Below are 57,671 nucleotides of genomic sequence, written 5' to 3' on the forward strand. Positions count from 1 at the left end.
TAATGGTGTTGACGCTCAAACACAAAGTATCCGCTATAGTAGCATAACTTTTCCCTTGTGACAACAAACTCAATACTTCATTTTCCCGCTGGGTTAAATCGTTATGCGGTTTTTGCTGAAAGGACTCGACGACCATTCGGGCGATGTTAACACTCATCGGTGCTCCACCTTGTTTAAGTTGGTTTAAAGCATCAATCACTTTTTGCTTTCCGGAATTTTTGGTAAGATACCCTACAGCCCCTGCACATAACGCATTGAACACGTATTGCGAGTTTTCATGAATGGTCACTACTATGATTGCCAACTGCGGAAGCAACTGTTTAATTTGCCTAATCCCTTCAATACCATTGATACCGGGCAGTGAAATATCCGTCAGGAGCACATCCGGACCAAGGTTTTTCATTTCAGGAAGAGCTTTTTCATAGGATTCGAAATCGCCAACAACTTTGTATCCTTCCTCCTGATCAATCATTTCTTTCATAGAGTGTCGCAACACTTCATAATCCTCAATTAAAACCACTCGTATCATGCCGCAAAAATAAAGAAACCACCCGAAGGCGGCTTCCTGTTCAACTAAAAATCCAATTTTATTTAACAATAAGCGATCGGAAGGAAATATTGGTTCCCTCTTCTTCGTAATTGGTAACCACACCGTTTTTCCACACCTTTCCAATCATACTTCTCGGTCCCGATTCATCCCCAACAACATAAACATCGGTCCCTTTTACTTTAATATCATAAGCCTCAGAATCGCGGGTACCATCGGTTAACTTAGTTAGAACCCCATCTTTCCAAATACAGGCTGTGAAGTGTGAAGCCGCCGTTTCTTTGATAAGCCCAACCGCATAAACCACATTATTAACTACAAGAATCTTATTCACATAGGCTTTTTTATCAAATCCATCTGCACCACTTAAAGAAGTCAAAGCGGTTGATACACCATTTTTCCAATACACGGCGTTGTAATTATCCCAACCCGCAACATAAACATCGGTCCCTACAACATATATCGAATTCGCTTTTCCGGAACGAACACCGCTCAAATTTGTTCTTGTTACTGGTTCTGTGGTTTCAAGATTATATTCCCACAACATAGCCTTTGGAGTATCCCCTTGCCAACCAACCATATATAATTTGTTTCCGGACACATAAATTCCGTTGCCGTATCCAACAGTAGAATTATCAGTTAGGTTCGTTTTCAGATAACCGTTTTTCCAGAACGTGATTCGGTTTCCGTCATTCCCCCCTACATAATAGTTGGTTCCGTCTGAAAAAATCGCTTTGCCGTAGGAGCTCTCAGTATTCGAAGTAGCACTCAACATATAGGGCTGAATCCCATCTGCCGTAGCATTTTGAAAATAGGTTCCTTCATTTGCAGCATTGAGATCGTTGTATCGTTCACCACAACCCGCCAATTTATTGTTGTGCCAAACAATATCATTAAGCTTGGAATTGCTTCCAAAAGGCGTAATAGCATCATTATTAATCCAATAGGACGCCTGATTGCCGTAAAAACCTCCTAAGATAATTTCATCCTTTGCAGTTGTTTCCGATGATCCGGAATCGTCATTGGAACAGGAAAACAGTAAACCAAGTGTGGCCAGTAAAAGTATTTTTTTCATAGTCAGTGATTTGTTTTGACAAAAATCCAAAATACGAAAATTCTTTCCTTCACCCTTTTGGGTGATTTTTACTGCAATTGACCTAAAAATCGCACAGTTACCCCTAAAACCGAGGAAATTTCAAGCTGTCCTTTAATTTTGTCCGCTCTTTTTTGAAGGTTGACAAGTCCGTTCTGTCGGGAAAGCATTTTACGGTCATAGCCGATGCCGTCATCTTTGAAGACAATTTCCAGTTTGGAATCGTTCAGCCTGAAAAAAAGCGTCGCATGGTGTGCTTTACTATGCTTGTAGGTATTGGTCATGGCTTCTTTGAACAACAAAAGTAACTGCCTGTTCCAATAATGCGGTAACAGGAATTTGGCCTGCTCCACTTCATTCTCCACCACAAATTTAAGGTCAGAATTCTGAAACAGTTCTTCTCCGAAATCCGTCAGGGCGACAATTAATTCTTCCAAGGTTCCGTTTTTACTGTCGATTGCCCAAATGAAATCACGGATGCCATGGAACAAATCCTGACTGTCTTTGTTGATGCGCTCAATAATATCAAAGTTTGCCGATTTTTTCAAATCATTGGCATGAAGCAATTTATCGGACATGACCGTGATACCGGCCAGTTTATTACCCAATTCGTCATGAAAATCCTGAGCAATGTTCTGACGCATTTCCCCAAGCTGCATTTCAAGTTTCTTATTGGATTCCAACAAATTCTGAAGGGTCCTGTTCCTGTTGCGTAAATTGCGGAACCTCAGATAAACCAAATATCCAAATCCGGAAGTCAACAGCAACAGCAAAGGGATCACCACATACCAACGCAGGTACCAAACCGGAATTTTAGTAACAAACAATTTCGGGGAATAGGTCCAGTCAGAATACGGAAACCGTGCCCGAAACCGGATGGTATATTTCCCGGAAGAGAAATTCGAAAAGTCGATACTGTTCCCGGCAAGCCCCTGCCAGCCTTCGTTGTTCAACTGATACTGCAACACATATTCGGAAGAGGTGAAATTCACCACATCTGCATTGAGCAAAAAAGTCTGGTTTGGTTGTATATCAATATGATTTTTGGCAATAAACTCCCCTGAAGTACTCAGATTGATTTTCAGTGAAGCCGCTTTTGCTATGTTTTTTACATTTAAAACCGTAACCCCTTTATTCCCCAGACATAACAAATCTCCGTTCTTGTCAATATAAAGTTTAGAATAAAAATTGGAAGACAACCCCTCATTTTTGGTGTACCGGTAAAACTGACCTTCGTAAAAACCCACCAATCCTTTTTGACTGGCCAACCAAATGGACCCGTTTCGGTCGATAACAAAATCGTTGAAGGCATCATTCTTGTCATTTACATAAGGGAAATACTCAAATCCTTTATCTGAAAACCGACTGATCCCTAAAGTATGCAAAAGCCAGACCTCATTGTTTCGTACTTCTGCATCCATCACTTTATCGGAAGCCAGCCCATTACTTACGGAATAACGCTTAGTGTTTTTTAATTCCCGGTTCAGGACAAAAATCCCCTGATTGGAAATCATCCAATACTCCTTTTTGAACTTAATAATTTTCTCAATTTTAAGGAACGGTTTGGAAGACGCAGGTAAATAATCAAGTTGCAGATCGATTCTCCTGCCGTCTTTTACTACAAAAGCATCCTGATCGCCGTTGTAAAAACGCATCCCGTCCAACAAAACTTCCCGTTGCGGATGCTCATTGGACACAATCTGACCCTCTGATGTAAAAGAATACGGTTCAAGATATTTTGTATGGATGTACAGGGTATCGTTTGAATAGGAATGAAAGTCTACCGTATTTTTGGAGTTGATGGTTGTAAAAGATTTTTTGCCTTTTTCAGCTTTCAGAATTTTATCCGTAGTCAGATAGAAATCATATTTAGGCGTTGTCTTGTAATCGAAAATGTAGTACTCCTGAAGAAAACTGTCCTTAACCTGAAGCTGTGGCTTAACCAATAAAAAAATACCGTTACCATAGGTAGACACCCAAATGGCTCCTGTTTTTGAGGCCATAATATCACTTACAGGGGCTTTAATTTCGTTGCTCGTCAAAGTGAAAAAAGCATGGGAAATCTTATTTTCGACCACCACCTCATGCGATTTTAGCTTCTCATTCTCAACCACATAAACATTAAAATATTCATTTTCAGAAAACTGCATCACCTTACCGCTGGCAAACGAAAAAGGGGTAACCTTGATTATTCTGGATGGATTGAATTCAATTTTTTCGTAGTTGGTTATCGCCAGATAATGATCCCCTTGTTTGCGAAGCCCTATCACGGCATAGTCTTTCAGAAAAGGGAAAGGCGTAACCACCTTTTTACTTCCATCGACCTTATAGATATTTTTAAAACTTGCGATGTGTTTATCATTAATGCAGTAAACTTCATTATCCAAACATACCAACTGAAGGGACTCGCTCAGCGCATTTTTCGCGTAAATCTCTTTTTTATGGCGTTCCACATCATCATAATCAAACCAGTGATACTGGCCGTTAAGCTTCATCAAACTCAGCAAAACGGGCTCTTTCCTTATATTTTTCAAATCATATACGGAAAGCCTTACCCTGTTTTCCACTGCATACACCTGATTGCCGTGTATAAAGCCCTGATTCATTTTTTTGTATTGGGAATCTTTTCCTCCAATGGGCGTGAAAGTATTATGCTGAAAAAGATAAATCCCGCCGCCCCAGGTACTGACTATTCTCCTGCCGGAAGGATCCACATCGACACCGATCACAAAATTGGACGTAAGTCCCTGATACTGGGTATAGTTTTCAAACTTCTTCCCGTTGAACTTTACCAGGCCGTTATCGGTTCCCAGCCAGATGTAGTTTTGGGCATCTTCTGTAATCTGATAGCACAAATCATGCGGCAGACCGTTCTCAGAATTGTAATGGGTGACCTTAAATTGCGAGAAGCCTTGCAGCTGAAAAACGAAAAAAATAATGCCCAGTAGTATTCGCATATAACAAATCTACACATTATTATGCTATTATGCTACCTTAAAAAGCGATCTGAACTGATATAAGATTCTTTCAAGTAATCGCAGGTCTTCGGTAATAATTTCCGCACTGCCTTTCATTTCCTGCTGGAACGGTATTTCTTTCTTGTAATTGGTTTTCAGATTTTTAGGCAAAGCGATGTCCATCATGATATTGCCATCCTTGTCGGGAACCAAAGCAATATTTTTCACTTCTCCTTTCAAAACACCGAATTCACGATCCGGATAATTGGCCAAACGGATATTAACCTGCTGCCCTACTTTGATCTTCCCTGAATTTAACGCCGGCGCTTTCACTTTACCAACAAAACCTCTTTCGTTTTTAGGTACTACGGAAAAAACATTCTCTCCGGCAGTAATGGTCTGGTTTTCCACCCAAACCTGCAAAAAGGATACTTCTCCTTCCACGGAAGACATCAAAACGTAATTAAGTTCCCAGTCTCTAATGGCTTTTTTCAGCTGATAAAAGGATTGGGTAGCATTACGGTCCAGATTTACTGCTTCTTTCGTTCCGCCGATTTCATTTCCTTTTACGGCTCTTCGGTTTTCGATGAGCGAGGATTTCAATTGGGAAATTGACGACAACAGGTTTTTAAAACTCTTCTCCGATTGCAGGTAATTCAGTTTTTTGGTCTCAAATTCCTGATCGGATATAACGCCTTTACTGTGCAAGGTCGTATACCGGGTGAGTTCGTTTTTCTGCAACCTAAGTTCCTGTTCGTTGATGCTTTGTTGCTGCATCAACAGGTTCAAACGTTCCTGCAGCTGCCCACTTTCCGATTTCTTAGCTGTTCCTTCCACCTGATAGGGCTTTAAATCGGTATTTAGCCGTTCCGCGGTGTAGTCTTTCTGAAAAATGGCAAAAGCGCTTTCAATATCGCCCAGTTGTGCGTTACTGAGTTTCTCAAAAGGGAAATTCTTCTGCAAGGCCGGATTCTCCACCAGTGATTTCAGCAGAAACACATCTTCATAATTGGCCGCATTTTCAATAATGGCCAGTGGTGTTTTGCTTTTAACCGAAGATTTGTCCTTTACTAAAATGGCCTCAATGCGTCCGGAAGTTTTGGCTACCAGTTTCTCTGGCGGAATATTGGTGGTAATAATGATTTCCGTGGCGACCACATCCGGATAACGTAAAAACCAGGACATGGTAAACAACATCAGGATGATTCCTAAAATCAAAACGCTTCCCCAGCGGATCATCCAGTGAGGCACACGTGTTAGTATGTCCTGAACTTCTTCGCTTCTTAATTCAAATGTATCGTCGTGTTTCGCTTCCATCTTAATTCCCTAACTGTAACTGATTTCTAACCAATTCAAAATAATTTCCTTTCTGTTCCACCAAAGCCGAATGATTGCCCATTTCGATGATCTTACCTTTATCCAGCACCACAATCTGATCGGCATTCATCACCGTGCTCAAACGATGGGCAATAACCACCACCGTTTTGTTTTCGAAGAAAAGATCCAGTTTTCGCATGATTTCTTTCTCATTATTGGCATCCAAAGCCGAAGTGGCTTCATCAAAAAACAAAATTTCCGGATTTTTATACACCGCCCTTGCAATGAGCAAACGCTGTTTCTGTCCGGTACTCATCCCTAAGCCTTCCGAGCCGATTTTAGTATTGAACCCCAAAGGCAGTTCCAAAATATAGTCCTTGATATTGGCTACATCGGCCGCATACAGCAATCGGTTTTTATCAACGGTGTCAACCCCGACTGCAATATTATTGGCTATGGTGTCATTAAAAATAAACCCTTCCTGCATTACGGCTCCAATGTGATTCCGCCATGCCCTTTGTGATACATTTTTAAGTTGCGTTTTCCCAACGGTGATTTCCCCTTTTTCCGGGTTGTAAAACTTGAGCAGTAATTTCATCAGTGTGGTTTTACCACTGCCGCTCACCCCAACAATTGCCGTCACTTTTTTGGCCGGTATGGTCAGGTTGAGATGCTCCAGTACCGGGGTATCCGAACCTAAATAACGGTACGACAGATTGTTGATATGGATGTCTTCGTCTTTGGGAATATCTTTAGTTTGATTGACTTCATCCTGCTCTTCATCCTCTTTCTCATGAATTTCCGATAATCGTGCCAAGGATATTTTTGCATCCTGAAGCTCTCTGACAAACCCGATAAGCTGTGTAATAGGCCCGTTTAAACTGCCGACTATAGAACTTATGGCCATCATGGTCCCCATAGATATGTCGCCGTCGATTACCAGTTTGGCCGATAAGAAGACGATAAAAATATTCTTCAACTCATTGATTACCGATGATCCTATGGTTTGAGTCTGCTCCAGCACCAATCCTTTAATGGAAACCCTGAAAAGTCGCGCCTGAACATATTCCCATCCCCAGCGTTTCTGCTTTTCGGCATTGTGGAGTTTGATTTCCTGCATCCCGTTGATGAGTTCCATGACTTTGCTCTGCTCCTGGCTTACTTCGGTGAACCGCTTGTAATCCAAAGCCTCTCTTCGCTTTAAAAACAGGGTAATCCAACCAAAATACAAGATGCTTCCGGCAAAAAACACTAAAAATATCTGCAAATTAAAATACGCCAAAACACCTCCCATGATGACCATATTAATGACTGAAAACAGTACGTTCAAAGACGAAGTGGTCAAAATACGTTCAATGCGTCGGTGATCGCCAATACGTTGCATAATGTCTCCTGTCATCCGGACATCAAAAAAAGAAATGGGCAGGTTCATCAGTTTGATGAAAAAATCTGAAATCAGTGAAATGTTGATTCGCGTGGACAAATGCAGTAAAATCCAGCTTCGGATCAATTCCAGACCGGTTTTTCCGGCAAAAAGGAACAATTGGGCAAAAAGAATCAGATAGACAAAATGCATATTCTGGTTCTGGATGCCGATATCGACTATATTTTGCGTAAGAAATGGGAAAACCAACTGCAGTAAACTGCTCGCCAGCAAGCCAAAACTCAACTGCATTAAAAACTTTTTATAGCGCCAGAGGTATTGGGACAGCATGCCGAAGCCCAGTCCTTTCTTTTCCTCATTTTCTAAGGCTGAACTATGGAATTTAGGAGTTGGCTCTAACAATAAAGCGATACCTTCCTGAGTGGTGGCATCGGCATTATTGCCTATCCAGAATTTAATGAAATCTGCTTTGTTGTATTCCAACAGGCCAAAACCGGGATCGGAAACAAAATATTTATCTTTTTTTACAGCATACAAAACCACATAATGCTCTTTATTCCAGTGCAGTACACACGGAAGGGGCGCCTCATCCAAACGCTCTAAATTAAGTTTAACCCCCAGCGTACGGAAACCCATTTTCTCCGCAGCATCACTCAGAAATAAAAGATTACTTCCTTCGCGGGTGGTTTCGCTAAAATCCCGAAGTTGCTGTATATTAAATGTCTTGCCGTAATGTTTGGCAATGATCTTCAGGCAAGTGGGACCACAGTCTTTATGGTCTGCCTGTATATAGTTGGGAAATTTTTTCACTCGGATTTTCTGGTTTTGGGCAAAAATAAATAAAATGACACGTTACTTTCTTTTAAAGTAAGGAATTTATTTACAATTCATTCGGTATTATCGCAATGGATTTAAAAACTGCCTGAAATTGCTTTCAGGCAGCTAACTATCAATTACTACTATTATTAGCAAGACTACCCATCAATCTGATGGAAATCCCAATATCCTTAGGATACACTATAACAAAAAACCTTCCGGCAAATCCCAAACTTTATAATTTTAGGTTCCCTTCTATGGTTGTTGTTCTTCTTTGTTCAGTTGCTAAAACACTTTCTTTCAAAATGTTTTTTTAACTGGGTTTAAAACTGCCCGAAATGCATCGGGCAGTTAAAATAATTTCAATACCGGGTCTTAAGAGTCACTGTCGCGAAAACAACTACTTGAAAATCAAAGTGTCTTGTATTACTATTATATATCCGCAATTAAAGCAACCTTAAAACTTCAGTACCTCATTAATTAAGTCTGTACTTATTCTCCTGAGAAATTATAGCAACAACCTGTTGCATTTTCCCATACCCAACCAGTGTACTGACCGTTAGAACAAGTTTGTGTTGCTGATTGCCAAACGCCACCATTACGGCACACACACTGATTTAAAGTGGTTTGGTATCCACCAACTTGACATGCAGGAGGAGGAGGCAATTTACCACCACTGATTTCTTTTTGCTCGCTTTTTGTCAATAGTTGAGCACCTTCTAAGGTTGAAATGTTTTTTAACATAATTTCTTTTATTAAATTATAGACAAGCGATCGCTGAGCATCTTCCAAAAGAATTCATGCACATGTTCCAAGGGCACTCGTTACCCCAACCATCACCTGGATAGCTTAACCAACCCCCGTTAAGAGATTTTAACTCGTCTTTTGTTAGCTTTTGAGCATCTTTGAAATTTGAAATGTTTTTTAACATGATTTAAAGTTTTAAAAATTGATTTTCCCCAATCGTTTAAAGACACTTGGGTTTGCGTCTGCTCCTGCGCAGGATTTTTGATTTATTTTTTTTACAATGGAACCGCTACTGGTTCCGCTGTCGGGGTATTTTGTTCTTTTGAAAAATCATTAAGGAAGTACTTTAACTCAGCGATTTCATATTCGTTAGGGAATTGGTTCCCGTTAATTATTTTCACCGGTGTGTAGTTGAACTGATTTTTCTGACACCAGCCATACTGTAAGTACAGTTGATGATTTGCCTTCATATCGATACTGTTCGCCAGCCATTTTTCTTTCCACGCCTCAAGTCCCAGCTGGTTAATATGCCAATCGATAATAGCGTCTTTGGCACGCTCCTGACTGTAGTTATTAATGGTCAGTATGCTTTCCACCACTACTTTATAGGGATTGTCGTTGTTTTCCGGGTTCATGTTAAACAATACCTGAAAAGAAACACGCTCCGGAAACTGCTTATGCAAGTCAAGGGCATCTTTAAAAGCTTTGTGACAATGACCGCAACTCGGGCTTAAGATAAGCGTCAGGTCCATATCGGCTTCCGTACCGAAGCGCAAACCTTCCAGCTGCTGAAAACCTTCTTTTTCGGGAATGGACTTGCTCAAGGTTTGGAAAAGCTTAGGGTTACGTTTAAAACGTTTCAACTCATTTACCATTTTTTCGGCTTCGATTTTCCCCTGTAGCATCGGACGTACAAAAAACCAAAGTGATGAAAACAACACTAGCGGTAAAAAATAATACCCAAGTGCCGGAGCCGTCAGCTGTAAATCGAAGGCGTGGAAAACTACAAAGCCAATTCCCTGCGCAACTACCACCGCGGCAACCAACAAACACAACAGACACCATTTTTTCAGCTCAAACTTCTGTATCCAAACCGAATACGCAAGAATCGGAAAGGAAATCAAACTCATCAACCCTATTATTTTGGTCACCGCCTCAGGAAAAAGTATTACAGCAAGCAGGTTAACTCCAAAAAAAACAAACGGCAAATCCGAAAAACTTAACCAATTGTTGATTTTACTTTTCTTGGATTTGATAACCGAATCACAAGAGGTATTGGTGCCAAGGTTACATAATTTTGATACGGCTTCATTTTTAAGCCCGAAACTCTCCCTCACGATAAAAACACTAAGGATAGCTCCTATTAATGAAGTAACGATAAAGACTAAAGATTCAATTGAAAATTTATTCAGCACCATTGACAAGGTCAGCAAGGCCAACCCGGGTAGAAGATACTTGATCCAGGTAGCATTCTGAATTTTGCTTTCCGAAGTGGCCGCATTTGGTTCTATGGCTAGAATCATCCCGCTCCAGCCCTGAATAAAAGCATCGGTAGTGATTCTCTTCTTGGCCGACTGCGTTTCCACTTCAACCATTTTATCCTTCTTGGACACCAGTACCATTTCCGTTTCAAAATGCGCCAGGAAGGAATCCGGCAATTCGTCAAATTGCTCTTTCGGGATTTTTAAAGCAAGGTTTTCTACCGATAAAACATCTAAGGTATCGGTTACGGCATATACGCTTGGGTAGTTCGGATGGGAATTGTACAGGTCTTCAAAATTGTCTTTTTGATCACCATAATTGTTTTTGTCTAAATACTTTTTTACTAGATCGGTCATATATATAAATCTTATTCTGTAAATAACTTCGTTCAAATCTTCTACAAAAATTCAGATTTAATAACTCAAAAAAAAGCGTAACAGTATATAATTTTTAAATTATGCACCCATAATTTATAAATTATGCATTGGTTTTTTCGTACATAAAAATTGATTTTCAACCGTTTACAAAACCAAAAACAAAAACACACCTTCAAATAAAAAAATACGCTTTATACAAAAACATATCCTTTTAAATTTGTGTAACAACAATCAAAAAAATTCATCATGAAAAAAACTGCAATTGTATTTGATGGTTTCCGAGATATCGAACTGTCAAATTCCCAAAAAAAAAGCATCAGGGGCGGATGGGGGCCAAACGGACCAAAGCCCGGTGATCTTCCTTTGGAAGGAGAACCAGTAGGAACCAACAACAATGGGGACGGAACTAGAAATGACGACATTCCTATCGATCCTAATGATCCGACAATTCCTAATTTACCTTTATAATTTCTTAAGCACATGAAAAAAACAACAATCAGCTTTGATCATTTCACAGAAAATGAAATATCAAATACTCAGAAAAAAAGCATTAAAGGCGGAGGTGGTTCAAACGGAACAAAAACAGGAGGACTCCCTATGGAAGGGGAACCTGTAGGAACAAACAACAATGGAGACGGAGTACCAAATGATAATGATAACATTATCATTATTACAGATCCTATGTAATTTCCTCAGAAGTATAATTCCCTGATAGTCTTTTAGCAAATTGTGTCGGAGAGACACCGGTACGTTTGCTAAAAGATTTTGTAAAAGACACTGCATTTTTAAAGCCCACACTCTCTGCAATCGCCTGTGTAGAATATTTCCTGTAGGTTGGATTCTGGATCATCTCATTGATCACATAATTGATTTTCAACTCATTGGAATACTCACTAAACGTTTTACCAAATCTTTTGTTCACCACATAAGAAAGGTACGTAGTATTGGTCTTTATTTTTTTAGCAACAGCCTGTTGCGTAAAATTAGGTTTCAGGAATTCTTTTTTAAGCTCTAACGCCTTTAATTTAGCCGCAATTTCATTCTCCTTTTCTTCATCGATACTCAACATAGACGAATTCGAAGCTGGTACTTCAAGGACTCCTTCTTCGGCAATCTCATTTTCAACAGGTTCTGATTCAAAAACTTCAGCAACAGGAACAATCTCCGGCGCTTTATTCTTAAATTCTGTTATCAGACGATTGACCTTTTCATTGATTCTTTTCTTATCCCGATACTGTTTAAAAGCAAAAAGAGCCAGCCCGAATGCTAGAACAACAGAAGACCAGGTAACTATTTTTTTAATCAGGATATCGGAAGACAGATCGTGCTGTAAATCAATCATTTCCTTTTTAAGATCCTGATTGCTTAAATGATTGTTCACACTTAAGACCTCATTGTTCAAATCGGATTCAAACTGCTCAAATTTGGCCAGATAAATTTCTGAGTGCTTTACCGCATTCTCTTTGTCTCCCAAATCTTTATAAATTTTGGATTGATAATAATTCGAACGGACATATTCCAATGCATTGGTATTATCCTTCTGATAAATAGAATCCACGCGTTTAAAGAAAACCAAGGCCTGTTTGTAACGCTTGGTGCCGAAATACAAATCTCCCAGATTATAATTTACATTGCAATACTCGGAAACCATGTTGTTCTCCTTTGCTAACTGCAAAACACTCTGGTAAATATTTTCAGCTTCCTTTAAATTATTCTTATAGTAATAGATATTGGCCAGGTTCTTTTGCGCCATTACTTTATTATTGAACAAATCCTTAGAATACAGTATGGCCTTTTTATAGAAGTATTCCGCCGAATCCAGAAGTTTTTCATCCTTTTTTTCCGCCACATAACTTCCCTGATAAAAGTTTCCGAGATTGCAATTGATGTTGCTTTTTCCCTGACGAAACTGGCTTGGTGTGTACAGCCCCTGATTATTGTTCATAATCTGCTCGGAAATCTTGCTGGCTTTGATCGCCATTTTGTAATTCCCTACCTCGCCGTTGATGGCCGAAATATTGTTGTTGAACTTTACAATCTGCATGACATCACCTGCCGATCGGGACATTTTCATACCCGCCTCATATTGTTGGAGTGCTTCACTGAAATTACCTCTTTTCCAATTGGTCAACCCTTTATAATTTAAAATATAGGCATTTAATTTGGTCTTATCTCTGGAAGGCTTCACCCGGCTAAGGGCTTCTGTCGATTTTTTATAATACAGATTGGACTGCACCGTATCACCTTTGATTTGAAACAAATAGGATTTGGCGCCATAAGCAAATGCCTTATGTGAAAAATTGTCCGATAGTTCAATTCGGTCGGAAACGATAAAAGCACTGTCGGTATTGGAATTGATTAACAGCCTTACTTTGGAAAACAAAACAGCATACTGCTCATCGCTCAACGTTGATTTTCTCTGTGAAAATCCAACAAAAGAAATCAATAAAACTGTTAAAAGGCTAAGAAATCTCATCTCAAATTATAAAAAAATTTTCACAAAAGTAATCGTTCGGATACGCATTAACAAATGAATCCTTCCCAACAACGTTAAATCCGCTCAAAAATTATAACAGTATGCCATTGAATAGTTAAATTTGTTTACTTACTTTTGTGAACCAAAATAACAAACAACGATGAAACCAGATTTATTTCAAGCTCCTGATTATTACCTGTTAGACGACTTGTTAACAGATGAACATAAATTGGTACGTGACTCTGCGCGTGCGTGGGTAAAACGTGACGTATCTCCAATTATTGAAGAATATGCCCAAAAATCGGAATTCCCTAAACAGCTGATTAAAGGTTTAGCGGAAATCGGTGGTTTTGGCCCTTATATCCCGGTTGAATACGGCGGTGCCGGTTTAGATCAAATCTCTTACGGATTGATCATGCAGGAAATCGAGCGTGGAGATTCCGGAGTTCGTTCAACTTCTTCTGTTCAGTCATCTTTGGTAATGTATCCGATCTGGAAATACGGAAACGAAGAGCAAAGAATGAAATATTTGCCAAAATTGGCTACCGGAGAATGGATCGGATGTTTCGGTCTTACGGAGCCGGATCACGGTTCCAACCCGGGTGGTATGGTAACGAATTTCAAAGATATGGGCGACCATTATTTATTGAATGGTGCCAAAATGTGGATTTCCAACGCTCCGTTTGCAGACATCGCTGTAGTATGGGCAAAAGATGAAACAGGAAGAATTCACGGTTTAGTGGTAGAAAGAGGCATGGAAGGCTTCACTACTCCTGAAACGCACAACAAATGGTCGTTAAGAGCTTCTTCAACCGGAGAGCTTATTTTTGACAACGTAAAAGTTCCGAAAGAAAACCTATTACCGAACAAATCCGGTTTAGGTGCACCACTAGGATGTTTGGATTCTGCCCGTTACGGAATCGCATGGGGTGCTATCGGTGCTGCTATGGATTGTTATGATACCGCTTTAAGATATTCTAAAGAACGTATCCAGTTCGACAAACCAATCGGAGCGACACAATTACAACAAAAGAAATTAGCCGAAATGATCACTGAAATCACCAAAGCTCAGTTATTGACATGGAGATTAGGTGTATTGAGAAACGAAGGAAGAGCAACTTCCGCACAAATTTCAATGGCAAAAAGAAACAACGTGAACATGGCAGTTGAAATCGCACGTGAAGCACGTCAGATGTTAGGTGGTATGGGAATTACCGGTGAATACTCGATCATGAGACATATGATGAACTTAGAATCGGTTATCACTTACGAAGGGACGCACGACATCCACTTGTTAATTACAGGAATGGACGTGACCGGTTTCTCTGCATTCAAATAATAGATACTATCCGCAAATATTTAAGAGAGTCTTTTAAGGCTCTCTTTTTATTTTCAGTACATTTGAAATAAAACTTTTCTTATGAAACTAAACGAATTTCTACTTCCGGAATTTCTTCACGAAACGGCAAACACCAGAAAATTACTGGCTTCCCTGCCGGAAGAACATTTTGATTACAAGTCCAGCGAAAAAGCAATGAGTCTTTCCCAATTGGCCAACCATATTGCCGAAATCCCAACCTGGATCCCGGCTACTTTTTTGCATCCTGAACTTGACTTTTCAAAATTCAAATATGTGGCTCCCAAGCACCAATCGGTTAGTGACCTTTTGACTTTCTACGATAAAAACATCGAAGAAGCCACAAAACTGATGCACGAAGTAAGCAACGAAACCCTTCAGGAAAACTGGACCATGAGAAATGGCGAAACAATTTATTTCACCATGCCGAAACTTTCGGTTTACCGCATGTTTGTCATGAACCACACCATTCACCACCGCGGACAACTAACCGCATTTCTTAGAGCGCTAAACGCTAAATTCCCAGGAATGTATGGTCCTACCGCCGATGATGAAATGTAACAAGCCTTTCTGAAAAATTCAATGTTAAAAGCTTCTCTAAAACGGGAAGCTTTTTTATTTTTGCAGTGCGAAAACAAAAACCGAAATTTTAGAGTTTTCGTATATAATTAAAAGATGCCCCATGAATATCCAGTCCATAAATAAGTCTATTCAGCAACAGAAGCAGCAATTGCTAAACCATTCGCTATATGCTCAAATCCAGAACATTGATGATTTGCGTCATTTTCTGGAAGGTCACGTATATGCGGTTTGGGATTTTATGTCCCTATTAAAGGCTTTACAGATGAAACTCACCTGCACCACGACGCCTTGGTTCGCTTCTGCCAATCCTGAAATGCGTTATCTTATCAATGAAATCGTATTGGCTGAGGAATCCGATATCACTTTAGACGGAAATAGACAAAGCCATTTCGAAATGTATCTGGACGCCATGAAAGCCTGTGGTGCCAACACTAAAGACATTGACGTTTTTCTGGAGAGCGTGATTGCCATGCAGAACATTTTTGTATCGATCCGAATCAGTGATCTGAACCCGAAAATAAAAGACTTTCTTGATTTTACGTTCCGCGTGATCGATCAGGGTAAGGCCCATGAAATTGCTGCTGCCTTTACCTTTGGAAGAGAAGACCTGATCCCGGAGATGTTCACGGAAATCCTGAAAAATTTTAAAGCGAATTTCCCGGAAGTGGATTTATCCAAACTGATCTATTATTTCGAGCGCCACATCGAACTGGACGCCGACGATCACGGACCAATGGCAATGAAAATGATTACCGAATTGTGCGGCGACGACCACCAGAAATGGAAAGAAGTGGAAGCTATTTCGATTCAGGCACTGGAAAAACGCATCGGTTTATGGGATGCTATTGAAGAACACATTAACGAAAAGCATTTAGCTACTACATAAAAAGAAAGTCCCGAATTATCGGGACTTTTTCAGTTATATTTATTTATGATTCCGGCGCCAATTCCACTTCCAAACCGTCAATTTCGGGTGTGATATGAATCTGGCAACCTAACCTACTATTATCTTTTACGTTATAAGCTTCCCAGAGCATGGCTTCTTCATCGGGTGCTTTTTCGGGCAGTTCCACATCGTTAAGCACATAACACTGACAGGAAGCGCACATCGCCATACCGCCACAGATCCCGATAGTCCCTTCCGGCGCCAATTCATAAGCTCGAACCAGCTCCATAATGTTCATGTTCATATCGGTAGGTGCCTGTACTTCGTGCGTTACACCTTCTCGGTCCGTTATTTTGATAGTAACATCTTGTGACATAAATTAGTCTATTGCTTTAACTACTGCTTTTTCCGCCTCTTTTCTTGTTCCGTCGAAACCGTCTACTCCGGAAACCGTGGTGTATTTCAACACATATTTTTTTCCAGGGTTCAGTTTGTTATATACCGACTGACACATTAAGGTTGCTTCGTGGAAACCGCACAAAATCAGTTTCAGTTTTCCAGGATAGGTGTTTACGTCACCAATCGCGTAGATACCTTCTATATTCGTTTGATAATCCAAAGCATTGTTTACCACAATGGCATTCTTCTCTATTTCCAAGCCCCAGTGTGCAATCGGGCCTAATTTTGGTGTCAGTCCGAAAAGAGGTATGAAATAATCGGTTTTGATGTTACGGTGCGCACCGTTTTCGTCGATGTCGATGGATTCCAGATGTTCAGCCCCGTTCAGGCCTACAACTTCGGCCGGTGTAATTAAATGGATTTTTTCGGCATGCTTCAGTTCCTGCACTTTTTCCACCGAATCCAAAGCGCCACGGAATTCGTTTCTTCTGTGAATTAAGGTTACTTCTTTAGCCACATCCGCAAGGAAAATACTCCAGTCCAAAGCAGAATCCCCGCCTCCCGCAATTACGATGCGTTTGTTGCGGAACAATTCCGGATCTTTAACAAAGTACTCTACGCCTTTGTCTTCGTAAAATTCGATATCTTCAATTAGCGGTTTTCGGGGCTCAAAACTTCCCAAACCACCTGCAATGGCAACTGCTTTGGCTTTGTGCTCCGTTCCTTTGTTGGTGGTTACGATAAAAGTACCGTCTTCCAGTTTCTGAATGGTTTCGGCTACTTCGCCTAAAGTGAAACCCGGTTGAAACTGTTTGATCTGCTCCATTAGATTGGTCACCAAATCCCCCGCCAATACAGAAGGGAAACCCGGGATATCAAAAATGGGTTTTTTAGGATACAATTCCGTTAACTGACCGCCGGGTTGCGGCAAACCGTCAATGATGTGGCATTTCAGTTTTAAAAGTCCGGCTTCAAAAACGGCAAAAAGTCCCGTAGGACCTGCACCGATGATGAGTATATCTGTTTCAATCATTTTTCTTAAGTTGCTGAGTAACTAAGTTACTGAGTGACAAAGTTAATTCGTTCTAAAAACACCAAACATGATTAATATCAGGTTTGCGTGAGGGATGGGAGTGGCATCCTTTTATGGCGCGAAGCAGAATAAAAGATATAACGTACAGCCCGGCCTCGTTTTTTTTAACGAGAACACGCCCAAAAAATTAGGCTACGTTTACAACCGTTTCGATTTGCGGCGCGTATTTTTTAATCGTGGTTTCCACTCCTGCTTTTAAAGTCATCTGGTTGATTTTGCACGAAGTACAAGCGCCTTCCAAACGCACTTTTACGTGTTTGTCTTCTTCGATTTCGACCAAAGTGATGTCGCCACCATCAGAATTTAAAAACGGACGGATTTCCTCCAGCGCTTTTTCAATAGTTGACTTTAATTCTTCTGTGTTCATCATTTTCCGATTATTTTTTCACGGCAGAACAACCCGCCATAGTGGTTATTTTAATTGCTTCGGTTGGCGGAAGGTTGTCGTTACGACGAACGGTTTCTTCCACTACGCTTCTTGCTAAAGTTTCGAAGGCCAGTTGTACCGGTGTAGCGGTTTGTAACGCTGCCGGACGCCCGTAATCGCCTGCTTCACGGATGCTTTGTACGATCGGTATTTCACCTAAGAAAGGCACATTCAGATCTGCTGCAAGGTTTTTGGCACCTTCTTTTCCGAAGATGTAATATTTATTGTTCGGTAATTCTTCCGGTGTGAAATAGGCCATGTTCTCAATGATCCCCAAAACCGGCACGTTGATGCTTTCGTTCTGGAACATCGCCACGCCTTTTTTAGCATCGGCTAAGGCAACAGCTTGCGGCGTACTTACTACAACCGCGCCCGTAATTGGTAACGATTGCATGATGGATAAATGGATGTCTCCTGTTCCCGGTGGCAAGTCCAGCAACATGAAATCCAGTTCGCCCCAATCGGCGTCGAAAATCATTTGGTTTAAAGCTTTTGAAGCCATTGGCCCTCTCCAGATTACCGCTTGATCCGGACTGGTGAAGAATCCGATGGATAGGATTTCAACCCCATAACCAGTGATTGGTTTCATTTTGGATTTCCCGTCTACCTCAACGGAGATCGGTTTTGCACCTTCCACATCAAACATGATCGGCATGGACGGCCCGTAGATATCAGCATCCAGAACCCCGACTTTAAAGCCCATGTTCGCTAACGTTACCGCTAAATTGGCAGTGATGGTAGATTTCCCAACCCCTCCTTTTCCGGAAGAAACAGCGATGATGTTGCTGATGCCCGGTATGGATTTTCCTTTGATTTGCGGTTTTTCGGGAGCTTCTACTTTGATGTTTACTTTTACTTTCGCTTTGTCGTAAACTTTTTCATGAATCACTTTCATGATGTCTACCTCAGCGCGTTTTTTAATGTGAAGTGCCGGCGTGGTCAACAATAAATCCACTACTACTTCGTCGCCGAAAGTGATCACGTTCTGAACCGCACCGCTTTCAACCATATTTTTTCCTTCCCCGGCTATGGAAATGGTTTCCAAAGCACTAAGAATTTCTTTTCTGTCTAATTTCATTTTTATTTGAGAATGCTTAAATCTTTAGGAATCAAATCTTTATTAAGACTGATTCTCGATTGCAAAGATAACTTGAAAAGTTTAATAGTGGAACCCCAAAACGCTAAAAGTTTTGTAAAAATATTACCTAAAACCGGATTTCAGGCTGCCAGAAATGTTTCTCAAAATCGACAATCTGATTGTTTTTGACTTTAATGCCTTCGCTTTCGAGCAATTGCTGCATAAGATTGGTACCGTCAAAATGATGTTTTCCGGTAAGCATACCGGTTCGGTTTACCACGCGATGGGCCGGAATATCGTCTTTCAGATGGGAAGCATTCATCGCCCAGCCCACCATTCTGGCAGAACGCGCCGCCCCTAACGCTTTGGCTATCGCCCCATAAGACGTTACTCTGCCGTAAGGAATCTGACGGGCCACTTCATATACCCGTTCGAAGAAATTCTCGTTATCGGAAGCCATTTAGCTTTTCAAGATTTTCAACAAGGTCACTATAGAGATGATTCCGGTTACCGTTCCGATGATGTAATTCCCGTTGGTCATTAAAAAAGACGGCTTATCGCTTTCTTTCTTCTTAAAAAACAGGATGTAAAGGTAAAACATAAGAAAGGAGCCTACCACCGTACCAAAAACAAACAGCCAGATATACGATTGGTTAAAGAAAAACCAGCCTTTTCTTGAGAACCAGACGCTTAAAAACACATAGTAGGGAATCGGCAGTAAATTCAGGAAAGACAAAAGCATCCCCAAAAAAAAACGACTGGTTTTGCTCTTCATTTTTAATTCTTCCTTTTCTTTTTTCTTCTTCTTCCCTGCCCAGAAAAAATACCCGGTCAGGCCGATGAAAATAAAAAGACCAATTTCCTGAAGCAGGATGACCACATTCGGATTTCGGTCGATGAATTTGGCAAACAGGACCGCCACATAGGTTTGAAACAGTACGGTTACACTGGCGCCCAAAGCAAAAATCATGGCCCTGTTTCGCCCGTCTACCGCACTAACTTTTGCCGCGGTCATGTTGAGCAGACCGGGAGGAGCCACTCCAACCGAAGCAGCCGTAAACCCTAATATGAGCGGCAAAAAGTAGTTCATTTATTTTATCTTAAACTGTATGTAGGTTATCGGTTTATTCTGCTCTAAATACTGACTTTCATAAAAAGTCTGGATCGCGGTTACCACTTCCGGAGAACCTTCATTCTTATACACGTTATGATTCGCATAAATCACCTCGTGCCCTTGTCCGTGCAACAAACCTAAAGTATAACCGTGCATGAATTCACTGTCGGTTTTCAGGTTCATGATCCCGTTGTGTTTCAATATTTTTTTATAGCGCTGCAAAAACTCAGAGTTGGTCAGTCTGTGCTTAGTACGCTTGTATTTGATTTGCGGATCCGGGAAAGTAATCCAGATTTCATCTACTTCTCCTTCAGCAAAACAATTCTCAATCAGTTCGATTTGGGTACGCAAAAAGGCAACGTTGTTCATTCCGTCTTCCACTGCTGTTTTAGCCCCTCTCCAAAATCGTGCCCCTTTGATATCCACCCCGATAAAATTCTTATCCGGATAACGTTCTGCCAATCCTACCGAATATTCCCCTTTACCACAACCTAACTCCAATACTAACGGATGGTTGTTTTTAAATACTTCTTTATTCCACTTGCCTTTCAACGAAAACTGATCGTTTGTCACTTCCTCACGTGTCGGTTGAAACACATTATCAAAAGTAGCATTCTCGTTGAATCTTTTTAATTTATTTTTACTTCCCACAGCTAATTTAAAATTTTGGTAAAATTAAGGAAATATATGCCAAAAAAAATAGCGTTACTTTGCACTTAATTATTTCGCAGCAAATATATAAATTTAACCGAAACAAATTGATTACGAAATAGTTAAGCAATTTCAAAGCCGATTATCTAAAAAAAATGTCAAAAAGAAAAATTCTTGTTGCACCTCTAAACTGGGGATTAGGCCATGCCACCCGATGCATTCCTGTTATTGAAGCTTTAGAACAAAACGGCTTCGAACCGGTTCTGGCTTCCGATGGTATTGCCCTGACGTTACTGAAAAAAGAATTCCCGCATTTAACCGCTTTGGAACTTCCTGCCTATAAAATCGAGTATGCAGAGAAGGGCAAAAACTTCAAATGGAAACTTTTCAAACAGCTTCCTAAACTACAGGCTGCCGTCCAAAATGAAAAAAAAACCGTTGAAAACTGGCTGACGGCACACCATATAGAAGGCATCATTTCCGACAACCGTCTGGGCGTGCATTCCAAAAAAGTACCTTCGGTATTTATCACGCACCAACTGAATGTATTAACCGGCAATACTTCCTGGCTGACTACCAAAATACATCATTATTTTATCCGAAAATTTAAAGAATGCTGGGTACCCGATGTGGAAGGCAAACCAAATCTCTCCGGAAAACTAGGCCATCTAGACAAACAATCTTTGGCGGTAAACTATATAGGTCCGATCAGCCGTATGAAAAAAAAGGAAACGCAGCCGCTATACGATTTAATGGTCCTGCTTTCAGGACCGGAACCCCAACGCACGTTGCTGGAAAACAAACTGAAGAATGAACTGAAAGACTACGATGGTAATGTCATTTTTGTACGCGGTGTGGTGGAAGAAGAACAAAAAATCACGAAACGTTTCAACATCACCTATTACAATTACATGAATACCGAAGCATTGGAACTGGCTTTAAACCAAAGTAAAATGGTACTGTGCCGTTCGGGCTATACCTCTATTATGGATTTGGCAAAATTAGGTAAAAAGGCTTTTTTCATCCCCACACCGGGACAATACGAGCAGGAATATTTAGCCAAAAAACTCAAAAAGAAAGGTTTGGTCCCTTCCTGCAAACAAGAAGGTTTCACCATCGATCAATTATTGAAAATCGATTTGTACAAAGGATTGAAAGAAGTTGAAAGTGATGATGTGGATTGGAAAAAAATGTTCCGCGTTTTCAGCTGAAACACTATTTTGCTTTTTCCAGTGTAAAGGAGAATTCCGAACCGTGGCCGTGCTTACTGTCTACATAAATCCTTTCGTCGTGGGCTTCGATGATGTGTTTTACAATGGACAACCCTAAACCGGAACCACCCTCTGAACGGGCACCGCTTTTGTCGACACGGAAGAAACGCTCGAACAAACGCGGAATGTGGTGTTTCTGGATCCCTTCCCCGTTATCGGTTACACGAACGATGATTTTATTGTTCACCAAATCCTCCACACTGACTTCCGTTGTACCGTTTTGCTTACCGTATTTGATGGAATTCATGATCAGATTGATCAAAACCTGCTCGATTTTCTCATAATCACCGCGAACCAGCACCGGTTTTGGATATTTTCGGTCGAACATCAGTAGGATGTTTTTCTCGTCGGCTTTCATTTCCAACAGATCGAATACGTTTTGCACGACTTCAACAATATTGAATTCGGAAATTTCAAGGTTCAGGTCGCCGACTTCCAGTTTGGTAATCATGTCGAGATCCTTCACAATGTAAATTAACCGTTCCACACCTTTTTCAGCACGCTGCAAATACTTTTTGAGCAGGGTTTTATCCTTCATGGCACCGTCGAGCAAGGTGGAGAGATAACCCTGAACTGTAAACAAAGGCGTTTTAAGCTCGTGGGAAACATTCCCCAGAAATTCACGCCTGTATTCTTCACGGATTTTAAGGGTTTCGATTTCGATTTTTTTATCCGTGGCAAATTTCTGCACTTCACGGGTTAAGGTCGCCATGTCTGTGGTAATGGGCTGGTTTCTCAGGGTAGTGGAATCCAGGAGCGACACATCGTCGTAGATTTTCTTCACCCGCTTGTAGATGAATTTCTCCACCCGGTACTGCAGCATGAAAAACGAAAACAAAAGGGTTCCCAAAGCGAAAAACCCGATAAATTTGTAATTAATTTCAAAAAAAAGATACAATAAAATGGCAACAAAACCCGTGGTGAACACGCTAACGTAAAACGATGATTTTATCGCAAATTTGTATGATTTCTTAAAATTTATGCTCATTTACAGCTCCAGCTTATAGCCAACTCCTTTTATGGTTTTGAACAGGTCCTCACCAATTTTTTCTCTTAGTTTACGAATATGCACGTCGATGGTTCTTCCACCCACAACCACTTCGTTACCCCAAACTTTATCAAGGATTTCTTCGCGCTTGAATACTTTCCCTGGTTTTGACGCTAACAGGTAAAACAACTCGAATTCTTTTCTCGGCAGGATGATTTCTTCTCCGTTGTTGACAATTTTATATTCCTCACGGTTGATTTCGATATCACCGATTCGCAACACATCGCTATTTTTCTCCTCGTCTTTCAAACGACGCAGCAAGGCCTTTACTTTGCTTACCAAAACTTTCGGTTTGATCGGTTTGGCGATGTAATCGTCGGCTCCGGCATCAAAACCGGCTACCTGGGAATAATCCTCGCTTCTGGCGGTTAAAAACGTGATAATCACATTAGCCAGTTCCGGCATCCTACGGATGTTTTCACAGGCTTCCATCCCGTCCATTTCCGGCATCATCACATCCATGATAATCAAATGGGGCAATTCTTTTTTTGCTTTGGCAATGGCTTCTTTCCCATTGCTTGCAGTTACGATCTGGTAACCTTCCTGAGTCAGGTTGTACCCAACAATTTCGAGTATGTCCTGCTCGTCATCAACCAATAAAATCTTAATGTCTTTCTTTTTCATAAATGTTGACACTATAGTGTGTTTTCGGGATGTAAAGGTAAAGATAATACAAATCGTTGTACGGCGCATCACATCTGTTAACGATTATTTAATGTCTTAACGATTTGGTAATGTCTTCCAAACAAAACAATAACAACTGAGTAACACTCGATTAACGCGCCCGGAGTTCCTTTGCACCGAATTAAATAACACATACTAATGAAATTGAAATTTTTATTTGTCGCCTTATTTACCACCCTTTTAGGTTTTGCACAAAAAGGAACCGTGACCGGAACCGTAACAGACAAAGACATGAATAATGAAGTATTGTCATTTGCCACTGTTATGATCAAAGGAACATCCAACGGTGTTAACACCGATGAAAAAGGAAAATACATCCTTTCCGTAGCGGAAGGAAACCATACCCTGGTAATTTCTTTCCTGGGCTATGAAAGCGTGGAAATCCCTTTTACGATTAAAGCTAACGAAACACTTGAATTCAATCAGGCCTTAGGTTCTAAAGGTGTGGAACTAGAAGATGTAGTAATCAAGGTAGAACAGAATCGTGAAAAAGAAACCGCTCTTTTAGCCGAACAAAAGAAAGCGGTGGAAATCAAACAGTCCATCGGGGCACAGGAATTATCCCGAAAAGGAATCAGTGATGTAGAAGAAGGTCTGACCAAGATTACCGGAATCACAAAAGCAGAATCAAGAGGATTATTTGTAAGAGGATTGGAAAACCGATACAACAACCTATTGATCAATGATTTACAAGCACCTTCCAACAGTCCGTTTAAAAAAATCATCCCTTTGGATTTATTCCCAACGGATATTGTAGGTGTATTGGAAGTATACAAAACATTCAACCCTAATATTCCCGGAGATTTTGCAGGGGCTACCATTAATATTGCCACAAGCGAACCCAAATCTTCCCAAACAAAATTCAGTGTTGGCTTTGGTTATGTAACCAACAATAACGGAAGTGATTTCTTAACAACCGAAACCTCCAACAACACGCAAGGCTTTTTTGGTATTCAGAAACAATACAGAGAATTGCCTTCTGCCTACGGATCAATCGGCGCTCACCGATTAACGGCTGCAGAATACAAAGAAGGGTACAAAAACAGTTCCTGGAATGTAGATAAAGTTAGCGCTCCGATCAACAACAGCATCAGTTTTAGCCATTCCGACAAATTCAATCTTAAAAAAGGTTCTTTCTCTTATTTAATTTCATTAAACGGAGACAACAAATACCAGGTAAGAAAAGGGGCGGAACGCTCTTTTATCGAAGGTCTTGGGGAGTACAACAACAATTTATTCTCACAGGCATTCAGCTACCAAACCAATGCTTCAACCTTAGTAGGTTTGAAATTCAAATCCGATCGTTTTCAGGTGGCTACCAATTCGATCTACATGAGAACCACCGAAAGTTTAGTTAAAGACCAATACGGTGTACTTTCGAATCAAAAATCAACACCAAACCGTTTGGTTAGAACTAATCAGTTTGAGCAATCGGATTATTTCAACAACCAATTATTGACAAGCTATAAGATTACTTCTGACGACAAACACAACGTAAAAGGAGGCTTATCATACGTAAAAACACTTTACGAATTACCGGACAGAAAATTCCTTGACGGAAAATTAAACAACGACGGTTCTTTTGAAAACTCCTACGGAGGTAACACACTAAACCGTCAGCATTTCAAAATCAAAGGAAATTATTACGTAAGCGGTTTATTGGAATACAAACTTAAATTCGGTAAAGAAATCAATGGCAAAAACAACAACTTGACCTTAGGTTTCAATTCCTATCGAAACAGTATTACTTCCAAATACCGATTCTTCTCAACCCGAGCTTTAAGTGGAAGTTATACCGTGACCACATCCCTGAACGATATCAATGACCAAATTCTGTCCGATATTGAAAGCGGATTGGTTTTCGAAAGAGAAGAGTCTACTTCAGATTATAAAGTAAAACTGAATCAGTTTGTAAATTCTGGCCACGGAAATGTATTCTTTAACTTATCCGAAAAAATCGAAGTGAACGGAGGGGTTCGTTTTGAAGCGTCAAACCGTGTTATAAAATACCGTTCGATTTCAGATGCTTTCACAAGTCCGTACAGAAAAATTACAGAAACCAAAAACTATTTCCTTCCTTCTGTAAACACAAAATATACGTTAACAGAAAAAGCGAATTTACGTTTTGCAGCTTCACAGACCGTTACAAGACCGGTAATGATGGAAGTTTTACCGATCCAGTTTGTAAATCCTGACGGAACGGTTGAAACCGGTAACAGCAACTTAAAGGATACCAAAAATTTAAATGCTGATTTAAAATACGAGTTCTTCTCAGACCGAAAAGATATGGTAGCCGTAGGTCTTTACGGAAAAAACATTAAGGATCCGATCGAAAGAATCTACAAACCGAGTGCAACGCAGATTACTACTTTCCAAAACTCAAAAGTAGCCAACCTATACGGAGCGGAATTTGAATTCATTTTCAACATGGCACATTTATCGGAAAACCTAAACAACCTTTCCCTTGGCTTAAATGCTTCCGTGATGAAAACCAACGTTGAAATCGCGGATGACAATCAATTGGAAAACAATCCGACAAGAGAATTACAAGGAGCTTCCAACTGGGTTTTAAATGCCGATGCCAAATACGAATTCGATTTAGGAAAGAAAGTTAAAAACACTGTTTCATTAGTATATGGCGTAAAAGGAAAAAGCATCTATGCCGTAGGAACTGCAGGAATTGATCACATTTATGAAATGCCTTTCCACAAATTAGACTTTGTATATTCCAGCAAATTGACGGATAACATCAGTGCAAAATTCTCAGCCGATAACATTCTGAATCCGTACCAACGGTTTGAATTGGGCGACGAAAGCAAAGTAAATATCACCGAACCTTCTTTGGTAGTAAAAGAATATAAAAAAGGTGTTGGTTTAAGTTTGAGTTTAAGTTATTCTTTCTAATACTGGCAAACACCAGTGTAGTCTGATAAATCCTGCTACGGCAGGATTTATTGTTTACAGAAAATTTACATTCCCAAAAATCCTTAAAAATTTAGTAATACTTCGCTAACGCTGAGATTATTAGCCCCCTATACATTTGCTAAAAAAATAAAAAACATCACAATGAAAAAATTAGTATTGAGTTTAGCTGTATTAAGTGTATTGTTCACAAGTTGTTCGGAAGACGACGAAACAACAACTCCGGTAACACCTGCAACAGGTGAAATCACAGGAGACATCACAACTAATAAAACTTATGCTTACGGAAACTATACATTAACAGGAATCGTACGCATTAAATCTGGAGCTACTGTAACTTTCGATGCAGGTTCTACTATCACAAGTACCATTGCTAATGGTGTAGATGCTTTAGTGGTTGAAAACGGCGGTAAATTAATCATCAACGGAACAGCTGCTGAGCCGGTTGTCTTCACAGAATCTTCCATGACACCAGGATCTTGGGGAGGAATTATCATGTACGGAGATGCTCCGATCGTTGGTGCAAGTGGTGTAACAACTGCTACATCTGAAGACGGTTTAGCTTTACCTTACGGTGGAACAAACGCTGCACACAACGGTGGATCTTTAAAATATGTACGTGTGGAATACGCTGGAAAGAAAATTACAGACGGAACAAGTGAAATGAACGGTTTCTCTTTCTACTCTGTAGGTTCAGGAACAGTATTGGAAAACTTAGTATCTTACAAAGGTGCTGATGACGGTTATGAGTTTTACGGTGGAACAGTAAGTGCTAAAAACTTAATCTCTTACGGAAACTATGACGATTCATTCGACTGGCAAGATGGCTGGAAAGGTGAAGCAAACACCAACTGGTATGCTTACCAAACCGGAACCGGAAACTTTGGAATGGAAATCGAAGCGAAATCTGTTAACAATTCATTCTGGCCAAAAGTAAGCAACATCACTTTAAAAAGAGCTGCCGGAACTTTAACTGAAAACGGTGCTGCTGAGTATGATGCTATCCAATTCAAAAAACAAGGAAACGGAGAATACTCTAACGTTTTGATCGAAGGTTATACAACTAACGCTAACGCTGTAGCAGTAAGAATTCAGGATGCTGCAACCAACACCGATCAAGTGACCGGAAGTAAAATTAAAATGAACGGCGTAAAAATCGTTGGGGCTACACCGGAAACAGGTAGAGGAGCTGATACTTTTACAGTAGCTTTCCCATCAGGTCAATACACTACAAGTGCTTCTTCAACAGGAGCTAGCCTTACACCAGGAGCTTGGGCAACTGTTAACGGGGTTAACTTGTTACAATAATAAATTACACCAATATATTACAAAAAACGCTCTTCATCGAAAGGGCGTTTTTTTTGGCATACTATTTGAAAATATTTTTATATATTTACACAATATTGGATCACATGAAGAAAAACTACTTCTATATTATTCTTTTCGTTTGCTTTTTATTTTCCGTGAGTGTTCAGGCTCAGGAGAGTAAAGCATCTTCTGTGAACAAAACCCAGGAAAACACCATTGAAGGTTTAAGCATCTACCCGAATCCGGTTTCAGGGGACCGCATCTTCATTTCCACCAAGAACAATCTGGAGAAAGAAGTGGAAATTTTCGATGTATTGGGAAAACGTGTTTTACAATCCACCATCAGTAATAAAGAATTGTTTATCGGTTCCATTTCTGCCGGCGTGTACATTATCAAAATCAAAGAAGGAGAAGCAGCCGCTACCAGAAAACTGATTGTGAGATAATTACAGCTTGCCGTTTTTTACAACTTAACTATAATTTCACATTAAAAGTTTTACAGATTCGTAAATACTAGTTATCTTTGTTGTCCAATTTTTAAAAATCATCTCGATATGAAACAAATTTACGCGTTATTGTTAACTTTAACAATTAGTGCTCTTTCCTTCGGACAAACCACTTATCTGAACGAAAGTTTTAATTATCCTGACAATACGGTTTTAACATCGACCGGCACACCAGATCCAACCACACAATGGGCAGAATACAGCGGTGCTGGTGTCGAAAAAATCGACGTTGGTGCTTCAAATGGATTATCATATGCTGGTTACAATGATGGAGGCGGTAGCATCACAGGTTTTGCATCCGGGAATGCTGCTAAAGTAGACAACACTGGACAAGACATCAACAGAGCCTTTTCATCTGTCCCGGCAAACGGAAGCACCATATACATGTCTTTCCTTGTAAACATAACCAATGCAACCACAGGTTACTTCATTGGCTTAACCAATACCGGCGCAAGCCCCCTTGTTGCCAGAATTTGGGTAAAACCTTCTACAATTGACGCCGTAACAAAATACAATATCGGTATTAGCAACAATGTTGCTTCCGGTACTTATGCCGGTACTCCTACTGAATTAACCTTAGGAACTACCTACCTAGTAATTTTAAAATACGAAAACACAGCTACCGGAAACGCAAGCCTTTGGGTAAAAGCAACGGGAGTTCCAGCTTCTGAAGCTGCTGCCGGAGCACCGGAAGTTTCAATTTCAGGAAGCGGTAACGGAGCCATTGAAAAAGTATACTTAAGACAATTCAACGCATCACAAAACCAAACAGTTGACGCTATTTATGTTTCTTCCACTTGGATGGGAACCACCCCATGCAGCTTAGCTTTAGGAACAGCAGTAGCCGCTTGTGATGCCACAACAGCAGCTATCGACACATACAACGCAACAATACCTTTTACAGGAGGTAACTCAGGAACCTATAACTTATCTTCAAATGTCGGAACTATTGGTGGAGACAACCCTTCAACCACAGCAACCGGAAATATCACTATTACAAACATCCCTGAGGGTACAAACGTAACATTAACAGTTAGCGGGACTTGCAATTTAACCAAACCAGTAACTTCTCCAGAGTGTAAAATCGACAATACTCTGCCGTTTAACGAACCTTTCAACTATACTGTAGGCACAGCCTTGAGCACTTCACAGCAATGGACAAATACCTCAACCGGATCGGATGAAATTTTAGCTACTACAGGAAACTTATCATATGCAGGTATAACTTCAACTGGAAATTCGGTAACGTTTTCCGGAACGGGAAGTGACACTAAAGCAAGATTTACTGACACAACCTCAGGAACTATTTACGCTTCTTTCTTAGTAAAAGTAACGGATTTCGCTTCTATGGGTGATGGTAATTCTGCTTATTTCGCAGGCTTTACATCTTCAACAGGAACTTTCAATGCAACTGTTTGGATCAGAAGAGCCGGCACACAATACCAATTTGGAGTAAATGCGGGCACAAGTGCCGCGACTGTAGTTTGGTCAGCGAACTTATACACTCCTGAAGCTTCAGATTTGTTCAACAACCAATACTTGACTTTAGGTTACAATTTCACAACGAACCTTGTTACTTTGGTTGAAAACCCAACTATTGGCGGATCAGGAACAGTTACTGCTGCTATAACACCGGCTGCGGCTTATACAAGTGTAGCTTCTTTCTTCTTACGTCAGGACGACAACAAGACACCTACCACAATGGTGGATGAATTAAAAGTAGCCACTACAGTAAACTTTACTTTAGGTACAGCAAGTTTCAACAATATTGAAGGTTTAAGCATGTACCCTAACCCTGCAAACGACATCTTACACATCACTACAAATGCTAACGGCGTTAAAACCGTGGCTATCTACGATGTAGTTGGAAAACAGGTATTGAACACTACCACTGCTAATGAAAGCATCAGCGTTGCTTCATTAAACCCTGGTATTTACATGGTTAAAATTACCGAAGAAGGAAAAACTGCTACCAGAAAACTGGTAATCAAATAATTCCTTTTTACCTTATAAAGAAAGCACCAGCGAAAGTTGGTGCTTTTTTATTTTAGCAACAAAACGTTTTCTCTTTTTATTTTTAATAAAATAAAAAAAATCCTATTAAATTTACATCCGTTTCTAAAATAAAACAAACATGAAAACAAAACAACTCTTAGCTACGACATTACTGTCACTGACTTCATTATTCACTTTTGGTCAAAACGTACAATCGAATGCATTGGGAACAAGTGGCGGTTTAGACGCCGGTACCACAACAGGCGCAGGCGGAAACACATTTTACGGATGGAAGGCCGGAAAAAACAGTGTAACCTCATACCAAAGCAATACTTATATCGGATCATTTTCAGGAAGCAATACTCTTAGTTCATCCACTATCTCTCCCAACGCAAACACTTTCGTAGGTGCATATTCCGGAAATGGAGCCACAGCCGGTTATAGCATTTTTTTGGGAACTAACTCAGGTGATTTTTCGGTCGGTTATTCCAACGTATTTTTAGGGAATGGAGCCGGAAGCTATTGTATCGGTAACCAAAATCTACTGATCGGAAATGGCTCAGGTGAAGAACTTACCGGCTCTAAAAACATATTTATAGGAAATGTTAATTATGTTGGCTTAAACGCCGAAGAAAAATTATTAATAGATAACGAACAATTTGACAAACCATTAATTTGGGGTGATTTCGCAAATGACCAACTAAAATTTAACGCAAAAGTAGGCGTTGGTTATAACTTTGGTAACTATCCAACAACAGCAGGCGGTGCAAGCCTTAGTAATTACAACCTGTTTGTAAAAGGAGGCATTTTAGCAGAAGTAGTTCGTGTAAACCTACAATCTTCCTGGGCTGATTATGTATTCAATAAAGAGTATAAATTACCTACACTTGAGGAAATCGAAAAACATATTGCTGAAAAAGGCCACTTACCAAACGTACCCTCTGCACAAAAGGTAAAAGAAGAAGGTATTGAACTTGGCGAAATGGCAAAAATCCAACAAGAGAAAATAGAAGAATTAACGCTTTACATCATTGAACAAAACAAAATAAACAAAAAACAAAGTGAGGAAATCGAAGAATTAAAGAAAATGGTTCTTGAAATGGCTCAAAAAAAATAGTGTTAGTGATTTAATGTATTAGCGAACCTACAAGTTTAGCGAATCAATAAATAATTAAAGCATTTTAAACACCAACTCACTACACAGATGAAAATAGTAAAATTCTTATTTTGTTTAGCTTTTATTTTCCCTTTAAAAGGAAACAGCCAAACAATAACCACGGTATATCAGGGCAATGATCCCAGCATAGAAATCTTTATGGTTTCACAAGGATTCACAACCACTTCCATGTCAAATTTTGATAACTTTGTCACCACCTTTATCAATGATATGTTTGGTGACCCAAGCAATCCAACAACCTATCCCGGAACACCTCCTTTCAACGCCCTACGGGATAAATTCAAAGTAACGACCGTAAAGGTTCTTGCAACAGTAGAAGGCGAGCCCTTTGCATATTTTCAACATTCGGGCACAGGAAGCCCTTCAACTGCCTATTTTTGCGGAGGAGCCACCTATAATCCTGCGATCAGTGATATAAGCGTATACAACGATTTCCGAACACGGATGGATAACTTAACCGCTACCCTGCCAAATTACAACAGCAATTCCCTTGTCATAGCCTATTTCAACAACAATTACTATACAGGTGGCGGCGGAAAATATGTATTCACAACCAGGTTCTGTGGGAGCCCTATCATGCGAAGCGTTGTAAAACATGAATTAGGCCACACATTTGGGGTACTTGGAGACGAATACGATCAAACTTTTGGGGCAAATGTTACACCAAGCAGCTTCCCTATCTTTTTTGACAGAAATGTCACGGACAAAACAACCAACAACCAAGCACCTTGGGCGTACTTAATCAATCAAAATGCCACTTGTGTCAATACCCCAAATTGCAATGTAGGCATGTTCTTGGGCGCCAATTATACCAATTCAGGCTGGTACCGTTCTGAACAAACTTGCCTTATGAGAGATTTAGGTACTCAACAAAAGTTCTGTCACACCTGTGAAGACATCCTGAGAGAAACCATTCTCAAATATGATTGCCATGCAACCGAAACCATCACTGAGAATTTCATAAACAAACATCAGTATATGTTGCATCTGAGAAAATCATCTAATTTATTAACCACAACTTCAGTGATCGGCCCGGACATTTCGGTAAAATTCACCTCTCAAAACACAGTTCTTTTGAGTGATGGTTTTCTAGCCTCAACCGGTTCTGATTTTACAGCTACGATTAGTGATTGTTCTTATATTGACATAACAAACAACGAAAGAATTTCAAATCAGCGAGAGTACTCCCCAATTTTCCCCTTGGAATTGATAAATTTCTCAAAAATTGAGAACGAAGAAACAAACAGCATCGACGGACTGAATATTTACCCTAACCCTGCAAACGACCTCTTACACATCACCACAGACGCTAACGGTGTTAAAACCGTGGTTATCTATGATGTAGTTGGAAAACAGGTTTTGAACACCACCACTGCTAATGAAAGCATCAGCGTTGCTTCCTTAAACCCTGGTATTTACATGGTTAAAATTACTGAAGAAGGAAAGACAGCTACCAGAAAACTGGTAATCAAATAATTCCTTTTCACTTTACAAAGAAAGCGCCGGCGAAAGTTGGTGCTTTTTTATTTTTGTACCTTTGCCACATGTTTAGCACTTCAGACATTTTTTACATCGGCTCCAAAAAAGAATTTGAGAAACTTACGCTCAAAGTATTTCGTTACCAATACGATAACAACACTGTGTACCGAAATTTTTGTGAACTGCTGAAGAAAGACAAAACCAATGTAAAATCATTAACTGAAATTCCATTTTTACCGATACAGTTTTTCAAATCGCACGATGTTTTAAGCACTGCGGAACCCGTACAGATTACTTTTACCAGCAGCGGCACGACCGGTATGGCCACCAGCCGTCATTTGGTTACGGATCTGGATTTTTACAACGAAAGCTTTCGACTGGCCTTTTCGCAGTTTTACGGAAATATTGAAGATTATGTGGTTTTAGCACTACTCCCTTCCTATTTGGAACGCGAAGGTTCTTCGTTAATTTACATGGTGGAAGATCTAATTGAACGTTCCAACCAACCTGACAGCGGTTTTTACCTGCACAATTACGACGAACTGATCCAAAAGCTGACCGAACTGGACAGTTCCGGCCAGAATGTACTTTTAATTGGCGTAACATATGCTTTGCTGGATTTAATTGAACTACAGAACTTCCAGCTGAAAAACACCATCATTATGGAAACCGGCGGGATGAAAGGCAAACGTAGGGAAATCATCCGGGAAGAATTACACGAGATCCTTTGCAAAGGCTTTGGGGTTTCTGAAATTCATTCGGAATACGGCATGACCGAATTATTATCACAGGCATATTCTTTAGGCGAAGGGATTTTCGAATGTCCACCCTGGATGGAAATTTTAATCCGCGATACCGAAGACGCCCTTTCCTATGTAGCAGAAGGCAAAACCGGCGGGATCAACGTGATTGATTTGGCCAATGTAAATTCCTGCTCCTTTATTGCCACGCAGGATCTGGGCAAAAAATATCCCAACCATTCTTTCGAAGTGTTGGGACGTTTTGATCATTCCGATATTCGCGGTTGCAACCTGATGGTTATTTAACCTTGATTACGTAGTAATTTTTCTTTCCTTTTTGCACTAACAAAAACTGGTTGTTAATCAAATCGGATTTGGTGATTTTATAGTCTTCGCCAACTTTCGCCTTGTTTAAGGAAATCGCATTTTGCTTCAACTCTCTTCTTGCATCACTGTTAGAGGCCAGGAATCCAGTTTTAGCCGACAAAGCCGCAATCATATCCAATCCTTCTTCCAAATCTGCCATGGCAATTTCCGCCTGAGGCACCCCTTCAAAAACTTCTAAAAAAGTTTTATCGTCCAGTTTTTTAAGTTCATCCATAGATGGACTGAAAAACGCATTGGAAGCCGCAATAGCATGTTCTAACTCTTCTTTAGAATGTACCATAACGGTGATTTCTTCCGCAAGTTTTTTCTGCAATGCTCTCAAATGCGGTGCCTGATTATGTTCTGCACTTAACGCCTCAATTGTCTCTTTATCTAAAAAGGTGAAAATCTTAATGTATTTTTCGGCATCAACATCCGAAGTGTTCAGCCAGTACTGGTAGAATTTGTACGGAGATGTACGCTCGGCATCCAACCAAATGTTACCGCCTTCTGATTTTCCAAATTTGGTCCCGTCTGCTTTGGTAATTAAAGGACAGGTTAAGGCATACGCTTTTCCAGCCTCAATTCTACGCACCAATTCTGTTCCGGTAGTGATATTCCCCCACTGATCGCTTCCGCCCATTTGCAGTGTACAGCTTTTAGTGCGGTATAAGTGCAAAAAGTCAAAACCCTGCACCAACTGATAGGTAAATTCCGTGAAAGACATCCCCTCAGAGCTGTCGCCACTTATTCTTTTCTTCACCGAATCTTTGGCCATCATGTAGTTCACGGTAATATGCTTTCCGACATCACGAATGAATCCTAAAAAGGAGAAATCCTTCATCCAGTCGTAGTTGTTCACCAATTCGGCTGCGTTTGATTCGTTAGATGTAAAATCTAAAAATCGTGCCAATTGCCCTTTTATAGCATCCTGGTTGTGGCGTAAAGTAGCTTCATCCAACAAATTTCGTTCATTCGATTTCCCTGACGGATCCCCAATCATTCCGGTTGCCCCACCTACAAGCGCTACGGGCTTATGTCCGCTCAACTGAAAATGTCGCAACATCATTACCCCCACCAAATGTCCTATATGCAATGAATCAGCAGTTGGATCAATACCCACATACGCCACACGCATCTGTTCCATCAAATGTTCTTCTGTGCCTGGCATTACGTCGTGGAGCATTCCTCTCCAAGTCACTTCTTCAATAAAATTTTTCATTTGTATCCTGAATTTCCGCAAAGATAAAATTTAAAGTTGATTTGGTTATTTGTTTATCTTGGTTAATCGAAAAAAATTCGCAATTCGTAATTCATAATTCGTAATTTCGCTATCATGATATTAGTTACAGGCGGAACCGGTTTGGTAGGAGCACATCTTCTACTGCATTTGCTTCAGAAAAACGAAGCGGTTCGGGCTATTTACCGTTCTTCGGCCTCCATCGAAAAAACAAAGAATCTTTTCCGCATGGAGCACCAATTGGATGTGTTTGAAAAAATCGAATGGGTTGCAGCGGATATCAACGACGTCCCGGCCCTGGAAATGGCTTTCAAAAACATTGACACCGTCTACCACTGTGCTGCCCTGATTTCATTTGATCCAAAAGACGAAGAACAACTGCGAAAAGTCAACATAGAAGGAACGGCCAACATGGTGAATTGCGCGTTGGATTTCGGGGTGAAAAAATTCTGTTATGTGAGTTCTATTGCTGCTTTAGGCGATACCAAGGAAGGTGAAACCATCATCACCGAAGAAACCGAATGGAATCCGGAGAAAAACCACGGCGATTATGCCCTGACCAAATTCGGTGCAGAAATGGAAGTCTGGCGTGGTACCCAGGAGGGACTGAAAGCGGTAGTGGTCAACCCTGGCGTAATTTTCGGAAAAGGTTTTGGCACTTCCGGCAGCGGGGAATTGTTGCAGAAAATCCAGAACGGCTTCCCTTTTTACACGAAAGGCTCCACCGGAATTACTACAGCAGATGATGTGGCTAAAATCATGATTGGTTTGATGAACGGGAACGTTTTTGGCGAACGCTTCACCATCGTTTCCGAGAATGTAAAATTGCAGGATTTACTGAACACCATAGCCGATGCCATGCAAAAGAAAAGGCCTTACATTTACGCAAGACCTTATATGACGTCCATCGCCTGGCGGGCGGATTGGTTGTTTTCTAAACTATTGTTCCGAAGAAGAAGTTTTACCAGAGCCACTTCAAAATCATCACATTCGCTGGATATTTACGATAATTCCAAAATCATGAACCAATTGGATTATCCTTTTTTACCCCTGAACGATTACCTCGTTACTGTATCGCAGGCGCATCGGAAGGCGCAATAGGATTTCCGGTTTGCTCGATTGCTTTTTGGTTCAAGGTTTCCTGTTGGTTTTTAATACGTTCGGAAACTTTGGCAAACATTTTTTGATAGTTATGCGGATCGGAAGCATAGTAACGGTTGCTTTTAGCAAAAGTCACGCTGTCGATCTTGTATTTTCCGTAAATGAATTCATTGGGTTTTAATCCTTTCTGAGCAAATTGGGCAGCATTGGTACTTTCGGCCGCCTGTAAAACGACGATATCGAAAAGTATGTCAATCATCACATCTTTCTCAATAAGGTTATCCGGTTTTTCCATGGCTTTATCAGCACAGGAAAACAGCAACATCAAGCTAAACAGCAGTACTACTTTTTTCATCTACACTTCAAATAATAATCGTTGTCCGAAACGCTCTTCTTTTACTTTACCATTGGTATACACCAAATGACCGTTTACAAAGGTATGCGAAATCCTTGATTTAAAATTAGTTCCTTCCAAAGGTGACCAACCGCATTTATACAGCACATTATCTTTGTTAACCGTCCAGGGCGCTGTGGTGTTTACAATGGTCAGATCGGCAAAATACCCTTCACGGATGAAACCGCGTTTTTCGATTTTGAAAATTTTCGCCGGATTGTGCGCCATCTTCTCCACGATTTTCTCCACGGCAATTTTCCCCTGCAGATGCGATTCAAACAGCGCCACTACAGCATGTTGCACTAATGGCGCTCCCGAAGGTGCTGACGTATACGGATTTTGTTTTTCTTCCCAGGTATGCGGCGCGTGATCGGTGGCAATCACATCGATTCGGTCGTCCAGCAAAGCTTTCCAAAGCCCGTCTTTATCGTCTTGGGTTTTTACCGCAGGATTCCACTTGATCAAAGTGCCTTTGGTTTTATAATCTTCATTGGTAAACCATAAATGGTGCACACAAACCTCCGCGGTGATTTTCTTTTCCTCTAACGGAATCTTGTTGGTGAACAGCTCTGTTTCTTTAGCTGTGGAAACATGGAAAATATGCAAACGCGCTCCTGTTTTCTTAGCCAGTTCAATTGCTTTGGATGACGAAAGGTAACAGGCCTCCTCGCTGCGGATCAGATGATGGAATTCCATCGGGATATTGTCTCCGTATTCGGCTTTGTATTGCTCCAGGTTGGCTTTGATGGTCGCTTCGTCTTCACAATGCACCGCAATCAGCATGGGCGTACTGGAAAAAATTTTCTCCAGAACTTCTTCATTATCCACAAGCATGTTTCCTGTTGAAGAACCCAAAAACAATTTGATTCCGGCTACATTGCGCGGGTTTGTTTTTAAAACTTCTTCCAGGTTATCATTAGTACCACCCATCATAAACGAATAATTCGCAAACGAACTCTGGGACGCAATCTGGTATTTCTGCTCCAGCAATTCCTGCGTAACGGCGTTCGGAACGGTATTGGGCTGTTCTATAAAAGAAGTAATCCCACCGGCTACGGCAGCTCTTGATTCGGAAGCAATATCGCCTTTGTGGGTTAACCCCGGCTCGCGGAAATGCACCTGGTCATCGATAACCCCGGGAATCAGGTAACTGCCCTCTGCATCGACAACGATATAGTTAGGCTTTGCGCTGATGTTTTCCCCTATTTCTTTAATGAATTCGTTTTCGATCAGCAAATCGCCTTCGAAAATAATGCCTTCATTTACAATTTTCGCGTTTTTTATCAGTGTGTGGTTCATGCTCTTATAAACGGTTTAGCATTTTTCGTATTCTCAGTGAAATCACCCCAAAAATAGCCTCTTTGATAATGGCATTACTCATCTTGGACTGTCCTTTGGTACGGTCGGTAAAGATGATGGGCACTTCTTTAATTATAAATTTATTGACAAAAGTGCGGTATTTCATTTCAATCTGAAACGCATAACCGATGAACTTTATTTTATCCAGATTGATGGCCTCCAACACCCTTCTTCGGTAACAGACAAAACCGGCAGTGGTATCGTGGATTTTCATCCCCGTAATCATATTCACATAAACGGAGGCAAAATACGACAGCAACACCCTGCTCAACGGCCAGTTTACCACATTCACCCCGGTGATGTAACGGGAGCCTATGGCCATATCTGCACCCTCTTCACAGGCTTTCAATAATTTTTCAAGATCGTTCGGGTTATGGGAAAAGTCGGCATCCATTTCAAAGATGTACTCAAAATCTCTTTCAAGCGCCCATTTGAAACCGTGCACATAAGCCGTTCCCAAACCTGCTTTCTTTGCTCTTCGTTCCAGATGAAGCTGTGCCGGGTAATCGTTCTGCAGCTCGATTACTTTTTCGGCTGTACCGTCCGGCGAATTATCATCTACAATCAGGACATGAAAAGGAGTGGCCAATGAAAATACCGCTTTAACGATACTTTCGATGTTTTCAATTTCATTATAGGTTGGAATGATAACGACGCTTTTACTCATCTTGGACAATTTTGGATGCAAAAATAATGCTTTTCTACCGCTACTTTCACAATAAAATTATAATAATGCAACTCATTCAGGGTTTTTGCCCGAAAGGAATTTAAAAAATGAAGGCAAAGACACCTAACAGATGTATGGCAAGTAGTAAAAATTTGTACTTTTACCACCGTAATGATGGATTTAATTTTAAACGAACGGGCTGCGGAAAGCAAAGATTGGGCTACCATACTTTTTGTGGTAAGCTTTATTCTGATTGCGGTAAACAGAGCTATTTTTGAAGTGCGCTTTAACGAGTTCGTACGCATTGCCATTTCCGACAAATACCTGAAAATCTACAAAGACAGCGGAAACATGCAAAGCTGGTTCACCATTTCGATGTTTGTGGTACAACTGATTTCCTTTGCCTTCCTGATTCAGCTTACCCTGAGTGTTTTCGACCTGACCACTAAGACCAACTGGGTGTCTTACCTGCAGATTATCACCCTGTTAGGCGTTTTCATCCTTTCCAAATACCTGATCGAAAAGATTATTGCCACCACCTTTAACATTGAAGAATTCAACGAACAGTTTAATTTACAAAAAGTGAACTACCGCGCCTACATCGGAATGATGATATTGCCGGTAAACATCCTGTTGTTTTACAATAACTTTTTATCAAAAACATTAATAATTAGCATTTTAGGTGTTATTTTAGCAATAAACATTATAACATATTTCTTTTCATTAAAAAATTATCAAAACTTAATTCTAAGTAAGTTCTTCTATTTTATTTTGTATCTTTGCGCACTTGAAATAGCGCCCTATTATTTCATGTATTATTGGTTTACAAAATTTTAGAATAATAGTTATTTTTTAAATATGAAAGTGAAAACTATACTGGTTTCCCAACCAGAGCCTAAAGTGGAGAATTCACCTTACTTTGAACTTCAGCAAAAGCTGAAAATCAAAATCGACTTTAGACCATTCATTCACGTAGAGGGCGTTCCTGCGAAAGAGGTAAGAGCGCAGAAAATCGATTTAAACAATTATACTGCCATCATCTTAACCAGTAAAAATTCTATCGATCACTTCTTTAGAGTTGCTGAAGAAATGCGTTATAAAGTTCCTGAAGATTTAAAATATTTCTGCCAGTCGGAAGCTATTGCGTTTTACCTGCAGAAATATGTAGTGTACAGAAAACGTAAAATATATGTGGGACAAAAAGATTTTGTTGATTTGTCGCCGCTTATCAAAAAATACAAAGACGAGAAATTCCTTTTACCGTCTTCCGACCAATTGAACGCTGACGTTCCGCAAACGCTGAACAACCTGAAAGTAGACTGGACTCCGGGTACTTTTTACAGAACCGTAATGAGCGATCTTTCGGATTTAGCGGATGTATACTACGATGTTTTGGCATTTTTCAGCCCGACCGGAATCAAATCGTTGTTTAAAAACTTCCCTGATTTCGTGCAGAACAACACCCGTATAGCGGTTTTCGGAAGCACTACGCAAAAAGAGGCTTTGGAACACGGCTTACGCGTAGACATCATGGCACCAACCCCGGAAACCCCGTCGATGACCATGGCGCTGGAAAAATACATTACTAAAGCAAACAAAGAAGCTAAGGATAAATAACATTACACTATACAAAAACGAAAAGCAGCCGGTTGGCTGCTTTTTTATTTCAAGACAAAACAACTATTGCAAATACACAGATTTATAAGTTTACTAAAAATAACGAATCTGAGGCAAACGTTTAAAGCATAAAAAATCCCAACCGAAAAGTTGGGATTTTTTTATATCATTAATTCTGTGATTACAATTGAGGACCTGCCTGTACAAGGTTCTTACCTTCTTCGTTGTCCGTGTACTGCACGAAATTCTTAATGAATCTTCCAGCTAAATCTTCCGCTTTACCATTCCACTCGGAAGCATCGGCGTATGTATTTCTTGGATCTAAAATTTCGGTATTCACACCTTCCAAAGCTGTAGGCACTTCTAAATTGAAAACCGGGATTACTTTTGTTTCTGCTGTCTCTAAAGAACCGTCTAAGATTCTGTCGATGATTGCACGGGTATCTTTAATGGAAATACGTTTTCCTGTTCCGTTCCATCCGGTGTTTACCATATAAGCAGTAGCGTTGTGCTCTTCCATTTTCTTCACCAATTCTTCACCGTATTTAGTTGGGTGCAAACATAAGAATGCTTTACCAAAACAAGCTGAGAAGGTTGGCTCTGGCTGGGTTACACCTCTTTCCGTTCCGGCCAATTTAGCTGTAAATCCGGATAAGAAGTAATATTTGGTTTGTTCCGGTGTCAATTTAGAAACTGGCGGCATTACCCCAAAAGCATCTGCCGTTAAGAAGATTACTTTAGAAGCATGACCTGCTTTAGAAACCGGTTTTACAATATTTTCAATATGATCGATCGGATACGATACACGTGTATTTTGCGTTACCGAACCGTCTTTGAAATCGATTACCCCATTAGCATCAAGCGTAACATTTTCCAATAAAGCATCTTTTTTGATGGCTCCGTAGATATCCGGCTCGTTTTCTTTACTTAAATCGATGGTTTTTGCATAACATCCGCCTTCGAAATTGAAAACCCCGTCGTTGTCCCATCCGTGCTCGTCGTCTCCGATCAATTCACGTTTTGGATCTGTGGATAACGTTGTTTTTCCTGTTCCAGATAATCCGAAGAAAACTGCAACATCACCGTCTTTACCTTTATTAGCCGAACAGTGCATAGAAGCAATTCCTTTTAACGGTAGGTAGTAGTTCATCATGGAGAACAAACCTTTTTTCATTTCCCCACCGTACCAAGTACCTCCGATTAACTGGATTTTCTCGGTAAGATTGAAGGCAACATATACTTCAGAATTCAATCCGTGTGCCGCATAGTCTTTGAAACTTGTTTTTGAAGCATTCATTACGATGAAATCCGGCTCACCGAAGTTCTCTAATTCCGCTTCTGTCGGACGGATGAACATGTTTTTTACAAAATGTGCCTGCCAAGCCACTTCCATAATAAAACGTACTTTCAGACGTGTATCTTCATTAGCACCGCAGAAGGCATCGACCACAAACAATCTCTTGCCTGAAAGCTGGCTAACCGTAGTTTCTTTTAAAGCATTCCAGGTATCCGTGGAAATCGCTTTGTTATCGTTAACCGCTTTTTCAGATGTCCACCAGATAGAATCCTTAGTTACATCGTCTTTTACAATATATTTATCTTTTGGAGACCTTCCGGTAAAAACTCCCGTCATTACGTTAACTGCCCCAAGCTCTGACAACTGCCCTCTCTCATACCCTTCTAAGCCCGGATTTAATTCTTCATTATACAAGAAATCATACGACGGATTATAAACTACCTCAACCGTGTTTTTAATTCCGTATTTCTCTAATGAAATTGATTTGGTAACATTCATAATGTGTTGTTTGTTTGTTTTTAAGAACGCAAAATTAAAAATTTAATTTCACATATGTTTTTTTTAACCAATTATTCTGCTTTTTTACTCAGAATTTTAATAAACAGGATACTCCAGGCCGCTATCAGCAATAAACCGCCCAACGGGGTAACAGGACCAATGACTTTAGTATTCAGACCGGTCATTCCCGCTGTGGAAAGCAGATAAATCGAACCGGAAAAGAAAACCACACCCACCACCACCAACCAAAATATCATCTTTTTGGACCTATCACTCAATTGGTTTGTATGCCCAATGAATAACAGAAACAGCGCGTGATAAAGTTGGTATTTCACACCGGTTTCAAAAGTTCCCAATTGTACTTCGGAGAGCATTTCTTTCAGCCCGTGTGCTCCGAAAGCCCCTAAAACGATTCCCGTCAACCCTAAAAAGGCTGCAGCGGCTATTATTTTTCTATCCATAACTACTTTAAAATACTAAAAAACAAATTTATCTGTTATCGTTGATAACTAAAAACCCTGATAAAGAAATAATCATACATTTGTGTTGAATTTGTGAAAAAAAATGAAAAAAACAACTACTTTATTTTTTGCCCTAGCAATACTTTCTTCAATCACTTGCCTCGGACAAACCATTAAATCGGGAGAAAAACTAACCTATTCCGCTTCGTACAACATGAGTGGACTAATGACCCAACTGGCACAGGTAACCATGCAAACCGAAACGGTAACCACCTCCAAAAACAGTTATATGCACTTAAGCTGTCAGGCGGCAACCTTTAGTAAATGGGACTCTTTTTTTAAGATCCGCGATTTGTATGAATCGTATGTAAACCCGAAAACCTTCCGCCCAAGCCTTTACAAGAGAAACATCAGTGAGGGAGGCTACACGAAAAAAGAAAAGTATGTATTCAAGAATAACGGCGCTACCATCACCAGTACGTTAAACAAAAAGAATATGCCGGAGCGCGTGCGTACGTTCAACATCAATCCCGCTTCTCAGGACGTGGTCAGCTTGTTATATAAAATCCGAACTGTGGATTTCGCAAAAATGAAAGCCGGACAAACCCTTTCGTTTACCATTGTTTTTGACGAAAAAGAAATACCCGTTTATATTAAATACATGGGAATCGAAAGCACCAACGCGGGGAATCTGGGCAAAAAAGACTGCTACAAAATTTCCATTGGCGCCAAAACTCAAGCCTTACGCGGAAAAGACAAAAATTTAATCTGGCTCACTGCCGATGCTAAAAAAATCCCTGCTTTAATCAAGTTCAGTATTCCGGTCGGAACCGGGCAATTGACTTTAAACAACGCATCCGGACTATAAAAACAAATCCAAATGAAAAAAACACTACTCATCCTGTCGGTCTTTTTTACGGTTTTAAGTATCGTTTTCACCGTATTACCTTTAGGAACCCTTGCCATTTTACCTATAATCATAGCGCTTGTATTAAGTTTCCTAAGCTTAAAAAAGCAGGAAGATTCCAAAACCAAAAAAACATTTCCGAAACTATTGCTTTTCACGGCTGTTATTTGCCTAGTAGTGGTAATCGGAAAAGAATTATTTGTGAAAGAAGAAGTCGCCAAAGATGTCCAATTTGAGCAAACCATCCAAAAATCAAAAGAAGAAGACAAAAAAGAGCTCGAAGAACTGGAAGGCGAATTAGAATAAAACAAAAAACCCGTGAATTACACGGGTTTTTTGTTTGCATAAAAATATAACAATATTGGTCCAAATTCATACATTTGTAACCTATTGCAAAAAACCATGAGAAATATACTTATTATCGGAGCCGGCCGTTCGGCATCTTCCCTTATTAAATACCTTTTAGACAAATCCGACGCCGAAAATTTACACCTGACTATTGGCGATTTATCGTTGGAACTGGCACAACGCAAAACCAACAACCATAAAAACGCTACGCCTATCCAATTGGATATTGCGAACATCGAACAACGTCAGGCGGAAATCCAAAAAGCTGATATTGTTATTTCCATGTTACCGGCTTTCATGCACATTGATGTAGCGAAAGACTGCGTGCAATTCAAAAAACACATGGTCACCGCTTCGTACATTTCCGATGCGATGCAGGCTTTGGACGCTGAAGTTAAGGAGAACAACCTGGTTTTCATGAACGAGATCGGTTTGGATCCGGGGATAGACCACATGAGCGCCATGAAAGTATTGGATGAAATCCGTGAAGAAGGCGGTCATACCATTTTGTTTGAATCGTTCTGCGGTGGTTTAGTGGCTCCGGAGTCCGACAACAACTTATGGAATTACAAATTTACCTGGAACCCCCGAAACGTGGTTTTGGCCGGACAAGGCGGGGCTGCGAAATTCATTCATGAAGGCACTTATAAATATATCCCGTATCATAAATTATTCCGAAGAACCGAATTTCTGGAAGTGGATGGCTATGGCCGATTCGAAGGTTATGCCAACCGTGATTCCCTGAAATACAGAAGCGTTTACGGCTTAGACGATGCTTTAACCGTGTACCGCGGCACCATTCGTCGCGTAGGCTACTCAAAAGCGTGGGACATGTTCGTGCAGTTAGGCATGACCGATGACACTTACACTATCGACGATTCCGAAACGATGAGCTACCGTGAATTCGTGAATTTGTTTTTACCATATCATCCTTCCGATTCTGTGGAAATCAAATTACGCCATCAGTTAAAAATCGATCAGGACGATGTGATGTGGGATAAATTGCTGGAGCTTGACCTGTTCAATGCCAATAAAATTGTAGGCCTGAAACACGCCACTCCGGCACAGATTCTTGAAAAAATCCTGACTGACAGCTGGACTTTGGAAGAACATGATAAAGACATGATCGTGATGTACCACAAATTCGGTTACGAATCCAACGGACAGAAAAAACAGATTGACTCTACCATGGTGTGCCTTGGTGACGACCAAACGTATACAGCCATGGCTAAAACCGTTGGCCTACCGGTAGCAATGGCAACCCTTCAAATCCTGAACGGCAACATCAAAACCCCGGGTGTACAATTGCCGATTAAAAAAGAAGTCTACGAACCTATTTTGAAAGAACTGGAAGAATACGGCGTAATTTTCACTGAGAAACCAGTGGATTACAAAGGATACAAATAATCAAAAAGCCCCGAATGATCGGGGCTTTTTTTAACTAACTTCTACCTTTTTTTCAGATTTCTGCTTATTGATTTCATCCTGCAACTGACGGCGCAGTTTTTGTTCTCTTTCAATCGCATTTCTTTTAAACGTTTCAAATTCATCTTCCAGATCGCGCAGAATCCCTTTTGAATTCTGAGTCACTTCATTGGCCTTTTTAAAACGAACGGTCAGGAAACCAACTGCGATGATCAATACCAATACCAGCGACCACATGATGGCATGATAAAGGTCCTTGCTCATCCCAATTCCAAAAAGGGTGATTTGACCACCGCCCTGACTGATATCATTTAATTGGGATTTAACCGACTGATGTTCCGATTTCAACGCCTCATAATCCGAATTCTTTTGGGTCAACGCATTTTTGACACCGGCCAAATCAGATTCTGCTTTCGACATGAACGCCAGAAAATCAGCCTGCAATTCCTGCAACGCTGTTTTTTTGACCAGTTTCACATCGTTATAATCCACCGAGGTTTGCATCAGATGCGAAATACGGTTTTCGACTGTGGTTTTCGAAACGGGTTGCTCCTGCACCGTCTCAATGCTCTTGACAGGAACGGCCAAAGCTGTTTGCAGCGAAACAGCACAGATGGCGACTAATGTAAGTTTAAGTTTTTTCATTTTACCAGATTTGGGGGTTTACTGTGTAATTTGATTTGATAAATACCTAAAACGAAACTTATCTTTATTTATAGATGCGTAAAATTGTACACTTTTGAAAAAAATTAACTTTTAACAAAAAATTATCATTATATTTAAACCGATAAACACGCAACTGCTTTCATATTTAAAAAAATGAAATTAAATCACTTACAAATTGAAATCGACGGTATCGACAAACAGATCCTTCGCGAACTGATGGAAGATGCCCGCAAACCTATTTTACAGATTGCCAACAAAATCGGAATTTCCGGAGCAGCCATTCACCAGCGGTTACGGAAATTGGAACAGGCTGGTGTGATTTCGGGTTCCAAATTCATCGTAAACACTAAGGTTTTGGGGTACAGCACTATGGCTTTTGTCGGGATTTATCTGGACAAAGCGGCCCGTAACCCGGAAGCGGTAAAAGAACTGAAAAAGATTCCTGAAGTGCTGGAATGCCATTACACCACGGGAAACTGGAGCATCCTAATTAAGATTATCTGCCGCGACAACGAACACCTGATGCAGTTGCTGAACAAAAAAATCCAATCGATAGACGGGGTATCGCGAACGGAAACCTATATTTCACTGGAACAGCAGATTGAACGCCAGATTCAGTTATAGTTTTCAGCAACATTCAACAAACACATCCCTTAACGCGAATAAAAGAATGAAAAACTTCTTAGGAATAAAGCTGCTTCTTTTACTTTTATTTTCCTGCAATGAGAAATCCAGCGAGAAAGACGCTTTAACAAGCAAAGAAACCGATAGCACCATATTGATCAGCAACGATACCGTAGAGACACTTCAAAAGACAAATGAAAAATGGAGCCTCGTTATCACTAAAATAGATTCGATTGCATTTGAAGCTAACAAACAGCAAGCAAAACCCCAAAAAGAGAAACCGGAAAAAATAACCGATTTTCAGGTAGCCAAAAGAATGCTTGAAGGCAGAGTGCGATTTGGTGATTGGGATGATGCAAACCAAAAGATAGTTTTTAACGACACGGGAATTATGGTAGCCGAAATTATGGATGTTAAAACGAAAAAACTAAAGGGTTTAGACGACTTCTTTGATTTCATTGCCTATTATCCAAGTTTAGACATTCTTTTATGCGAAGGCGGACATACTACCGACGTAAGCTTTAACCTGACTACGGGAGAAGAAACCGAAACAACCGGAAATCCTGATTACATCGTGTCTTCCAAAAGCAAAAAAATCCGCCTCAACATGTATTTTGAAGGACAGGAATGCTATGCTTCTTTTATCCAAAAAGAAATAAACGGGAAATTTGAAAAAATAATTGAACTGGATCAGGAATTTAAAAAGATAACAAAACTATTGCTCTGCACTATTGGAGATTCTTTTTGGCTGAATGACACCACCTTATTTTTGGAAGAAACAGACAATCCCGACGAAAACAACAATCCGATTTCCTACTATTACAAAATAGAAATCCTGAAGAATTAACCCTTTGCCTCCAGCGTTTCAAAACTGGCAAACCGACACCTATACAGCCCCGACAGGAGCGATCTCGTTCTCAAAACGAGATAAAGCGGATGGCGGGAACAGGGACTGCCGATAAATCCCGAACCCTTCGCTCCAAAATAAAAAAATCCGCTACTCGCGTAACGGATTTTTTTTTATAAAACAACTGATTAACGTCTGTTCATGAAAATCATGATATAGTACAACAAGGTCCCAATGGAACCGATTGCCGCAACCACATAGGTTCTTGCCGCCCATTTTAAAGCGTCTTTTGCACCTGCATGTTCGGCCTGATTCAACATGTGCTTGTTTTCCAGCCACGCCAAGGCTCTGTTACTGGCATCGTACTCTACCGGCAAGGTAATAATGGAAAACAAAGTGGTGAAGGCAAAAATTACAATTCCCAAAAGCAACAACTGCGGAAAAGTATTAATCAACAATACACCGGCTAACAAGATCCATTGCACGAAATTAGACGTAACCGACACTACCGGCACCAATTTAGAACGCATCGTCAGCCAACTGTAAGCCGTGGCGTGTTGCACCGCGTGACCACATTCGTGAGCGGCCACAGCTGCGGCTGCGGCATTACGCTGGTTGTAAACTGCCTCACTTAAATTAACGGTTTTATCCACCGGATTGTAGTGATCGGTTAAACGTCCCGGAGTGGAAATCACACGCACATCGGTAATACCATGATCGGCCAACATTTTCTCGGCGATTTCGGCACCGCTCATTCCGTTTTGCAAATGCAATTTCGAATAATGTTCGAATTTACTTTGGAGCCTGCTGCTCACCAGCCAACTGGCCAGCATAATAACTCCCATTAACAATAATCCCATAGTATTTATTTTTTTATGATGTTTAACATTTATACTATTACTATCAAATTTAGCACCAATTTATCAAATGTCAGCAATCGTGTTATTTTGACAGTTTAGTTACTAATCGTTACAAACGCAACCAGTTCCGTAGCTTGATAATAGGTAAAAGAAATACTTACGGTTTCATAACCCAAGCCAGCTTTTTGGTTTAAAAATTGCTCCACTTCTTCGGCCAATTCGTCTTTGGCACTTCCAAATCCGCAACTTTTTTTAAAAACGTGCACTTCGTACTTTTTCATTTTTGGTATTTAGTGATTATACGTAAATTTAGGAAAAGGTTACAAAAAGAAATCCCAAATTCTTGTTAGAATTTGGGATTTTAATCTTATAAATGAAATCGTTTTACCCTACAAGGTTGATGATTTTCCCAGGAACGATAATTACTTTATTTGGCGTTCTGCCTTGAAGTTGGTTTTGGGTACGTTCATCGGCCATTACGATTTCCTCGATTTGTGCCGCGGTTAAATCCAGTGGCAATTTGATGGTAAATCGCATTTTTCCGTTAAAGGATACCGGGTACTCTTTTTCAGATTCCACTAAGTATTTCTCCTCGAATTTCGGGAACGCTACCGTTGAAACCGAACCTTTATGCCCTAACGCACTCCATAATTCCTCCGCAATATGTGGCGCATAAGGTGAAACTAAAATCGCTAACGGCTCTAAAATCGCTCTATGATGACATTTTTGCTGTGACAATTCGTTCACACAAATCATAAACTGTGAAACCGAAGTATTGAACGAAAAATGCTCGATATCTTCCGTTACTTTTTTGATGGTTTTGTGTAGCGATTTGTACATTTCTTTGGTTGGTTCTTCGTCGGTTACGATTAAACCGTTATCGTCGAAATACAAACGCCATAGTTTTTTCAAGAAGCCAGACACACCAGTGATTCCTGCTGTGTTCCAGGGTTTTGCTTGTTCTAATGGCCCTAAAAACATTTCGTATAAACGTAAGGTGTCGGCACCGTATTCGTTACAGATGTCGTCCGGGTTGACTACGTTGTATTTGGATTTGGACATTTTTTCCACTTCGCGTCCTACAATATATTTGCCGCTTTCCAGAACGAATTCTGCGTTTTTATAATCGGAATACAAAGGATGTGCTTTGAATTTTTCGATATCTAATTCATTGGTAATATCATTAATCAATGATAAATCCACGTGAATCGGATGCACGTTTTTGTCTGCAATCAGTCCTTTTGAATATAACGTTTTGGAATCTTCCGAGCGGTACACAAAGGCACTCATCCCTAAAATCATCCCTTGATTGATCAGTTTTTTAAACGGCTCTTCCGTTGGCGCAAATCCTCGATCTTTCAGAAATTTGTTCCAGAAACGCGAATACAACAAGTGTCCGGTCGCGTGCTCGCTTCCACCGATGTATAAATCTACGTTTTCCCAGTATTTCAATGCTGCTTCGCTTGCAAAATCGCTTTCGTTGTGTGCATCCATGTAACGCATCCAGTACCAAGAAGAACCTGCCCAACCCGGCATCGTGTTCAACTCTAACGGGAATACGGTTTGATTGTCAATTTTATCATTGCTCACTACCGCATTGTTCACACTATCCCAAGCCCAAACGGAAGCGTTTCCTAAAGGTGGCTGTCCGTCTTCGGTAGGCAAATATTTCTCTACTTCCGGTAATACTACTGGCAAGTGTTCTTTTGCAATCATCTGCGGCATACCGTTCACATAATATACCGGGAAAGGTTCCCCCCAATAACGCTGACGGGAGAAAACCGCATCGCGCAAACGGTAGTTCACTTTTGCAGTTCCTGCGCCAATCTTTTCTAATGCTGCTATAATTTTTGTAGTCGCTTCTTTGTAGCTTAACCCGTTTAAGAATTCGGAATTAGCTAAAATCGTAGTGTTTTTATCGGCATGAGCGGCTTCGGAAATATCAACGCCTTCCAAAATATTTACAATTGGTAGACTGAAATGTTTTGCAAACGCATAATCTCTTTCATCTCCGCACGGTACGGCCATAACTGCTCCGGTTCCGTATCCTGCCAACACATAATCGCCAATCCAGACCGGAATGGCTTCTTTGGTAAACGGATGTTCTGCATACGCTCCGGTAAATACTCCGGAAATGGTTTTTACATCGGCCATACGTTCTCTTTCTGAACGTTTTGCTGTTGCTTCCACATAAGCTTCAACCTCAGCTTTTTGCTCCGGAGTAGTGATTTTTGCCACCAATTCGTGCTCCGGTGCCAAGGTCATAAACGTTACCCCGAAAATAGTATCAGGACGGGTCGTAAACACTTCGATTACCTCCCTGTGGTTTTTTAAATTAAACGTAACAGAAGCTCCCACGGATTTTCCGATCCAGTTTCTTTGCGATTCTTTCAAGGATTCCGTCCAGTCGATGGTTTCCAGACCTTGCAACAAACGTTCTGCATAGGCCGAAATTCGCATCGACCATTGTGTCATTTTTTTACGGATTACCGGATGGCCGCCGCGCTCAGAAACACCGTTCACAATTTCGTCGTTTGCCAAAACGGTCCCTAAAGCCGGACACCAGTTTACTTCGGTTTCTGCCAAATAGGTTAATCGGTATTTCAAAAGCATCAATTGCTGTGCTTCCGGTGACCAGGAATTCCATACTTCGGCTGTAAACGATGGTGTATCGTCATCACAAACTGCATTGATTCTTGCATTTCCTTCTTGTTGGAAAACGTCGATCAATTCGGATATCGGGCAAGCTTTATCAGAATCCTTACAATAATACGATTCGAACAACTGAATGAAAATCCATTGGGTATGTTTGTAATAATCCGGATTCGACGTACGTACTTCACGGCTCCAGTCAAACGAAAAACCGATTTTGTCCAACTGCTCACGGTAACGCGCAATGTTTTCCTTAGTGGTTTTCTCCGGATGCTGACCGGTTTGAATCGCATACTGCTCTGCCGGCAATCCGAACGAATCATAACCTTGCGGATGCAACACATTGAAACCCTGATGCCTTTTGTAACGGGCTACGATATCCGAGGCGATGTACCCCAGCGGATGCCCCACATGCAATCCGGCTCCGGAAGGATAAGGAAACATGTCCAAAACATAATATTTCGGCTGATCAGAATTGTTCTTAGCGGCAAACGTTTGATGTTCTGCCCAGTATTGCTGCCATTTGGCTTCGATTTCGTTGTGAAAGTATTTCATTCCTGTTTAATATTGTTTTATAAAGGAGTCATGCTTTCGCAGGCTCAAGTCATTCGTATTGAGTTGCTGAGTTACAGAGTAACTGAGTTTTATGAGGCGCAAATTTACATTATATTATAAGAAAGTTAAAACTTTGACCGTTATAAAGGTGAAAAACGATTTTCTTTATTATTTTTACGGCTTAATTCAGTTATTTATGGGTGCATCATTTGAGAAGTTTCAAAAAAGACGTCTTATCTCTTCTTATTTTTCTGTGGTTTTAAGTATTTTTTTAGTACTGTTCCTTTTGGGAGCATTGGGTTTCTTCGTAATCCATTCTGAAAAAATTTCCAACAGTTTCAAGGAAGATATCCCGATGTCGGTCTACTTCAAAGACGAGGCCAATGATTCCATCCTAAAAGCTTTCGACACTAAACTCAAAGGCTCCAAATACGTTAAGGATTACGTTTTTGTCTCCAAAGAAGATGCCGCAAAAAACAACAAAGACATTGTAGGAGAAGATTTCCTTGAATTCTTGGGCATGAACCCATTACCGAATTCCTTCGACATTCACTTAAAAGGAGAGTTTGTGGAAGCCTCCAAAATCAAACAGATTGAAAGCGATATCAAAGCCAACGACATGGTTGCGGAAGTGATCTACGACAAACGTTTGGTGGATTTAGCTAACGAAAACATCAAAAAAATCAGTTTCTGGATCCTGATCATCAGCAGTGTATTCGGTGTTATCGCGATGTTACTGATCAACAGCTCGCTTCGTTTATCAGTATATTCCAACCGTTTTATTATCAAGACCATGCAGATGGTGGGCGCCACGAAATCGTTCATCCGCAAACCGTTCATCTGGAGAAGCATCCGTTTGGGATTAATCGGTTCCGGTTTGGCCATAATCGCGCTTATCGCTTTGACCTATTATGTAGACGGATTGTTCCCAAGTCTTGGTATCGGTAAAGATTACCTTTCGATGGCCGTTATCTCGCTTGGTATTTTGGTGATCGGGATTATCATTACATGGATCAGCACTTTTTTTGCCACACAACGTTTTTTAAATTTAAGAACCGACGATCTTTATTAAAGAAACCTGTGTTCAGGATGCAGATTCCAAAAACAGTAAAAAATAACGAGGATTTGATTTTCCTCCAGCAATAACATTATGGAAAACAAACAAAAACCGGACTTTCTTTTTGAAAGCATCAACTATAAAACGCTTTTGATCGGACTGGCTGTTATCGGCCTGGGCTTTATCTTAATGTCCGGCGGCGGCAGTGACGACCCGAAGGTTTTCAGTGACGCTATTTTCAATTTCAGACGCATTAAACTGGCGCCTACCGTTGTTTTAATCGGGTTCGGTATCACGATTTATTCCATTTTCAAAAAATCGGATAAATAACAATGGATGTATTTCAGGCCCTAATCATTGCCATTATTGAAGGATTGACAGAGTATTTACCGGTTTCTTCCACAGGGCACATGGTCTTTGCCAGTTCTTATTTCGGTATACAGGAAGACGATTTCGTAAAACTGTTTCAGGTTTCCATACAATTTGGTGCTATCCTGGCCGTAGTAGTGTTGTACTGGAAGAAGTTTTTCGATTTCAGCAAAATGAGTTTCTTCATCAAACTGGCCTGCGCCGTGATTCCTGCTTTGGTTCTGGGAAAATTATTCGACGATAAAATCGAAGCTGTTTTAGGCAACCCGATTCCCATCGCCATCGTCTTGATAGTAGGCGGAGTCATTTTACTTTTTATAGACAATTTCTTTAAAAATCCAACGGTAGCCCACGAAGAAGAGATTACCATTAAAAAAGCGGTAACCATCGGTTTTTGGCAATGCCTTGCAATGATGCCAGGCACAAGCCGTTCTGCAGCTTCCATCATCGGAGGGATGCAACAAGGTTTGACACGTCAGGCAGCAGCGGAATTTTCTTTTTTCTTAGCGGTTCCGACGATGTTGGCCGTGACTTGTTATTCGGTTTTCATCAAAACCTACGAACATTCCCAAATGAAAGGTTACGAGTTGATCCTACAGTCTTCCGACACCATCAAAATGTTTCTGATAGGTAATATTGTCGCGTTTATCGTGGCGGTATTGGCCATCAAATTCTTTATCGGCATCATCAAACAATACGGCTTTAAGCCTTGGGGCTGGTACCGCATTGTTGTAGGTGTTGGACTTTTACTTTACTTTTCTTTCTTAAAATAAACCATGGTAAAAACGGCAGAGGAATTTCAGGAAGGACAGATATTACTGTTGGACAAACCCTTAACCTGGTCGTCGTTTCAGGCGGTGAACAAGGTAAAATGGGCTTTGATCAAAAACCTGCATTTGCCTAAAAAATTCAAAATCGGACACGCCGGGACACTGGATCCACTGGCTTCCGGTTTATTGATTGTATGTACGGGAAAATTCACCAAAAGAATCCCCGAGCTGATGGGCATGGAAAAAGAATACACCGGAACTTTTTATATCGGTGGCACTACACCTTCTTATGACCTGGAAACCCAAATCGACAAAACCTACCCTACCGATCACATTACTCCGGAATTAATCGAACAGGTCCGTTTGAGCTTTATTGGCGAAATCGACCAGATCCCACCGGTTTTTTCCGCCATCAAAAAAGACGGAAAGCGTTTGTACGAACACGCGCGTGCCGGGGAAGAAGTGGAAATCAAATCCCGAAAAGTGGAAATCATGGAATTGGAACTTACACGTGTTGCACTACCGGAAATCGATTTCAGGGTGGTTTGCAGCAAAGGGACGTATATCCGTTCGCTTGCTTATGACTTTGGATTGGCTTTAAATTCAGGGGCGCATTTAACCGCTTTACGCCGAACAAAAATCGGGGAATTTTCTGTAGACAACTCATTAATAATCACTAACTTTGAGGATAACTTCAAATAGTTATCACCATGAAGAAATTTAATTTTGTCCTTTTTTTATTTCTTCTCCTTTCAGGACTCCAAGTACAGGCACAAACTTCGAGCGATTCTTTATTGTCCGAAAAAAACATACTTTCCCGACACTCCTACAGACAATTGGAGTTCTCGATTCCTTTAGTATATGATCTGAGCAATTCCCCAGATGATGATGCCGCCCGATCGATTTTACCGGCAGGAATCAATGCTTTAATAGGCTATGGCTACGATTACAAAAAAGTTTTAGGCCTCGGTTTCCATTCCGGACTGACAACCCGTTGGGACGAACAACTTGTTGCTGTTCCGATATTTCTAAATTTCAGAGCCAGTCCAAAAATCAGCAAAAACGCATTTCTGAGCCTGCAGGCCGGTTACGGAAAATCCTTTGCATTGGGTCGCGGTGATGCATCCGGTGATTACAAAAGAGTGAATATTGGTGTAGGTAGCATGGACGAAATCATTCAGGGTGCCATTTTTATCGAATACACCCAAATGGATTTTCCGGTTCATGAAAGAGAAAAAATCGAAGCGCTCTCCCTGGGCGTTACCTTTTTCTTTTTTTAATCAATACTTTCCATCAACTTAACGATTTCAGCTATTGTAGACAAACCTTTGTCTTCCAGATACCATTTCTGCAGGGCAATCTTGGCTTCCTCATTGACTACACCAAATTTGGCTTTGTATTCCTTGATAAGTCGGGCGGCAGCTTCCGGTCTTGGTCCCCAGGCCGCCATAACTTCATGGTTCTCGGCATTGAGCATGATCAGTTTTGGGATGGCACGGGCGCCATTGGTTAAAAATTCCTGCATCAGCATTTCATTTTCATCCCGAAAAACGATTCTTAAATCTATTTTGGGAGCCAGTTCGGTCATCTTCTCCATAATCGGCAATAACTGTGCTGCATCACCACACCAGCCTTCTGCCAATACCAGCCAAACATGGTTTTTGTTAAGTAGTTGCAGTTTTTGCTTCACCTCATCCGGAACTGCAATGGTTTTATCCAGACGGTTCATACGGGTTTCATTGAGCTGACTGTAATGCAGTAAATCCTCAGACTGCTCATTCCCGGACGATTTTCCATCGGCCAGCAAATCGGCCACTTTTTTTCTGTATCCCAAATAACTGTAACTGTTCTTTAGACTGGTTTCGATCAAATTTTTCATTGCCGTAGAATTTAATTCTACAAAGTTAATTCAAAAAAGAAAACCGGAATACTTACAAACTCATAATTGGCACAAGAAACATAACTTACATCTAGCCAAATATTTACTTTAACCATCAAGTTAACCCAAAAATAACTTTATAATAAAAATATTGTTAAATTGTGTTAAAAATATCGCATACTTTTGCTTAAAACTAAAACCATGAAAACTAAACAAACCTATTGGAATTTATTATTCTTTATTCTGGCAATGCAAATCAGCAATGCACAAACTACATTAATCCCGACAGGATCCAGCTGGAAATATTTAGCAAACGGATCCAATCAAGGCACGAGCTGGAAAGGAACTTCCTTTAATGACACCGCATGGCCTTCCGGAAATGCAGAACTTGGCTATGGCGACGGAGATGAAGCAACCGTTGTTAGTTATGGATCAAGTTCGAGCCAAAAATATGTGACCACTTATTTCAGAAAAGTGGTAAACATTGCCAATGTAACGGCTTTTACGAATTACACGCTTAAAGTAAAACGGGATGACGGTGTGGTAGTTTACATTAACGGTACGGAAGTTTACCGAAACAATATGCCTACCGGAACAATTTCTTACACTACACTTGCCTCTACTGCCTGTAGCGATGACGGCAGTACTTATCTTTCCACAACCTTAGCCCAAAACAAATTTGTAAACGGGGCAAACACCATTGCAGTGGAAATTCACCAAAATGCCAAAAACAGTTCCGATATCAGCTTTAACATGTCATTGGAGGGCAATACCGGATCCGTTGCAGCTGCTATTAAACACATTCGTTGGGGAAGTAACAAAAACCCATTGGAAGGTTTAACCATCAACTGGCGCAATACCGGTACAGCCGATAAAATCAAATGGGGCTACACAACTACTTATGAGCAGGGAGAATTCAACGGAGCAATGCGTACAGGTTATGCTGATAAATTCTTCAAATATACTTTTCCGACTGTAACAGCTGATGCAACAATTTACTACCAATTATACGATTCCCAAGCCGGGACTTGGACTGCGCAAAAAACCTATAAAACTGCTCCACCGGTAAATACAACAAACTTCAGCTTTTTGGCCATTGGTGATAGCCGTTCGGGTATGAGCATCTGGAATCAGGTATCGACTTTGGCACATGCTAAAAACGCAGCGTTTACCATCTTTAACGGAGATATCGTAAACAACGGAGGTTCCATTAGTGATTGGGACAGTTGGTTTGATAATGGCAAAACATTTGTAGAAAACAATCTGGTGTTCCACTCTTTAGGTAACCATGACGCAGCTAGTGTGCCGGATTATCAGAATAATTTCGAATTACCAAAATCGGTCCCTACAACGGGAACAACTTTATACTACGCTGTTGATTATGGTAATGCTGTTTTCATCTCCCTAAACTCAGAAAGCCCTAACGATACCGCACAGTACAATTGGTTAATCAGTACCTTACAGGCCAATGCGAACAAACGTTGGAAAGTGATATTCTTCCACAAACCTTTCTATACCATCGGAAGCCACGCAGGCGAAATGAACGCTTATTTCAATACCTGGTGGAAAGCTTTTGACGATTACGGAGTGGATTTAATTGTGAACGGTCATGACCACATGTACGAAAGAACCAAGCCAATTAACCGAAATGTAAGCACTACAGCTCCTGTAAGTACTTACGGAAGTGCTGCAACGGATGGAAGATGTCAGATTGTATGCGGTGGTGCAGGTGCGCCTTTATATGCAGGTACTCCAACCTGGTTTATCCAATCCTACCAAAGTAAATACAACTTCTGTAA

At 40.6% G+C, this 57,671-nt stretch carries 55 protein-coding genes (2 of these 55 running past the window's edge); 27 read left to right on the forward strand and 28 right to left on the reverse strand.

All coding sequences use genetic code 11. The annotated features are described in order from the left end of the window. The 7 genes from ACWPKD_RS07795 to ACWPKD_RS07825 all read right to left on the reverse strand — a co-directional run. A protein-coding gene (locus ACWPKD_RS07795; protein ID WP_455412117.1) for a response regulator crosses the window boundary here: on the reverse strand, positions 1-529 show its 5' portion. 80 nt of this gene lie to the left of the window's left edge; the window shows 529 of its 609 coding nt (coding positions 1-529); the start codon lies at positions 527-529; its stop codon lies beyond the left edge, outside the window. Positions 530-587: 58 nt separating this feature from the next. Beyond that, a complete protein-coding gene (locus ACWPKD_RS07800; RefSeq protein WP_455412118.1) occupies positions 588-1,622 on the reverse strand; it encodes a hypothetical protein in 1,035 nt (344 codons plus the stop codon). 68 nt (positions 1,623-1,690) lie between these two features. Beyond that, positions 1,691-4,597, reverse strand: coding sequence for a sensor histidine kinase (locus tag ACWPKD_RS07805; protein ID WP_455412119.1), 2,907 nt, complete (start codon positions 4,595-4,597; stop codon positions 1,691-1,693). 27 nt (positions 4,598-4,624) lie between these two features. Further along, on the reverse strand, positions 4,625-5,914 hold the full coding sequence (locus ACWPKD_RS07810; protein WP_455412120.1) for an HlyD family secretion protein: 1,290 nt from the start codon (positions 5,912-5,914) through the stop codon (positions 4,625-4,627). 1 nt (position 5,915) lies between these two features. Beyond that, positions 5,916-8,108 (reverse strand): peptidase domain-containing ABC transporter, encoded by a 2,193-nt coding sequence (locus ACWPKD_RS07815; RefSeq protein ID WP_455412121.1) that lies wholly within the window; start codon positions 8,106-8,108, stop codon positions 5,916-5,918. A gap of 498 nt (positions 8,109-8,606) precedes the next feature. Next, entirely contained in the window at positions 8,607-8,858 is a 252-nt protein-coding gene (locus ACWPKD_RS07820) for a hypothetical protein (protein WP_455412122.1), read from the reverse strand. Positions 8,859-9,136: 278 nt separating this feature from the next. Beyond that, positions 9,137-10,699, reverse strand: coding sequence for a vitamin K epoxide reductase family protein (locus tag ACWPKD_RS07825; protein ID WP_455412123.1), 1,563 nt, complete (start codon positions 10,697-10,699; stop codon positions 9,137-9,139). Between the two features lie 267 nt (positions 10,700-10,966). Here ACWPKD_RS07825 and ACWPKD_RS07830 point away from each other — a divergent pair, with 267 nt between their 5' ends. Both ACWPKD_RS07830 and ACWPKD_RS07835 read left to right on the forward strand, forming a co-directional pair. After that, positions 10,967-11,188, forward strand: coding sequence for a hypothetical protein (locus ACWPKD_RS07830; RefSeq protein ID WP_455412124.1), 222 nt, complete (start codon positions 10,967-10,969; stop codon positions 11,186-11,188). A gap of 12 nt (positions 11,189-11,200) precedes the next feature. Next, a complete protein-coding gene (locus tag ACWPKD_RS07835; RefSeq protein ID WP_455412125.1) occupies positions 11,201-11,407 on the forward strand; it encodes a hypothetical protein in 207 nt (68 codons plus the stop codon). Here ACWPKD_RS07835 and ACWPKD_RS07840 read toward each other — a convergent pair. Then, the gene (locus ACWPKD_RS07840) at positions 11,400-13,196 is read right to left on the reverse strand and encodes a helix-turn-helix domain-containing protein (RefSeq protein WP_455412126.1); all 1,797 of its coding nucleotides are present in this window, start codon (positions 13,194-13,196) and stop codon (positions 11,400-11,402) included. The two genes, ACWPKD_RS07835 and ACWPKD_RS07840, sit on opposite strands and share 8 nt — an antisense overlap. A 160-nt stretch (positions 13,197-13,356) precedes the next feature. On the opposite strand from ACWPKD_RS07840, the gene ACWPKD_RS07845 reads away from it, so the two are divergent. The 3 genes from ACWPKD_RS07845 to ACWPKD_RS07855 all read left to right on the forward strand — a co-directional run bounded on the left by ACWPKD_RS07845 (position 13,357) and on the right by ACWPKD_RS07855 (position 16,021). Further along, complete coding sequence (locus ACWPKD_RS07845; protein ID WP_455412127.1) at positions 13,357-14,535, forward strand: acyl-CoA dehydrogenase family protein; 1,179 nt, start codon at positions 13,357-13,359, stop codon at positions 14,533-14,535. Between the two features lie 81 nt (positions 14,536-14,616). Beyond that, positions 14,617-15,114 (forward strand): DinB family protein, encoded by a 498-nt coding sequence (locus ACWPKD_RS07850; protein WP_455412128.1) that lies wholly within the window; start codon positions 14,617-14,619, stop codon positions 15,112-15,114. Between the two features lie 121 nt (positions 15,115-15,235). After that, positions 15,236-16,021: a DUF3050 domain-containing protein gene (locus tag ACWPKD_RS07855; protein ID WP_455412129.1), complete on the forward strand. Its 786-nt coding sequence runs from the start codon at positions 15,236-15,238 to the stop codon at positions 16,019-16,021. 43 nt (positions 16,022-16,064) lie between these two features. On the opposite strand, the gene ACWPKD_RS07860 is transcribed toward ACWPKD_RS07855, so the two are convergent. From ACWPKD_RS07860 to trmB, 7 genes are all read right to left on the reverse strand, one after another. Then, on the reverse strand, positions 16,065-16,397 hold the full coding sequence (locus ACWPKD_RS07860) for a ferredoxin (RefSeq protein ID WP_455412130.1): 333 nt from the start codon (positions 16,395-16,397) through the stop codon (positions 16,065-16,067). 3 nt (positions 16,398-16,400) lie between these two features. Next, positions 16,401-17,453 (reverse strand): NAD(P)/FAD-dependent oxidoreductase, encoded by a 1,053-nt coding sequence (locus ACWPKD_RS07865; protein ID WP_455412131.1) that lies wholly within the window; start codon positions 17,451-17,453, stop codon positions 16,401-16,403. A 187-nt stretch (positions 17,454-17,640) separates the two neighbouring features. Beyond that, entirely contained in the window at positions 17,641-17,880 is a 240-nt protein-coding gene (locus tag ACWPKD_RS07870) for a NifU family protein (protein WP_455412517.1), read from the reverse strand. A 10-nt stretch (positions 17,881-17,890) separates the two neighbouring features. Continuing rightward, positions 17,891-19,018 carry an Mrp/NBP35 family ATP-binding protein gene (locus ACWPKD_RS07875; protein ID WP_455412132.1) on the reverse strand — a complete coding sequence of 376 codons (1,128 nt, stop codon included), beginning with the start codon at positions 19,016-19,018 and terminating at the stop codon, positions 17,891-17,893. 127 nt (positions 19,019-19,145) lie between these two features. Next, complete coding sequence (locus tag ACWPKD_RS07880) at positions 19,146-19,478, reverse strand: MGMT family protein (RefSeq protein WP_455412133.1); 333 nt, start codon at positions 19,476-19,478, stop codon at positions 19,146-19,148. Continuing rightward, on the reverse strand, positions 19,479-20,108 hold the full coding sequence (locus tag ACWPKD_RS07885; protein ID WP_455412134.1) for a LysE family transporter: 630 nt from the start codon (positions 20,106-20,108) through the stop codon (positions 19,479-19,481). After that, on the reverse strand, positions 20,109-20,783 hold the full coding sequence (trmB, locus tag ACWPKD_RS07890) for a tRNA (guanosine(46)-N7)-methyltransferase TrmB (RefSeq protein ID WP_455412135.1): 675 nt from the start codon (positions 20,781-20,783) through the stop codon (positions 20,109-20,111). 155 nt (positions 20,784-20,938) lie between these two features. On the opposite strand from trmB, the gene ACWPKD_RS07895 reads away from it, so the two are divergent. Continuing rightward, positions 20,939-21,994 (forward strand): glycosyltransferase, encoded by a 1,056-nt coding sequence (locus ACWPKD_RS07895; protein WP_455412136.1) that lies wholly within the window; start codon positions 20,939-20,941, stop codon positions 21,992-21,994. A gap of 4 nt (positions 21,995-21,998) precedes the next feature. On the opposite strand, the gene ACWPKD_RS07900 is transcribed toward ACWPKD_RS07895, so the two are convergent. Then, positions 21,999-23,042 (reverse strand): sensor histidine kinase, encoded by a 1,044-nt coding sequence (locus ACWPKD_RS07900; protein WP_455412137.1) that lies wholly within the window; start codon positions 23,040-23,042, stop codon positions 21,999-22,001. Further along, a complete protein-coding gene (locus ACWPKD_RS07905; RefSeq protein WP_455412138.1) occupies positions 23,043-23,726 on the reverse strand; it encodes a response regulator transcription factor in 684 nt (227 codons plus the stop codon). Between the two features lie 198 nt (positions 23,727-23,924). Here ACWPKD_RS07905 and ACWPKD_RS07910 point away from each other — a divergent pair, with 198 nt between their 5' ends. The 7 genes from ACWPKD_RS07910 to ACWPKD_RS07940 all read left to right on the forward strand — a co-directional run bounded on the left by ACWPKD_RS07910 (position 23,925) and on the right by ACWPKD_RS07940 (position 34,219). Beyond that, entirely contained in the window at positions 23,925-26,690 is a 2,766-nt protein-coding gene (locus ACWPKD_RS07910) for a TonB-dependent receptor domain-containing protein (protein WP_455412139.1), read from the forward strand. Positions 26,691-26,852: 162 nt separating this feature from the next. Further along, positions 26,853-28,016 (forward strand): hypothetical protein, encoded by a 1,164-nt coding sequence (locus ACWPKD_RS07915; protein ID WP_455412140.1) that lies wholly within the window; start codon positions 26,853-26,855, stop codon positions 28,014-28,016. A gap of 104 nt (positions 28,017-28,120) precedes the next feature. Next, positions 28,121-28,462, forward strand: coding sequence for a T9SS type A sorting domain-containing protein (locus tag ACWPKD_RS07920; protein WP_455412141.1), 342 nt, complete (start codon positions 28,121-28,123; stop codon positions 28,460-28,462). Positions 28,463-28,570: 108 nt separating this feature from the next. Continuing rightward, on the forward strand, positions 28,571-30,517 hold the full coding sequence (locus tag ACWPKD_RS07925; protein ID WP_455412142.1) for a T9SS type A sorting domain-containing protein: 1,947 nt from the start codon (positions 28,571-28,573) through the stop codon (positions 30,515-30,517). Positions 30,518-30,656: 139 nt separating this feature from the next. After that, positions 30,657-31,634: a hypothetical protein gene (locus tag ACWPKD_RS07930; protein WP_455412143.1), complete on the forward strand. Its 978-nt coding sequence runs from the start codon at positions 30,657-30,659 to the stop codon at positions 31,632-31,634. 87 nt (positions 31,635-31,721) lie between these two features. Continuing rightward, positions 31,722-33,170, forward strand: coding sequence for a T9SS type A sorting domain-containing protein (locus ACWPKD_RS07935; protein WP_455412144.1), 1,449 nt, complete (start codon positions 31,722-31,724; stop codon positions 33,168-33,170). Between the two features lie 68 nt (positions 33,171-33,238). Next, entirely contained in the window at positions 33,239-34,219 is a 981-nt protein-coding gene (locus ACWPKD_RS07940; RefSeq protein ID WP_455412145.1) for a LuxE/PaaK family acyltransferase, read from the forward strand. Here ACWPKD_RS07940 and tyrS read toward each other — a convergent pair. Next, entirely contained in the window at positions 34,212-35,501 is a 1,290-nt protein-coding gene (gene tyrS, locus ACWPKD_RS07945) for a tyrosine--tRNA ligase (RefSeq protein WP_455412146.1), read from the reverse strand. The genes ACWPKD_RS07940 and tyrS overlap by 8 nt on opposite strands. A gap of 114 nt (positions 35,502-35,615) precedes the next feature. On the opposite strand from tyrS, the gene ACWPKD_RS07950 reads away from it, so the two are divergent. Further along, a complete protein-coding gene (locus ACWPKD_RS07950; protein ID WP_455412147.1) occupies positions 35,616-36,620 on the forward strand; it encodes an NAD-dependent epimerase/dehydratase family protein in 1,005 nt (334 codons plus the stop codon). Here the strand turns inward: ACWPKD_RS07950 and ACWPKD_RS07955 are convergent. The 3 genes from ACWPKD_RS07955 to ACWPKD_RS07965 are packed head-to-tail and all read right to left on the reverse strand — an operon-like array spanning position 36,586 to position 39,040. Continuing rightward, a complete protein-coding gene (locus ACWPKD_RS07955) occupies positions 36,586-36,975 on the reverse strand; it encodes a DUF4296 domain-containing protein (RefSeq protein ID WP_455412148.1) in 390 nt (129 codons plus the stop codon). The genes ACWPKD_RS07950 and ACWPKD_RS07955 overlap by 35 nt on opposite strands. Then, positions 36,976-38,313 (reverse strand): dihydroorotase, encoded by a 1,338-nt coding sequence (locus ACWPKD_RS07960; protein WP_455412149.1) that lies wholly within the window; start codon positions 38,311-38,313, stop codon positions 36,976-36,978. Positions 38,314-38,317: 4 nt separating this feature from the next. Further along, positions 38,318-39,040 (reverse strand): polyprenol monophosphomannose synthase, encoded by a 723-nt coding sequence (locus tag ACWPKD_RS07965; protein WP_455412150.1) that lies wholly within the window; start codon positions 39,038-39,040, stop codon positions 38,318-38,320. Between the two features lie 171 nt (positions 39,041-39,211). On the opposite strand from ACWPKD_RS07965, the gene ACWPKD_RS07970 reads away from it, so the two are divergent. Together ACWPKD_RS07970 and ACWPKD_RS07975 are read left to right on the forward strand one after the other, a co-directional pair. Next, positions 39,212-39,877, forward strand: coding sequence for a DUF4271 domain-containing protein (locus tag ACWPKD_RS07970; RefSeq protein WP_455412151.1), 666 nt, complete (start codon positions 39,212-39,214; stop codon positions 39,875-39,877). A gap of 21 nt (positions 39,878-39,898) precedes the next feature. Then, complete coding sequence (locus ACWPKD_RS07975; protein ID WP_455412152.1) at positions 39,899-40,657, forward strand: uroporphyrinogen-III synthase; 759 nt, start codon at positions 39,899-39,901, stop codon at positions 40,655-40,657. Between the two features lie 181 nt (positions 40,658-40,838). Here the strand turns inward: ACWPKD_RS07975 and pckA are convergent, their stop codons facing one another. Both pckA and ACWPKD_RS07985 read right to left on the reverse strand, forming a co-directional pair. Further along, positions 40,839-42,452, reverse strand: a complete 1,614-nt coding sequence (pckA, locus tag ACWPKD_RS07980) for a phosphoenolpyruvate carboxykinase (ATP) (RefSeq protein WP_455412153.1) — start codon at positions 42,450-42,452, stop codon at positions 40,839-40,841. 71 nt (positions 42,453-42,523) lie between these two features. Beyond that, positions 42,524-42,913 carry a DUF423 domain-containing protein gene (locus ACWPKD_RS07985; protein ID WP_455412154.1) on the reverse strand — a complete coding sequence of 130 codons (390 nt, stop codon included), beginning with the start codon at positions 42,911-42,913 and terminating at the stop codon, positions 42,524-42,526. Between the two features lie 103 nt (positions 42,914-43,016). On the opposite strand from ACWPKD_RS07985, the gene ACWPKD_RS07990 reads away from it, so the two are divergent. The 3 genes from ACWPKD_RS07990 to ACWPKD_RS08000 all read left to right on the forward strand — a co-directional run bounded on the left by ACWPKD_RS07990 (position 43,017) and on the right by ACWPKD_RS08000 (position 45,575). Then, positions 43,017-43,781, forward strand: coding sequence for a DUF3108 domain-containing protein (locus ACWPKD_RS07990; RefSeq protein WP_455412155.1), 765 nt, complete (start codon positions 43,017-43,019; stop codon positions 43,779-43,781). Positions 43,782-43,793: 12 nt separating this feature from the next. Then, positions 43,794-44,126, forward strand: coding sequence for a hypothetical protein (locus tag ACWPKD_RS07995; protein WP_455412156.1), 333 nt, complete (start codon positions 43,794-43,796; stop codon positions 44,124-44,126). Positions 44,127-44,222: 96 nt separating this feature from the next. Beyond that, positions 44,223-45,575: a saccharopine dehydrogenase family protein gene (locus ACWPKD_RS08000; RefSeq protein WP_455412157.1), complete on the forward strand. Its 1,353-nt coding sequence runs from the start codon at positions 44,223-44,225 to the stop codon at positions 45,573-45,575. Between the two features lie 30 nt (positions 45,576-45,605). On the opposite strand, the gene ACWPKD_RS08005 is transcribed toward ACWPKD_RS08000, so the two are convergent. Further along, positions 45,606-46,238, reverse strand: a complete 633-nt coding sequence (locus ACWPKD_RS08005) for a hypothetical protein (protein WP_455412158.1) — start codon at positions 46,236-46,238, stop codon at positions 45,606-45,608. A 174-nt stretch (positions 46,239-46,412) separates the two neighbouring features. Between ACWPKD_RS08005 and ACWPKD_RS08010 the strand changes: the two genes are divergently transcribed. Next, the gene (locus ACWPKD_RS08010) at positions 46,413-46,883 is read left to right on the forward strand and encodes an Lrp/AsnC family transcriptional regulator (protein ID WP_455412159.1); all 471 of its coding nucleotides are present in this window, start codon (positions 46,413-46,415) and stop codon (positions 46,881-46,883) included. 46 nt (positions 46,884-46,929) lie between these two features. After that, entirely contained in the window at positions 46,930-47,730 is an 801-nt protein-coding gene (locus ACWPKD_RS08015) for a hypothetical protein (protein ID WP_455412160.1), read from the forward strand. Between the two features lie 188 nt (positions 47,731-47,918). Here the strand turns inward: ACWPKD_RS08015 and ACWPKD_RS08020 are convergent, their stop codons facing one another. From ACWPKD_RS08020 to leuS, 3 genes are all read right to left on the reverse strand, one after another. Next, entirely contained in the window at positions 47,919-48,590 is a 672-nt protein-coding gene (locus ACWPKD_RS08020) for a zinc metallopeptidase (RefSeq protein WP_455412161.1), read from the reverse strand. 95 nt (positions 48,591-48,685) lie between these two features. Further along, entirely contained in the window at positions 48,686-48,871 is a 186-nt protein-coding gene (locus ACWPKD_RS08025; RefSeq protein WP_455412162.1) for a hypothetical protein, read from the reverse strand. 103 nt (positions 48,872-48,974) lie between these two features. Further along, positions 48,975-51,797, reverse strand: coding sequence for a leucine--tRNA ligase (gene leuS, locus ACWPKD_RS08030; RefSeq protein ID WP_455412163.1), 2,823 nt, complete (start codon positions 51,795-51,797; stop codon positions 48,975-48,977). Between the two features lie 196 nt (positions 51,798-51,993). Between leuS and ACWPKD_RS08035 the strand changes: the two genes are divergently transcribed. The 5 genes from ACWPKD_RS08035 (at position 51,994) to ACWPKD_RS08055 (ending at position 55,273) form a co-directional block, all read left to right on the forward strand. Further along, a complete protein-coding gene (locus tag ACWPKD_RS08035) occupies positions 51,994-52,869 on the forward strand; it encodes a cell division protein FtsX (protein WP_455412164.1) in 876 nt (291 codons plus the stop codon). 78 nt (positions 52,870-52,947) lie between these two features. Then, positions 52,948-53,184, forward strand: a complete 237-nt coding sequence (locus tag ACWPKD_RS08040; protein WP_455412165.1) for a DUF3098 domain-containing protein — start codon at positions 52,948-52,950, stop codon at positions 53,182-53,184. Between the two features lie 2 nt (positions 53,185-53,186). After that, on the forward strand, positions 53,187-53,996 hold the full coding sequence (locus ACWPKD_RS08045; protein WP_455412166.1) for an undecaprenyl-diphosphate phosphatase: 810 nt from the start codon (positions 53,187-53,189) through the stop codon (positions 53,994-53,996). Positions 53,997-53,999: 3 nt separating this feature from the next. After that, the gene (truB, locus tag ACWPKD_RS08050) at positions 54,000-54,695 is read left to right on the forward strand and encodes a tRNA pseudouridine(55) synthase TruB (protein ID WP_455412167.1); all 696 of its coding nucleotides are present in this window, start codon (positions 54,000-54,002) and stop codon (positions 54,693-54,695) included. An 8-nt stretch (positions 54,696-54,703) separates the two neighbouring features. Next, positions 54,704-55,273 carry a hypothetical protein gene (locus ACWPKD_RS08055; RefSeq protein ID WP_455412168.1) on the forward strand — a complete coding sequence of 190 codons (570 nt, stop codon included), beginning with the start codon at positions 54,704-54,706 and terminating at the stop codon, positions 55,271-55,273. Here the strand turns inward: ACWPKD_RS08055 and ACWPKD_RS08060 are convergent. After that, the gene (locus ACWPKD_RS08060) at positions 55,270-55,872 is read right to left on the reverse strand and encodes a thioredoxin family protein (RefSeq protein ID WP_455412169.1); all 603 of its coding nucleotides are present in this window, start codon (positions 55,870-55,872) and stop codon (positions 55,270-55,272) included. The genes ACWPKD_RS08055 and ACWPKD_RS08060 overlap by 4 nt on opposite strands. Before the next feature lie 201 nt (positions 55,873-56,073). Between ACWPKD_RS08060 and ACWPKD_RS08065 the strand changes: the two genes are divergently transcribed. Further along, positions 56,074-57,671 carry the 5' portion of a metallophosphoesterase gene (locus tag ACWPKD_RS08065; RefSeq protein ID WP_455412170.1) on the forward strand. 361 nt of this gene lie beyond the right edge of the window, so only the first 1,598 of its 1,959 coding nucleotides appear in the window; it begins with the start codon at positions 56,074-56,076; the stop codon falls past the right edge of the window.

Source organism: Flavobacterium pedocola, from assembly GCF_053764385.1.

What these genes read in the sequence shown, in the direction of transcription:
- tyrS (WP_455412146.1), bottom strand. Translation starts at nt 35,501, where the DNA reads ATGAAAAATTTTATTGAAGAAGTGACTTGGAGAGGAATGCTCCACGAC.
- ACWPKD_RS07805 (WP_455412119.1), bottom strand. Translation starts at nt 4,597, where the DNA reads ATGCGAATACTACTGGGCATTATTTTTTTCGTTTTTCAGCTGCAAGGC.
- ACWPKD_RS08055 (WP_455412168.1), top strand. Translation starts at nt 54,704, where the DNA reads ATGAAGAAATTTAATTTTGTCCTTTTTTTATTTCTTCTCCTTTCAGGA.
- ACWPKD_RS08005 (WP_455412158.1), bottom strand. Translation starts at nt 46,238, where the DNA reads ATGAAAAAACTTAAACTTACATTAGTCGCCATCTGTGCTGTTTCGCTG.
- ACWPKD_RS08040 (WP_455412165.1), top strand. Translation starts at nt 52,948, where the DNA reads ATGGAAAACAAACAAAAACCGGACTTTCTTTTTGAAAGCATCAACTAT.
- ACWPKD_RS07855 (WP_455412129.1), top strand. Translation starts at nt 15,236, where the DNA reads ATGAATATCCAGTCCATAAATAAGTCTATTCAGCAACAGAAGCAGCAA.
- ACWPKD_RS08020 (WP_455412161.1), bottom strand. Translation starts at nt 48,590, where the DNA reads ATGGGATTATTGTTAATGGGAGTTATTATGCTGGCCAGTTGGCTGGTG.
- ACWPKD_RS07970 (WP_455412151.1), top strand. Translation starts at nt 39,212, where the DNA reads ATGATGGATTTAATTTTAAACGAACGGGCTGCGGAAAGCAAAGATTGG.
- ACWPKD_RS08025 (WP_455412162.1), bottom strand. Translation starts at nt 48,871, where the DNA reads ATGAAAAAGTACGAAGTGCACGTTTTTAAAAAAAGTTGCGGATTTGGA.
- ACWPKD_RS07885 (WP_455412134.1), bottom strand. Translation starts at nt 20,108, where the DNA reads ATGAACTACTTTTTGCCGCTCATATTAGGGTTTACGGCTGCTTCGGTT.
- ACWPKD_RS08000 (WP_455412157.1), top strand. Translation starts at nt 44,223, where the DNA reads ATGAGAAATATACTTATTATCGGAGCCGGCCGTTCGGCATCTTCCCTT.
- ACWPKD_RS08010 (WP_455412159.1), top strand. Translation starts at nt 46,413, where the DNA reads ATGAAATTAAATCACTTACAAATTGAAATCGACGGTATCGACAAACAG.
- ACWPKD_RS07830 (WP_455412124.1), top strand. Translation starts at nt 10,967, where the DNA reads ATGAAAAAAACTGCAATTGTATTTGATGGTTTCCGAGATATCGAACTG.
- ACWPKD_RS07990 (WP_455412155.1), top strand. Translation starts at nt 43,017, where the DNA reads ATGAAAAAAACAACTACTTTATTTTTTGCCCTAGCAATACTTTCTTCA.
- ACWPKD_RS07995 (WP_455412156.1), top strand. Translation starts at nt 43,794, where the DNA reads ATGAAAAAAACACTACTCATCCTGTCGGTCTTTTTTACGGTTTTAAGT.
- ACWPKD_RS07935 (WP_455412144.1), top strand. Translation starts at nt 31,722, where the DNA reads ATGAAAATAGTAAAATTCTTATTTTGTTTAGCTTTTATTTTCCCTTTA.
- ACWPKD_RS07950 (WP_455412147.1), top strand. Translation starts at nt 35,616, where the DNA reads ATGATATTAGTTACAGGCGGAACCGGTTTGGTAGGAGCACATCTTCTA.
- ACWPKD_RS07865 (WP_455412131.1), bottom strand. Translation starts at nt 17,453, where the DNA reads ATGATTGAAACAGATATACTCATCATCGGTGCAGGTCCTACGGGACTT.
- ACWPKD_RS07985 (WP_455412154.1), bottom strand. Translation starts at nt 42,913, where the DNA reads ATGGATAGAAAAATAATAGCCGCTGCAGCCTTTTTAGGGTTGACGGGA.
- ACWPKD_RS07910 (WP_455412139.1), top strand. Translation starts at nt 23,925, where the DNA reads ATGAAATTGAAATTTTTATTTGTCGCCTTATTTACCACCCTTTTAGGT.
- ACWPKD_RS07905 (WP_455412138.1), bottom strand. Translation starts at nt 23,726, where the DNA reads ATGAAAAAGAAAGACATTAAGATTTTATTGGTTGATGACGAGCAGGAC.
- leuS (WP_455412163.1), bottom strand. Translation starts at nt 51,797, where the DNA reads ATGAAATACTTTCACAACGAAATCGAAGCCAAATGGCAGCAATACTGG.
- ACWPKD_RS07915 (WP_455412140.1), top strand. Translation starts at nt 26,853, where the DNA reads ATGAAAAAATTAGTATTGAGTTTAGCTGTATTAAGTGTATTGTTCACA.
- ACWPKD_RS07800 (WP_455412118.1), bottom strand. Translation starts at nt 1,622, where the DNA reads ATGAAAAAAATACTTTTACTGGCCACACTTGGTTTACTGTTTTCCTGT.
- ACWPKD_RS07880 (WP_455412133.1), bottom strand. Translation starts at nt 19,478, where the DNA reads ATGGCTTCCGATAACGAGAATTTCTTCGAACGGGTATATGAAGTGGCC.
- ACWPKD_RS07900 (WP_455412137.1), bottom strand. Translation starts at nt 23,042, where the DNA reads ATGAGCATAAATTTTAAGAAATCATACAAATTTGCGATAAAATCATCG.
- ACWPKD_RS07895 (WP_455412136.1), top strand. Translation starts at nt 20,939, where the DNA reads ATGTCAAAAAGAAAAATTCTTGTTGCACCTCTAAACTGGGGATTAGGC.
- ACWPKD_RS07840 (WP_455412126.1), bottom strand. Translation starts at nt 13,196, where the DNA reads ATGAGATTTCTTAGCCTTTTAACAGTTTTATTGATTTCTTTTGTTGGA.
- ACWPKD_RS07850 (WP_455412128.1), top strand. Translation starts at nt 14,617, where the DNA reads ATGAAACTAAACGAATTTCTACTTCCGGAATTTCTTCACGAAACGGCA.
- ACWPKD_RS07825 (WP_455412123.1), bottom strand. Translation starts at nt 10,699, where the DNA reads ATGACCGATCTAGTAAAAAAGTATTTAGACAAAAACAATTATGGTGAT.
- ACWPKD_RS08035 (WP_455412164.1), top strand. Translation starts at nt 51,994, where the DNA reads ATGGGTGCATCATTTGAGAAGTTTCAAAAAAGACGTCTTATCTCTTCT.
- ACWPKD_RS07870 (WP_455412517.1), bottom strand. Translation starts at nt 17,880, where the DNA reads ATGAACACAGAAGAATTAAAGTCAACTATTGAAAAAGCGCTGGAGGAA.
- ACWPKD_RS07810 (WP_455412120.1), bottom strand. Translation starts at nt 5,914, where the DNA reads ATGGAAGCGAAACACGACGATACATTTGAATTAAGAAGCGAAGAAGTT.
- ACWPKD_RS08045 (WP_455412166.1), top strand. Translation starts at nt 53,187, where the DNA reads ATGGATGTATTTCAGGCCCTAATCATTGCCATTATTGAAGGATTGACA.
- ACWPKD_RS07845 (WP_455412127.1), top strand. Translation starts at nt 13,357, where the DNA reads ATGAAACCAGATTTATTTCAAGCTCCTGATTATTACCTGTTAGACGAC.
- ACWPKD_RS07960 (WP_455412149.1), bottom strand. Translation starts at nt 38,313, where the DNA reads ATGAACCACACACTGATAAAAAACGCGAAAATTGTAAATGAAGGCATT.
- pckA (WP_455412153.1), bottom strand. Translation starts at nt 42,452, where the DNA reads ATGAATGTTACCAAATCAATTTCATTAGAGAAATACGGAATTAAAAAC.
- ACWPKD_RS07835 (WP_455412125.1), top strand. Translation starts at nt 11,201, where the DNA reads ATGAAAAAAACAACAATCAGCTTTGATCATTTCACAGAAAATGAAATA.
- ACWPKD_RS07930 (WP_455412143.1), top strand. Translation starts at nt 30,657, where the DNA reads ATGAAAACAAAACAACTCTTAGCTACGACATTACTGTCACTGACTTCA.
- ACWPKD_RS07875 (WP_455412132.1), bottom strand. Translation starts at nt 19,018, where the DNA reads ATGAAATTAGACAGAAAAGAAATTCTTAGTGCTTTGGAAACCATTTCC.
- ACWPKD_RS07975 (WP_455412152.1), top strand. Translation starts at nt 39,899, where the DNA reads ATGAAAGTGAAAACTATACTGGTTTCCCAACCAGAGCCTAAAGTGGAG.
- ACWPKD_RS07940 (WP_455412145.1), top strand. Translation starts at nt 33,239, where the DNA reads ATGTTTAGCACTTCAGACATTTTTTACATCGGCTCCAAAAAAGAATTT.
- ACWPKD_RS07820 (WP_455412122.1), bottom strand. Translation starts at nt 8,858, where the DNA reads ATGTTAAAAAACATTTCAACCTTAGAAGGTGCTCAACTATTGACAAAA.
- ACWPKD_RS07860 (WP_455412130.1), bottom strand. Translation starts at nt 16,397, where the DNA reads ATGTCACAAGATGTTACTATCAAAATAACGGACCGAGAAGGTGTAACG.
- ACWPKD_RS08015 (WP_455412160.1), top strand. Translation starts at nt 46,930, where the DNA reads ATGAAAAACTTCTTAGGAATAAAGCTGCTTCTTTTACTTTTATTTTCC.
- ACWPKD_RS07965 (WP_455412150.1), bottom strand. Translation starts at nt 39,040, where the DNA reads ATGAGTAAAAGCGTCGTTATCATTCCAACCTATAATGAAATTGAAAAC.
- ACWPKD_RS08060 (WP_455412169.1), bottom strand. Translation starts at nt 55,872, where the DNA reads ATGAAAAATTTGATCGAAACCAGTCTAAAGAACAGTTACAGTTATTTG.
- ACWPKD_RS07955 (WP_455412148.1), bottom strand. Translation starts at nt 36,975, where the DNA reads ATGAAAAAAGTAGTACTGCTGTTTAGCTTGATGTTGCTGTTTTCCTGT.
- truB (WP_455412167.1), top strand. Translation starts at nt 54,000, where the DNA reads ATGGTAAAAACGGCAGAGGAATTTCAGGAAGGACAGATATTACTGTTG.
- ACWPKD_RS07925 (WP_455412142.1), top strand. Translation starts at nt 28,571, where the DNA reads ATGAAACAAATTTACGCGTTATTGTTAACTTTAACAATTAGTGCTCTT.
- ACWPKD_RS07920 (WP_455412141.1), top strand. Translation starts at nt 28,121, where the DNA reads ATGAAGAAAAACTACTTCTATATTATTCTTTTCGTTTGCTTTTTATTT.